Source organism: Amycolatopsis sp. NPDC004079 (assembly GCF_040610415.1).
Taxonomy (GTDB): domain Bacteria; phylum Actinomycetota; class Actinomycetes; order Mycobacteriales; family Pseudonocardiaceae; genus Amycolatopsis; species Amycolatopsis halotolerans.
This window is the reverse complement of record NZ_JBEXMH010000038.1, coordinates 1-54,213: the sequence shown is the minus strand read 5'-3', so window position 1 is coordinate 54,213 and position 54,213 is coordinate 1. Positions and strand designations below refer to the sequence as shown.

Annotated in this window: 60 protein-coding genes and 2 pseudogenes (1 of these 62 only partly in view); 32 read left to right on the top strand and 30 right to left on the bottom strand. The window is 69.8% G+C overall.

The genetic code is table 11. From position 1 onward, the window contains the following. The 3 genes in view from ABZX37_RS31540 to ABZX37_RS31530 are tightly spaced (at most 27 nt apart) and all read left to right on the top strand, a layout consistent with a single transcriptional unit that may run on beyond the window. A protein-coding gene (locus ABZX37_RS31540) for an SDR family oxidoreductase (RefSeq protein ID WP_354745704.1) crosses the window boundary here: on the top strand, positions 1-698 show its 3' portion. Its footprint begins 31 nt before the window's first position; the window shows 698 of its 729 coding nt (coding positions 32-729); the start codon falls outside the window, past its left edge; the stop codon is at positions 696-698. Positions 699-725: 27 nt separating this feature from the next. Next, positions 726-1,598: a cyclase family protein gene (locus ABZX37_RS31535; RefSeq protein WP_354745702.1), complete on the top strand. Its 873-nt coding sequence runs from the start codon at positions 726-728 to the stop codon at positions 1,596-1,598. An 11-nt stretch (positions 1,599-1,609) separates the two neighbouring features. After that, a complete protein-coding gene (locus ABZX37_RS31530) occupies positions 1,610-3,142 on the top strand; it encodes an AMP-binding protein (RefSeq protein ID WP_354745700.1) in 1,533 nt (510 codons plus the stop codon). Positions 3,143-3,289: 147 nt separating this feature from the next. On the opposite strand, the gene ABZX37_RS31525 is transcribed toward ABZX37_RS31530, so the two are convergent. From ABZX37_RS31525 to ABZX37_RS31505, 5 genes and pseudogenes are all read right to left on the bottom strand, one after another. After that, on the bottom strand, positions 3,290-4,813 hold the full coding sequence (locus ABZX37_RS31525; RefSeq protein ID WP_354745698.1) for a class I adenylate-forming enzyme family protein: 1,524 nt from the start codon (positions 4,811-4,813) through the stop codon (positions 3,290-3,292). Next, positions 4,798-4,986 (bottom strand): hypothetical protein, encoded by a 189-nt coding sequence (locus ABZX37_RS31520; RefSeq protein ID WP_354745696.1) that lies wholly within the window; start codon positions 4,984-4,986, stop codon positions 4,798-4,800. Before ABZX37_RS31520 ends, ABZX37_RS31525 begins: the two co-directional genes overlap by 16 nt. Then, positions 4,983-5,972, bottom strand: a complete 990-nt coding sequence (locus ABZX37_RS31515; RefSeq protein WP_354745694.1) for an amidase — start codon at positions 5,970-5,972, stop codon at positions 4,983-4,985. Before ABZX37_RS31515 ends, ABZX37_RS31520 begins: the two co-directional genes overlap by 4 nt. A gap of 139 nt (positions 5,973-6,111) precedes the next feature. Then, positions 6,112-6,330 (bottom strand): annotated as a pseudogene (locus tag ABZX37_RS31510) (amidase); the annotation flags it as partial. Further along, positions 6,321-7,685: an MFS transporter gene (locus ABZX37_RS31505; RefSeq protein WP_354745692.1), complete on the bottom strand. Its 1,365-nt coding sequence runs from the start codon at positions 7,683-7,685 to the stop codon at positions 6,321-6,323. The pseudogene ABZX37_RS31510 and the gene ABZX37_RS31505, both read right to left, overlap by 10 nt. A 266-nt stretch (positions 7,686-7,951) precedes the next feature. Here ABZX37_RS31505 and ABZX37_RS31500 point away from each other — a divergent pair, with 266 nt between their 5' ends. The 5 genes from ABZX37_RS31500 to ABZX37_RS31480 are packed head-to-tail and all read left to right on the top strand — an operon-like array spanning position 7,952 to position 12,854. Further along, a complete protein-coding gene (locus ABZX37_RS31500; RefSeq protein ID WP_354745690.1) occupies positions 7,952-9,091 on the top strand; it encodes an acyl-CoA dehydrogenase family protein in 1,140 nt (379 codons plus the stop codon). 2 nt (positions 9,092-9,093) lie between these two features. After that, positions 9,094-10,014, top strand: coding sequence for an acyl-CoA dehydrogenase family protein (locus ABZX37_RS31495; protein ID WP_354745689.1), 921 nt, complete (start codon positions 9,094-9,096; stop codon positions 10,012-10,014). Beyond that, a complete protein-coding gene (locus ABZX37_RS31490) occupies positions 10,011-10,940 on the top strand; it encodes an acyl-CoA dehydrogenase family protein (RefSeq protein WP_354745687.1) in 930 nt (309 codons plus the stop codon). Before ABZX37_RS31495 ends, ABZX37_RS31490 begins: the two co-directional genes overlap by 4 nt. Continuing rightward, positions 10,937-11,734 carry an enoyl-CoA hydratase-related protein gene (locus tag ABZX37_RS31485; RefSeq protein WP_354745686.1) on the top strand — a complete coding sequence of 266 codons (798 nt, stop codon included), beginning with the start codon at positions 10,937-10,939 and terminating at the stop codon, positions 11,732-11,734. Before ABZX37_RS31490 ends, ABZX37_RS31485 begins: the two co-directional genes overlap by 4 nt. 1 nt (position 11,735) lies before the next feature. After that, a complete protein-coding gene (locus ABZX37_RS31480; protein WP_354745684.1) occupies positions 11,736-12,854 on the top strand; it encodes an acyl-CoA dehydrogenase family protein in 1,119 nt (372 codons plus the stop codon). A 7-nt stretch (positions 12,855-12,861) separates the two neighbouring features. Here ABZX37_RS31480 and ABZX37_RS31475 read toward each other — a convergent pair whose 3' ends face one another. Beyond that, positions 12,862-13,299, bottom strand: coding sequence for a hypothetical protein (locus tag ABZX37_RS31475; RefSeq protein ID WP_354745682.1), 438 nt, complete (start codon positions 13,297-13,299; stop codon positions 12,862-12,864). A 73-nt stretch (positions 13,300-13,372) separates the two neighbouring features. Further along, positions 13,373-14,173 (bottom strand): IclR family transcriptional regulator, encoded by an 801-nt coding sequence (locus ABZX37_RS31470; RefSeq protein ID WP_354745680.1) that lies wholly within the window; start codon positions 14,171-14,173, stop codon positions 13,373-13,375. Positions 14,174-14,231: 58 nt separating this feature from the next. Between ABZX37_RS31470 and ABZX37_RS31465 the strand changes: the two genes are divergently transcribed. From ABZX37_RS31465 to ABZX37_RS31425, 9 genes and pseudogenes are all read left to right on the top strand, one after another. Continuing rightward, complete coding sequence (locus ABZX37_RS31465; RefSeq protein WP_354745678.1) at positions 14,232-15,332, top strand: mandelate racemase/muconate lactonizing enzyme family protein; 1,101 nt, start codon at positions 14,232-14,234, stop codon at positions 15,330-15,332. Beyond that, a complete protein-coding gene (locus tag ABZX37_RS31460; RefSeq protein WP_354745676.1) occupies positions 15,329-16,498 on the top strand; it encodes an iron-containing alcohol dehydrogenase in 1,170 nt (389 codons plus the stop codon). The genes ABZX37_RS31465 and ABZX37_RS31460 overlap by 4 nt, the downstream gene beginning before the upstream one ends. 115 nt (positions 16,499-16,613) lie before the next feature. Continuing rightward, positions 16,614-18,386, top strand: a complete 1,773-nt coding sequence (locus ABZX37_RS31455) for an APC family permease (RefSeq protein ID WP_354745674.1) — start codon at positions 16,614-16,616, stop codon at positions 18,384-18,386. A gap of 21 nt (positions 18,387-18,407) precedes the next feature. After that, the gene (locus ABZX37_RS31450) at positions 18,408-18,824 is read left to right on the top strand and encodes a hypothetical protein (RefSeq protein WP_354745672.1); all 417 of its coding nucleotides are present in this window, start codon (positions 18,408-18,410) and stop codon (positions 18,822-18,824) included. 9 nt (positions 18,825-18,833) lie between these two features. Continuing rightward, a pseudogene (locus tag ABZX37_RS31445) lies at positions 18,834-19,076 on the top strand (DJ-1/PfpI family protein); the annotation flags it as partial. Positions 19,077-19,159: 83 nt separating this feature from the next. Next, positions 19,160-19,810, top strand: coding sequence for a helix-turn-helix domain-containing protein (locus ABZX37_RS31440; RefSeq protein ID WP_354745670.1), 651 nt, complete (start codon positions 19,160-19,162; stop codon positions 19,808-19,810). Positions 19,811-19,912: 102 nt separating this feature from the next. After that, complete coding sequence (locus ABZX37_RS31435) at positions 19,913-20,551, top strand: HD domain-containing protein (protein WP_354745668.1); 639 nt, start codon at positions 19,913-19,915, stop codon at positions 20,549-20,551. An 82-nt stretch (positions 20,552-20,633) separates the two neighbouring features. Continuing rightward, positions 20,634-21,047: an SRPBCC family protein gene (locus tag ABZX37_RS31430; protein ID WP_354745666.1), complete on the top strand. Its 414-nt coding sequence runs from the start codon at positions 20,634-20,636 to the stop codon at positions 21,045-21,047. After that, positions 21,044-21,472, top strand: coding sequence for a MarR family transcriptional regulator (locus ABZX37_RS31425; RefSeq protein WP_354745664.1), 429 nt, complete (start codon positions 21,044-21,046; stop codon positions 21,470-21,472). The genes ABZX37_RS31430 and ABZX37_RS31425 overlap by 4 nt, the downstream gene beginning before the upstream one ends. Before the next feature lie 418 nt (positions 21,473-21,890). On the opposite strand, the gene ABZX37_RS31420 is transcribed toward ABZX37_RS31425, so the two are convergent. Next, positions 21,891-22,523, bottom strand: a complete 633-nt coding sequence (locus ABZX37_RS31420; protein ID WP_354745662.1) for an SRPBCC family protein — start codon at positions 22,521-22,523, stop codon at positions 21,891-21,893. Between the two features lie 303 nt (positions 22,524-22,826). Beyond that, entirely contained in the window at positions 22,827-23,768 is a 942-nt protein-coding gene (locus ABZX37_RS31415; protein WP_354745660.1) for a LysR family transcriptional regulator, read from the bottom strand. A gap of 104 nt (positions 23,769-23,872) precedes the next feature. Between ABZX37_RS31415 and ABZX37_RS31410 the strand changes: the two genes are divergently transcribed. Continuing rightward, positions 23,873-24,754, top strand: coding sequence for an NAD(P)H-binding protein (locus tag ABZX37_RS31410; RefSeq protein WP_354745658.1), 882 nt, complete (start codon positions 23,873-23,875; stop codon positions 24,752-24,754). A 16-nt stretch (positions 24,755-24,770) separates the two neighbouring features. Beyond that, positions 24,771-25,121: a darcynin family protein gene (locus tag ABZX37_RS31405; RefSeq protein WP_354745656.1), complete on the top strand. Its 351-nt coding sequence runs from the start codon at positions 24,771-24,773 to the stop codon at positions 25,119-25,121. Positions 25,122-25,177: 56 nt separating this feature from the next. Here the strand turns inward: ABZX37_RS31405 and ABZX37_RS31400 are convergent, their stop codons facing one another. From ABZX37_RS31400 to ABZX37_RS31380, 5 genes are all read right to left on the bottom strand, one after another. Continuing rightward, positions 25,178-26,326, bottom strand: a complete 1,149-nt coding sequence (locus ABZX37_RS31400; RefSeq protein WP_354745654.1) for a hypothetical protein — start codon at positions 26,324-26,326, stop codon at positions 25,178-25,180. Between the two features lie 206 nt (positions 26,327-26,532). Further along, entirely contained in the window at positions 26,533-28,323 is a 1,791-nt protein-coding gene (locus ABZX37_RS31395) for an APC family permease (protein ID WP_354745652.1), read from the bottom strand. Between the two features lie 63 nt (positions 28,324-28,386). After that, on the bottom strand, positions 28,387-28,689 hold the full coding sequence (locus ABZX37_RS31390; RefSeq protein WP_354745650.1) for a DUF3040 domain-containing protein: 303 nt from the start codon (positions 28,687-28,689) through the stop codon (positions 28,387-28,389). Beyond that, the gene (locus ABZX37_RS31385; RefSeq protein ID WP_354745648.1) at positions 28,683-29,003 is read right to left on the bottom strand and encodes a DUF3618 domain-containing protein; all 321 of its coding nucleotides are present in this window, start codon (positions 29,001-29,003) and stop codon (positions 28,683-28,685) included. The genes ABZX37_RS31390 and ABZX37_RS31385 overlap by 7 nt, the downstream gene beginning before the upstream one ends. After that, entirely contained in the window at positions 29,000-29,410 is a 411-nt protein-coding gene (locus tag ABZX37_RS31380; protein WP_354745646.1) for a phage holin family protein, read from the bottom strand. Before ABZX37_RS31380 ends, ABZX37_RS31385 begins: the two co-directional genes overlap by 4 nt. A gap of 355 nt (positions 29,411-29,765) precedes the next feature. Here ABZX37_RS31380 and ABZX37_RS31375 point away from each other — a divergent pair, with 355 nt between their 5' ends. Further along, positions 29,766-30,623: an SDR family oxidoreductase gene (locus tag ABZX37_RS31375; RefSeq protein ID WP_354745644.1), complete on the top strand. Its 858-nt coding sequence runs from the start codon at positions 29,766-29,768 to the stop codon at positions 30,621-30,623. Between the two features lie 61 nt (positions 30,624-30,684). Here the strand turns inward: ABZX37_RS31375 and ABZX37_RS31370 are convergent, their stop codons facing one another. Both ABZX37_RS31370 and ABZX37_RS31365 read right to left on the bottom strand, forming a co-directional pair. After that, positions 30,685-30,834 (bottom strand): hypothetical protein, encoded by a 150-nt coding sequence (locus ABZX37_RS31370; RefSeq protein ID WP_354745642.1) that lies wholly within the window; start codon positions 30,832-30,834, stop codon positions 30,685-30,687. A gap of 300 nt (positions 30,835-31,134) precedes the next feature. Continuing rightward, positions 31,135-31,470: a plasmid stabilization protein gene (locus ABZX37_RS31365; protein ID WP_354745640.1), complete on the bottom strand. Its 336-nt coding sequence runs from the start codon at positions 31,468-31,470 to the stop codon at positions 31,135-31,137. Positions 31,471-31,568: 98 nt separating this feature from the next. Between ABZX37_RS31365 and ABZX37_RS31360 the strand changes: the two genes are divergently transcribed. Then, positions 31,569-33,521 (top strand): aconitate hydratase, encoded by a 1,953-nt coding sequence (locus tag ABZX37_RS31360; protein ID WP_354745638.1) that lies wholly within the window; start codon positions 31,569-31,571, stop codon positions 33,519-33,521. 3 nt (positions 33,522-33,524) lie between these two features. Here ABZX37_RS31360 and ABZX37_RS31355 read toward each other — a convergent pair whose 3' ends face one another. Continuing rightward, on the bottom strand, positions 33,525-34,424 hold the full coding sequence (locus tag ABZX37_RS31355; RefSeq protein ID WP_354745781.1) for a Ku protein: 900 nt from the start codon (positions 34,422-34,424) through the stop codon (positions 33,525-33,527). A 102-nt stretch (positions 34,425-34,526) separates the two neighbouring features. Between ABZX37_RS31355 and ABZX37_RS31350 the strand changes: the two genes are divergently transcribed. Beyond that, positions 34,527-35,141, top strand: coding sequence for a DUF47 family protein (locus ABZX37_RS31350; RefSeq protein ID WP_354745636.1), 615 nt, complete (start codon positions 34,527-34,529; stop codon positions 35,139-35,141). Beyond that, the gene (locus tag ABZX37_RS31345) at positions 35,142-36,137 is read left to right on the top strand and encodes an inorganic phosphate transporter (RefSeq protein ID WP_354745634.1); all 996 of its coding nucleotides are present in this window, start codon (positions 35,142-35,144) and stop codon (positions 36,135-36,137) included. On the opposite strand, the gene ABZX37_RS31340 is transcribed toward ABZX37_RS31345, so the two are convergent. Genes ABZX37_RS31340 through ABZX37_RS31330 form a run of 3 tightly spaced genes read right to left on the bottom strand, consistent with a single transcriptional unit; the run spans position 36,138 to position 37,503 of the window. Further along, entirely contained in the window at positions 36,138-36,767 is a 630-nt protein-coding gene (locus tag ABZX37_RS31340; RefSeq protein WP_354745632.1) for a phosphoribosyltransferase family protein, read from the bottom strand. It abuts the gene before it with no gap. Then, positions 36,764-37,192, bottom strand: a complete 429-nt coding sequence (locus ABZX37_RS31335) for a hypothetical protein (RefSeq protein WP_354745630.1) — start codon at positions 37,190-37,192, stop codon at positions 36,764-36,766. Before ABZX37_RS31335 ends, ABZX37_RS31340 begins: the two co-directional genes overlap by 4 nt. After that, the gene (locus tag ABZX37_RS31330) at positions 37,177-37,503 is read right to left on the bottom strand and encodes a DUF3040 domain-containing protein (RefSeq protein ID WP_354745628.1); all 327 of its coding nucleotides are present in this window, start codon (positions 37,501-37,503) and stop codon (positions 37,177-37,179) included. The genes ABZX37_RS31335 and ABZX37_RS31330 overlap by 16 nt, the downstream gene beginning before the upstream one ends. Positions 37,504-37,651: 148 nt before the next feature. On the opposite strand from ABZX37_RS31330, the gene ABZX37_RS31325 reads away from it, so the two are divergent. Beyond that, positions 37,652-37,867 carry a hypothetical protein gene (locus ABZX37_RS31325; RefSeq protein ID WP_354745626.1) on the top strand — a complete coding sequence of 72 codons (216 nt, stop codon included), beginning with the start codon at positions 37,652-37,654 and terminating at the stop codon, positions 37,865-37,867. A 97-nt stretch (positions 37,868-37,964) separates the two neighbouring features. Here the strand turns inward: ABZX37_RS31325 and ABZX37_RS31320 are convergent, their stop codons facing one another. Continuing rightward, entirely contained in the window at positions 37,965-38,498 is a 534-nt protein-coding gene (locus ABZX37_RS31320) for a hypothetical protein (protein WP_354745624.1), read from the bottom strand. Between the two features lie 484 nt (positions 38,499-38,982). Here ABZX37_RS31320 and ABZX37_RS31315 point away from each other — a divergent pair, with 484 nt between their 5' ends. From ABZX37_RS31315 to ABZX37_RS31300, 4 genes are all read left to right on the top strand, one after another. Beyond that, positions 38,983-39,225 carry a hypothetical protein gene (locus tag ABZX37_RS31315; protein WP_354745622.1) on the top strand — a complete coding sequence of 81 codons (243 nt, stop codon included), beginning with the start codon at positions 38,983-38,985 and terminating at the stop codon, positions 39,223-39,225. Then, the gene (locus ABZX37_RS31310) at positions 39,218-40,831 is read left to right on the top strand and encodes a hypothetical protein (RefSeq protein ID WP_354745620.1); all 1,614 of its coding nucleotides are present in this window, start codon (positions 39,218-39,220) and stop codon (positions 40,829-40,831) included. Before ABZX37_RS31315 ends, ABZX37_RS31310 begins: the two co-directional genes overlap by 8 nt. 11 nt (positions 40,832-40,842) lie before the next feature. Next, positions 40,843-41,076 carry a hypothetical protein gene (locus ABZX37_RS31305; protein ID WP_354745618.1) on the top strand — a complete coding sequence of 78 codons (234 nt, stop codon included), beginning with the start codon at positions 40,843-40,845 and terminating at the stop codon, positions 41,074-41,076. A gap of 99 nt (positions 41,077-41,175) precedes the next feature. Next, entirely contained in the window at positions 41,176-41,931 is a 756-nt protein-coding gene (locus ABZX37_RS31300) for a hypothetical protein (protein ID WP_354745616.1), read from the top strand. Positions 41,932-41,938: 7 nt separating this feature from the next. On the opposite strand, the gene ABZX37_RS31295 is transcribed toward ABZX37_RS31300, so the two are convergent. Then, on the bottom strand, positions 41,939-42,400 hold the full coding sequence (locus ABZX37_RS31295) for a cupin domain-containing protein (RefSeq protein ID WP_354745615.1): 462 nt from the start codon (positions 42,398-42,400) through the stop codon (positions 41,939-41,941). Positions 42,401-42,465: 65 nt separating this feature from the next. Here ABZX37_RS31295 and ABZX37_RS31290 point away from each other — a divergent pair, with 65 nt between their 5' ends. Next, on the top strand, positions 42,466-43,020 hold the full coding sequence (locus ABZX37_RS31290) for a helix-turn-helix domain-containing protein (protein ID WP_354745613.1): 555 nt from the start codon (positions 42,466-42,468) through the stop codon (positions 43,018-43,020). Here ABZX37_RS31290 and ABZX37_RS31285 read toward each other — a convergent pair. From ABZX37_RS31285 to ABZX37_RS31275, 3 genes are all read right to left on the bottom strand, one after another. Further along, entirely contained in the window at positions 43,017-43,376 is a 360-nt protein-coding gene (locus ABZX37_RS31285) for a hypothetical protein (RefSeq protein ID WP_354745611.1), read from the bottom strand. The genes ABZX37_RS31290 and ABZX37_RS31285 overlap by 4 nt on opposite strands. A 53-nt stretch (positions 43,377-43,429) precedes the next feature. Beyond that, positions 43,430-44,632: an FAD-dependent oxidoreductase gene (locus ABZX37_RS31280; RefSeq protein ID WP_354745609.1), complete on the bottom strand. Its 1,203-nt coding sequence runs from the start codon at positions 44,630-44,632 to the stop codon at positions 43,430-43,432. 143 nt (positions 44,633-44,775) lie between these two features. Further along, on the bottom strand, positions 44,776-45,318 hold the full coding sequence (locus ABZX37_RS31275; RefSeq protein ID WP_354745607.1) for a hypothetical protein: 543 nt from the start codon (positions 45,316-45,318) through the stop codon (positions 44,776-44,778). Positions 45,319-45,479: 161 nt separating this feature from the next. Between ABZX37_RS31275 and ABZX37_RS31270 the strand changes: the two genes are divergently transcribed. After that, positions 45,480-45,962: a DoxX family protein gene (locus tag ABZX37_RS31270; protein WP_354745605.1), complete on the top strand. Its 483-nt coding sequence runs from the start codon at positions 45,480-45,482 to the stop codon at positions 45,960-45,962. A gap of 60 nt (positions 45,963-46,022) precedes the next feature. On the opposite strand, the gene ABZX37_RS31265 is transcribed toward ABZX37_RS31270, so the two are convergent. From ABZX37_RS31265 to bioB, 3 genes are all read right to left on the bottom strand, one after another. Then, the gene (locus tag ABZX37_RS31265; protein WP_354745603.1) at positions 46,023-46,379 is read right to left on the bottom strand and encodes a hypothetical protein; all 357 of its coding nucleotides are present in this window, start codon (positions 46,377-46,379) and stop codon (positions 46,023-46,025) included. A gap of 115 nt (positions 46,380-46,494) precedes the next feature. After that, entirely contained in the window at positions 46,495-47,640 is a 1,146-nt protein-coding gene (locus tag ABZX37_RS31260) for an 8-amino-7-oxononanoate synthase (protein WP_354745601.1), read from the bottom strand. Then, on the bottom strand, positions 47,637-48,674 hold the full coding sequence (gene bioB, locus ABZX37_RS31255) for a biotin synthase BioB (protein ID WP_354745779.1): 1,038 nt from the start codon (positions 48,672-48,674) through the stop codon (positions 47,637-47,639). Before bioB ends, ABZX37_RS31260 begins: the two co-directional genes overlap by 4 nt. Positions 48,675-48,743: 69 nt before the next feature. Here bioB and ABZX37_RS31250 point away from each other — a divergent pair, with 69 nt between their 5' ends. Next, positions 48,744-49,286 carry a TetR family transcriptional regulator gene (locus tag ABZX37_RS31250; RefSeq protein ID WP_354745599.1) on the top strand — a complete coding sequence of 181 codons (543 nt, stop codon included), beginning with the start codon at positions 48,744-48,746 and terminating at the stop codon, positions 49,284-49,286. Here the strand turns inward: ABZX37_RS31250 and ABZX37_RS31245 are convergent, their stop codons facing one another. After that, positions 49,287-51,605, bottom strand: a complete 2,319-nt coding sequence (locus ABZX37_RS31245; protein WP_354745597.1) for an amino acid permease — start codon at positions 51,603-51,605, stop codon at positions 49,287-49,289. It abuts the gene before it with no gap. A gap of 249 nt (positions 51,606-51,854) precedes the next feature. On the opposite strand from ABZX37_RS31245, the gene ABZX37_RS31240 reads away from it, so the two are divergent. After that, positions 51,855-52,790 (top strand): bile acid:sodium symporter, encoded by a 936-nt coding sequence (locus ABZX37_RS31240; RefSeq protein WP_354745777.1) that lies wholly within the window; start codon positions 51,855-51,857, stop codon positions 52,788-52,790. Here the strand turns inward: ABZX37_RS31240 and ABZX37_RS31235 are convergent. Next, positions 52,779-53,966 (bottom strand): methionine--tRNA ligase, encoded by a 1,188-nt coding sequence (locus tag ABZX37_RS31235; protein ID WP_354745595.1) that lies wholly within the window; start codon positions 53,964-53,966, stop codon positions 52,779-52,781. The genes ABZX37_RS31240 and ABZX37_RS31235 overlap by 12 nt on opposite strands. Between the last annotated feature and the right edge of the window lie 247 nt (positions 53,967-54,213).

Here is a 54,213-nt window from a genome sequence, read left to right as displayed (position 1 = left end):
GCTGTGTCCTGGTCACCGGCGCGGGCAGCGGGATCGGCCGCGCGATCGCGCTCGGCGCGGCCGACCTGGGGGTCGCGGTGGCCGCGTGGGACCTCGACCTCGCGGCAGTGACCAGCCTTGCCGAGGAGTCCGGCGGCGACGTGCTGCCCGTCGAGGCGGACGCCGGAAACCCAGCGTCGGTCGCCGCCGCCCTAGACCGCACGCTGGCTTGGCGCACCCCGGGAACGCTGATCAACAACGCCGGTCCGTCGAGCCAGCGGCCGCGGCCGTTCGCGGACGGAGTGGCCGGCGTGCTCGGGCTCGTCGAGCTGGTCACGACGTCCTGGCTCGACCGGGTGCGGGAGCGGGCGGAATCCGTCGTGAACGTCGCGTCGATCGCGGGCACGGTGATCGGCGGCGGCGTGAGCTGGTACTCCGCGGCGAAGGCGGGCGTGCTCGGCTACACCAGGTACCTCGCCGCGGAAGCGCCGTTCGGCGTGCGGGTGAACGCGATCGCGCCCGGTTTGGTGGAAACGCCGCGGATGAAGGAGTTCTTGCCCTCGGAGACGGGCAAGCGCATGGTGGGCCGGACGCCGCGCGGGCGAGCCGTGCAGCCCGCCGAGGTCGCCGCGGCGGTGTTGTTCCTGGCTTCCCCGTCGGCGGCGGGGATCACCGGCGCGGTCGTCCCGGTGGACGCCGGGCTGTCCGTCACGGTCTGAAAACCCTCTGCCCACAAGGAAGTGTTCATGAGTTCCCGAAGCACCCCGCCCGACGCCGACCTCGTGCGCAGCCTCGGCCTGCCCGCGACCGGCTCCGTGTACGACCTGTCGACCGGCTGGTGGCGGCACATGCCGACGTTCGCGGGCAACCCGCAGCTGGAAGTCGTCACCTACAACTCCCCGCAGGGCCAGCGCGCCGAAGGCCGGTTCCCGTTCGACTCGCCCGGCACGAACGACGTCGGGTTCGGCTATGTGTCCGAGCTGGTCTCCGGCAGCCTGCACACCGGAACGCACATCGACGCGCTGTGCCACGTCACGTGCGGCAGCGAGGACGAATGGCACGGCGGAACCTCCGCGACCAACGGACTTGGCGACTACGGCGCGCTGCGCGGCGACGCGTCCGAGCTGGGTCCGATCGTCGGCCGCGGCGTGCTGTTGGACATCCCGAAGCTGCTTGGCCTCGACGTCCTGCCGCCGCATTTCGCCCTCGGGGAAGACCATCTCCGGCAGGCGGCTGACGCGGGCGGGGTCACGATCACCGGGTCGGACATCGTGCTCGTGCGGACCGGGCAGATGAAGTTCTGGCCGGACACCGCGCGGATCGCCGAGGAGAGCGGCGGCAGCGGCGTCGGCGTGGACGGCGCGCAGTGGCTGGTGTCGAAGGGCGTGCGGTACGTCGGCGCGGACACGATGTCGTTCGAGGTCCGGCCGTCGCCGGTGCCGGGCAATCCGCTGCCGGTGCATGTGCTTTTGCTTCAGCAGCACGGGATTCACATCATGGAGTGGGTGAACTGCGAGGACCTGGCGGCGGACGGCGTCGTCACGTTCCTCTTCGTCGCGCTGCCGCTGACGCTGCGCGGCGGGACCGGTTCGCCGCTGCGCCCGATCGCTGTCGTGTGAAGGGAGCCGGGATGGAATTCGCCAACGACGTGCCGCTCAGTCCGCTGAGTTTCCTGCGGCGCACAGTCGACCTCGACGGCGACGGGATCGGCGTGGTCACCGACGGCGGGGAACGGGTGTCGTGGGCGCGGCTCGCGGACCGGGCGGAGCGGCTGGCCGGACGCCTGCGGGAGCTGGGACTCGGCGAGGGTGACCGGGTCGCGGTGCTGGCACCGAATGGCGTGCCGTTGCTGGAAGCGCACTACGGCGTGCCTGGGGCCGGATGTGCTTTGGTAGCGCTGAATACGCGTCTCTCGCCGGACGAATACGCGCAGCTGCTGCGGCTTTCCGATGCGAAGGTGCTCATCGTCGACGAGTCGCTTGTCGCGCAGGTTCCCGAGCGAACGCCTGAGCTGCGGGCGGTCGTGGTGATCGGCGAGGACTACGAGGATTGGTTGTGCACCGCGGTTCCGGTGCCGTTGCGGCTGCCCAGTGACGAACGTCAGCCGCTGGCGGTCAATTTCACCTCCGGCACCACAGCCGGTCCGAAAGGCGTGGTCTACACGCATCGCGGTGCGTACCTGAACGCGCTCGGCCAGGTCGTTTCCACTGGCCTGCAGGCAAGTTCGCGCTATCTGTGGACGTTGCCGATGTTCCATTGCAACGGCTGGTGCTACACCTGGGCAGTCACCGCTGCGGGCGCGCGGCACGTCACGCTCCGGAAAGTGGACGCAACGCGGGCCTTTGAGCTCATTGAGCAGGAAGCCGTGACGCATCTCAGCGGTGCGCCGGTCGTGCTCGACATGCTGGTGCAGGCGAGCGGCGGCGCGCGGTTCGCGCAGCGGGTGCGGTTCGCGGTCGGGGGAGCGCCGCCGTCGCCGGCCGCGATCGCGGCGATGGCCGGGATCGGGATCGAGGTGACGCACCTGTACGGGATGACGGAGACGTACGGGCCCTCGCTGATGTGCGTTCCGCGGCCGGAGTGGCAGGAGCTTGCACCCGGGGAGCGGGCGAAAATGATGGCCCGGCAAGGGATCCGGACGGTGAACGTCGAGTCGGCGCGGGTGGTGACTCCGGAGTTCGAGGACGTTCCCGCGGACGGGGAGACCCTGGGCGAGCTGGTGATCCGCTCGAACACGGTGATGGCGGGGTACCTCGGCAATCCGGCGGCGACTGAGGCGGCGTTCGCGGGCGGTTGGCTGCATACCGGGGATGTGGCGGTGCGGCATCCGGACGGGTATGCGGAGGTGCGCGACCGGCTCAAGGACGTGATCATCAGCGGCGGCGAGAACATCGCGTCGATCGAGGTCGAGAACGCGCTGCTGGACCACGAGGCGGTCGTGGAGGCGGCGGTGGTCGCGAAGGCCGATCCGAAGTGGGGCGAGGTGCCGGTCGCGTTCGTCCGCCTCCGCGACGGGGCGGAAGTGTCCGATGCGGACTTGATCGGGTGGTTGCGGGGGCGGCTGGCGCGGTTCAAGGTGCCCAGGGACATCCGGTTCGCGGAGTTGCCGAAGACGTCGACCGGGAAGATCCGCAAGGCGGAACTGCGCAAGCTGGCGGAATGACGGGCCGGTGCTCCGGTCGACCGCGATGCCTGGGCGATCCAGCCGCGGCGGTACTGGTCGCGGAGCTGTGTGCGCGGGGCGCTCCGTGAGGGGAACCCTGAGGGACTCTGAGTCCCGCAGGGTTCCCCTCACGGAAGGTGCCGAGCTTCAACCCCGCGAGGCGGCGAGAGCGTCGGCGCGCGCCTGGCGGCGGTCCGGTTTGTTGTTCGCGGTGAGCGGCACCGCGGCGATCAACCGGACCGTCTTCGGGATCTTGTACCCCGCCAGTTCCGCGCGGCAGTACTCCCGCAGCGCGGCCGGTTCCACAGTCCGGCCCGCCGCCGCGACGACGCTCGCCTCCACCCGTTCTCCCCAGTGCTCGTCCGGCACCCCGTACACGATCGCGTCGGCGACATCCGGGTGCCTGAGCACGACTTCCTCCACCTCGCGCGGGTAGACGTTCTCCCCGCCGCTGATGATCATTTCCTTGCGGCGGCCCGCGATGGTCACCCAGCCGTCCTCGCTCCGCGACGCGAGGTCTCCAATGTGGACACCGTCAGCCTGGAACGTCGCGGCGGTTTCGGAAGAGAGGCCGTAGTAGCCATGGGTCTGCCACGGACACGAAACCACCAGATCGCCGACGACGCCCGGCGCGGCTTCGCGGCCGTCGGCGTCGAGGATGCGCACGGTCGCGCCCGGCAGCGGCCTGCCGACTCCGGCGAACCGTCCGGCCAGCAGGTCGTCGTGGTCGAAGCCCATCACCGAGCCGAATTCGGTCGCGCCGAAACCGGCTCGGATGCGGGCGTTCGGGAAGTCGCGCAGCAGGTCCTGCACGAAATCGCCGGTAGAAGGGGCGGAGCCGAACCGGATCGCGGTGACGTTCTCCCGCCGCGTTGTCGCGTACTCGGGCCGGGCGCGCAGGGCGGCGAACATCGTCGGCGCGCCCATCAGCCTGCTGGCGCCCTGGTCGATCGCGGCGAGCGCGGCCGCGGGATCGAAGCGCCGGTGGATCCAGACCTCGCCACCGGCGAACAGCGGCGTCAGCAGGTTCGTGCCGAGCGTGATGTGGAAGAACGGCGAGAAGAAAAGCTCGACGTCCGACGGGATCCGCGGATTGCCGTGGGCGCAGGTGTTCAGCCACAACCACAGGCTGCGGTGAGTGTGGACCGCGCCCTTCGGGCTGCCGGTAGTACCGCCGGTGCCGAAGATGATCGCGAAGTCGTCCTCGTCCGGGGCGGCCTCGTTGTCGCCGGGATTGTGCAGCGGGGCCAGCCGTTCGGCGATCGGTACGGGCTGGTTCGCCGAGGGAAGTTCGATGACGCGGTACCCGGTTTCCCGGGCGAGCGGCGCGTACGTCGGGTCGGCGACCAGCGCAGTCGGTTCGAGTGCGCTGAGGTACGCGCGGGCTTCCGGCGCGGTCAGCCGGATGTTCAGCGGCGCGGCCACCATTCCTGCGGCGAGCGCGCCGAGGATCGCGACGGTGTGCGGGATCGACGGCTCCATCGCGGTGACGATCCGGTCGCCCGGCTTGGCCCCGGACTCGCGCAGCCCGGCGGCGGTCGCGTCCATCGCGGCGACCAGTTCGGCGAAGGTGAGTTCGCCGTGCTCGTCGGCCAGGGCGCGCCGGTGCGCGCCGTGCGGTTGGCCGCCGATCGTCCGCAGCCAGCTCGGCAGCGTCAGGTCGTTGCCCACGGTCGTTCCTCCTTCTCGGGCTCCGCCCGGAAGATCGGGGCGGGCTCCTCGTATAGTGCCTCGTCCAACGCGGACAGTTCGGCCGCCCAGCCGGGGTAATCGGCCTCGAACTGGGCGATCTCGGCGGGAGCCGGGGAGAGCCCGGCCGCGGCGAGCAGGGCCGCGACGGTCATCGGACGCGCTCCGCCGGCGTCTGGCGGTGCCAGCTGGTTCGCTGCTGGTAGGCGTGCCCGGCGGCGAGCAGGGTGGCCTCGTCGAACGGCCGTCCGGCGATCTGCAGGCCGAGCGGCAGGCCGTCGTCGGTGAAGCCCATTGGGACCGACAGCGCCGGATTGCCGACGGCGTTCCAGTAGGAGGTGAGCGCGGTTTCGGCCATCCCGGACGTGCTCAGCGCAGCGATCTCGGGGGCACCGCTGGTAGCGGTCGGCATCACCACCAGATCGACTTCGGTGAACAGCTGTGCGAGCTTCCGTTGCCCAGCCCGTCGGACCCGCTGCAGCTGTACGTAATCAGCGGCGGAGACCAGCGCGCCCTTCGCGATCGCCATCCGCGTGGAAGCACCGTACTCGGACCACCGGCGCTGGAGATTCGTTCGGTGCCAAGCGAAAGCCTCCGCCGCGAGACCGAACTTGGTCACCGTCTTCAGTTCCGCGTAGTACGGCAGTTCGACCGGCCTCGTGCGCGCGCCCGCCTCGCGAAGGACAGCTACCGCCTGCTCGAAAGCAGAGCTTCGGGCCGCAACCACTCCGATCCGCACACCGGCCAGCGAATCGGTCAGCCCGCTGCGGAAGTCCTCGAAAGGCCGGTCGACCGAAGACGGATCGCCGCGATCGGCACCGGCGAGCGCGGTCAGCAGGATCGCGCAGTCCTCGGCGCTGCGGGCGAGCGGGCCGACGTGGTCGAAGCCGGGCGCGAGCGGGACGCAGCCGTTCTTCGGCACCCGGCCGTACGTCGGCTTGAGCCCGGTCACGCCGCACAGCGCGGCGGGGTACCGGATGCTGCCCGCGGTGTCGGTGCCGAGACTGCCGAACACCAGGCCCGCGGCGACCGCGCTCGCGCTGCCGGAGCTGGAGCCGCCGGTGTAGTGCGTGGGACGCCACGGGTTGCGCGGAAGCGGGAACGGCTTCGTCCGGTCCGGTGCGCCGATGCCGAACTCCATGGTGGTCGTCTTCCCGGTGAGCACCGCACCGGCAGCGCGCAGCCGCGCGACCGTCGCCGCGGCGACCCCACGCGCGATCGAGCACCTGGCTCTGCGCGGTCGTCTCGCCCTCGTCGGTGGCGAGGAGATCCTTTACTGCCAACGGAATCCCGTGCAACGGACCGCGATCGAGGCCAGCCGTCAGCTCAGCGTCCGCCCGTTCCGCAGCGGCCCGAGCCGGTCCGTCGAACCGCGAGAGGTAGATGCCCAGCGCGGCGTCATGCTTGTCGGCGGCGGCAAGCGAGGACTCGGCCAACGCCGCCGCGGTGGTCCTCCCGGTCCGGAGGGCCACCGCGGCTTCGGCGATGCTCAGGACCATCGAGCGGCCGGTTCGGCGGCAGGGGAGTCCGCCTCGGACGACGCGGTGAGGTCGCTGCCGCGGGTCTCCGAGATCCGCCAGATCGCCAGGATGGTGACGACCGCCCCGACGCCCGCGATGGCGCTCAGCGGCAGGCTCGACCCGCCGAACGCGGCGACGAGGCTGCTCGCGATCAGCGGCGTGAACCCGGCGCCGAGCAGGCTCGCCAGCTGGTATCCCAGCGAAACCCCGGTGTAGCGCACCTCGGTGCCGAACATCTCCGACAGCATCGGCGCGAGCGGCGCGTACATGAGGTTCTGCAGCACCTGCGCGCCCATCAGACCGAGCGTCAGCCACAGCACCGAGCCGCTGGTGACCATGGCGTACAACGGAAGCGCGTAGAGGATCGTGCCGACCGCGCCGATCAGGCTCACCGTCCGCCGTCCGACGCGGTCCGACCAGGCCGAGAACGTCGGGATGCAGATGATTCCGACGCCCGCGACGAACAGGAGCGCGCGGGCGACGTCGGACACGTCGTAGCCGAGGGTTTTGGCGTAGGCGATGCTGTGCGAGCTGACCAGCGCGGTGAGCGCGAACGGCCCGATCCCGGCCGCGCAGGCGAGGATGAGCGCACGCGGGCGCCGCAGCACCTGCAGCACCGGGACGGCGGGCTTCTTGTCGCCGGACTTGGCCGCCTGCTCGCGGAAGACCGGGCTCTCCGACACCCGCAGCCGCACGTACAGGCCGATCATCAGCAGCAGCGCGCTCAGCAGGAACGGCAGCCGCCAGCCCCACGAGAACAGCGCGGGTTTCGGCAGCAGGCTCACCAGCGCGAACACGAGCGTCGCCAGGAACGACCCCAGCGGCGACCCGAGCTGCATGATGCCCGCCCACAGGCCGCGCCGGCGCGCGCTCGCGTGCTCGACGACCATCAGCGCCGCGCCGCCCCATTCGCCGCCGACCGCGATCCCTTGCACCACGCGGAGGAACACGAGCAGCAGCGGCGCGGCGATGCCGATCGAGCTGTAGGTCGGCAGCACGCCGATGAGGAAGCTGGCCGCGCCCATCAGGGTCATGGTCACCATCAGCATCGACTTGCGGCCGAGCCGGTCGCCGAAGTGGCCGAACACGAGCCCGCCGAGCGGACGCGCGACGTACCCGGCGGCGAGCGTGCCGAACGCGGCGATGGTGGACGTCGAGGAGTTCAGCGACGGGAAGAACAGCGGCCCGAACACGAGGGCGGCGATCGAGCTGTAGATCAGGAAGTCGTAGTACTCGATCACGGTGCCCAGCAGGCTGGACATCGTCACCTTGCGCAGTTCGGGGGACGCGGCGCCGCTGCCGGGGGCGGGCGGCTGGGGTTCTGGCGAGACCATCGGGACCTCCGGGAATGGGGGCGGTGGGCGACCGAGTTGAGGATACTGATAGGCGGCTAGAGTGCAAGAGGTGCGCGATCCGGATGCGATTCCGTTACCACCACTATGACCGGCGATTTTAGTGCAGCGAGAGAGCTTCGGGGTTCGCGCATGGTTGCGGAGTAGAGCTAATTGAGTATCCTTTATTCATCGAACGAGGTGGAAGGAGTCGGCGACGTGCACCGACTGGACGAAAGCCTGGGCCGCCGCGGGCCGGAGGGACGCTGATGGAGTTCGCGTGGGATCAGGCCGACGTCGCGTTCCGGCGCGAGCTGGGGGACTTCCTCGACCGCGAGCTGGCGGGATGGGACCGGTCCGAGACCGGCCTCGGCAGCGCCGTCTACAGCGATTTTTCGCGCGGGTTCGTCGGCAGGCTGGCCGAAAAGGGCTGGCTCACGCCGCACTGGCCGCGCGAGTACGGCGGCGGCGGGCAGGGCGCGTGGCAGCACTTCGTGCTCGGCGAGGAGATGTGGCGGCGCGGGGAGCCGCGCGGGCCGCAGTACATGAACGTCAACTGGGTCGGGCCGGCGATCATCAAGTACGGCACCGAGGACCAGCAGCGCAAGCTGCTGCCGCAGATCGCGCGCGGCGAGGTCTTCTGGTGCCAGGGCTTCTCCGAACCCGAGGCTGGCACCGACCTGGCCGCGCTGCGGACTAAGGCGGTGCGCGACGGCGACAGCTACGTCCTCAACGGACAGAAGATCTGGACGTCCTACGCCAACGTCGCCGACTACTGCTTCCTGCTCGCGCGCACCGGATCGGCCGCCGACGGGCGGGACGGCATCTCGGTCTTCCTGCTCCCGCTGAACACCCCGGGGGCCGAGGTCCGGCGCATCCCCGGGTTCGTGGGCGATCATTCCTTCAACGAGCTCTTCCTGACCGACGCCCGGATTCCGGCGGACTGCCTGCTGGGGGAGGAGAACAAGGGATGGGAGATCGTCCGGCGCACCCTCGCCTACGAACGCGTCGGCGCGCCCCGGTACGCGCGGGCGGCGCTGGTGCTGGACCGGCTGGCCGCCGAGGTCCGCGCGTCGGGGAAACTCGCCGACCCGGGGATCCAGGAGCAGTTCGGCCGCGCGAGGGCAGCCTGCGAGGCGGCGCGCGTCCTGGTGTACCGGGTGATCGACGAGCGGGCGAAGGCGAAGGAGCCCTCGCCGATGGCGTATCAGGCCCGTGCCGCGATGGTGCAGGCCGAACGCGCGGTGGGCGACCTCGCGCTGGACGTGCTGGGCAGCGAAGCGCTCGTCGAAGGAGCGCTGGGCGACGCGCAGTTCCGCAACTCGCTCGGCGCGGGCATCGCCGCGGGCAGCTACGAGGTGCAGCTCAACCTGATCAGCCGTCTCATCCTCGAACTGCCGAAGGACTAGCCGTGGATTTCGAACCGACTTCGACCCAGCGCGCGGTGCTCGACGCGCTGGGCGCCCTGCTGGCCCGGCACGCCGGACCGGAACGCAGCCGTGCGCTGGCCGCTCGCGGCGAATACGACTGGAACCTCGAAGAAGCGTTGCGGCGCGACGGTTTTCTCGACCTGTTCGCCGCGGAGGACGCCGGCCCGCTCGACGCGACCCTGGCGGTGGAGGCGATCGCCGCCGAGCTCGGCGCGGTCAGTGCGGTGCCGCACCTGCTGGTGTTGCCCGCGCTCGGGCTCGACCGTCCGGCCGGGCCCGTGGTGCTCGCGGCGGGCGACCCGGGTCCGGTGCGTTACGGCGGCGAGGCGACGCGGATGCTCCTCGCTGACGGCGACCGGTGTTTCGCCGCCGACCTCGATTCCGGTGCGGCTGAACGGGTTCCGTCGGCTTACGGCTATCCGCTCGCCCGGGTGGTTTTCGCGGGTCGCGAAGAGCTGTCGCCCGGGAGCGCCGCGACGATGGTGAACTGGTGGCGGGTCGGCGTCTCCGCGGAGGCTGTCGGCATGATGCGCCGGGCCGCCGCCATCGCGGTCGCCTACGCCAAGGACCGCAAAGTGTTCCGCCGCTCGCTCGGTTCGTTCCAGGCGCTGCAGCACCGGCTGGCCGAGGTGAACGTGCTGGTCGAGGGCGCGCGCTGGCTGGTTTACGAGGCCGCGTTCGCCGGGGCTCCCGCCGAAGCCGCCGCGGTCGCCGCGACGCACACGATGTCCGCGCTCGGCCGCGTGACCAGGGAAACCCACCAGATCATGGGCGCGATCGGGCTGACCGCCGAACACGACCTGCACCTGTGGACGCTGCGGTTGCAGGCATTGCGCGCGGAACTGGGCAGCTGGCGGACGCCGAGCCGGGCCGCCGCCGAAGCACGGTGGGCGACGGCATGAGCGTCGCGTTGACGCCCACCGAGGAGCAGCGGGCGCTCGCCGAGGTGGTCCGGAGTTTCTGCCGGACGCACTGTCCGGACGAGGTCTGGCGCTCCGGTGCGTTTCCGGCGGAGTTCTGGCGCGGGCTGGCCTCGCTCGGAGTGCTTTCGCTGGCTGTGCCGGGCGAAGGCGGCGGAGCGGGTGACATCGCGGCTGCCTGCGCGGAGCTGGGCCGGGCTGCCGCGCCTGGGCCGTTGGCCGCCACGGTGTTCGCTGCGCACGCGCTGCCGCCGGAGCTGTCGGCCCAGGTCGCGGACGGGAGTTGCGTGGCCTCGGTCGGCGCTCCGCCCTTGCTGCCGTGGGCTCCGGTGGCGGGCGTTTTCGTTGAGACGGACGGCGCTGGTGCCTGGCTCGCCGAGGCTGGTTCGGTCGAGCCGGTTGAAGTGCTGGGCGGAGAGCAATGGGGTCGGGTTGCGCTGACTCGCGGTCAGCCGTTGGAACGCGTCGAGGCGGCGACGGCGCTCTCGGACATCGCGGCGGCCGCGTACTTGAGCGGTGCGGGACGGCGGTTGCTGGACCTCGCTGTCGAACACGCGCGCACGCGAGTCCAATTCGGACGTCCAATCGGGACCTTCCAGGCGGTCGCGCATCCTCTCGTGAATGCCGGGCTTTCGCTTACCTCGGCGGAAAAACTCACCACGATGGCGGCACTAGCGCTCGACGACGAACATCCCGACGGGGCCGCGCTGGCAGCCGCGGCCCGGTGTTCGGGCGGACGTGCGGCGGTCGAGGCGGCTGAAGTCGCGCACCAGACGTTCGGCGCGATCGGGTACTCGGTGGAGGGACCGATCGGGCCGCTTTCGCAGCGGATCAGGCACCAGGCACTGCGGCCGGGGTGCGCGGACAAGATAGCGGCGAAGTACCGCCGGAAAGGCCAGGAACGATGAGCGACGCGCCCGAGGTGCTGTTCGAAAAGCGCGACCACGTCGCCTGCATCACGCTCAACCGCCCGCACCGGGGCAACTCGCTGACCGGGTCGATGATGCCGGTGATCCGCGAGATGTGGGCCGAGGTCCGCGACGACCCGTGGATCCGCGCGGCGATCGTGATCGGCGCGGGGGAGCGGCATTTCTGCACCGGGGCCGACGTGCACGCGGTCGCCGGGCGCGGCGGGATGAGCACCGGGAACGGGCCGCTGACCGACGAGGTGTTCTGGTCGCCGCGGCAGAACCGGGTGTGGAAACCGGTGATCAGCGCGGTGAACGGGCTGGTCGCCGGGGCCGGGCTGCACTTCGTCGTCGACGCGGACATCGTGCTGGCGGCCGACCACGCGGCCTTCATGGACACCCACGTCAACGTCGGTCTCGTCGGCGCGATGGAGAACATCGGCCTGGCGAAACGGCTTCCGCTCGGTTCGGCGCTGCGCATGACGCTGATGGGCAAGAGCTACCGGATGCCCGCCCAGCGCGCGTACCAGCTCGGACTCGTCGACGAACTGTCCGCTTCGGAGGACCTGATGGCCGACGCCGAGGAAATGGCGCAGGCGATCGCGCGGAACTCGCCGGAGGCGGTGTCGCTGTCGAAGCAGGCGGTCTGGAATTCGCTGGAGACGGGCTACGGGCAGGCGTGCGAGTACGGCTGGTCGCTGCTGCGCATGCACTGGGCCCATCCGGACGCGAAGGAAGGCCCGCGCGCGTTCGCCGAGGGCCGCGAGCCCAACTGGACAACCGGGGAGCAGTGAGATGGATTTCGGCTTCACCGCTGAAGAAGAGGCGTTCCGCGCGGAGGTCCTCGAGTTCCTGTGGGAATACCGGGACACCGACGGGTACTTCCATCGCGGCAAGAACACCGCGGACGGCGTCCGGCGGGTCTACCGCGCGCTGGGCGACCGGGGCTGGCTGTCGCTGTCCTGGCCGACCGAGTTCGGCGGCGGTGGCCGTTCGCCCGCGTATGAGTTCATCCTCTGGGACGAGATGGCCTACGCGCGGGTGGCGCGCCCGCCGATGGGGCCGGGCCTGGTGGCCAAAGCCCTGATGACGCACGGCACCGACGCACAGCGCGAGCGATACCTCGCCGACCTGCGACGCGGTCGGCTCAACTTCTGCCTCGGCTACTCCGAACCCGACGCGGGCTCGGACCTCGCCGCGGTGCGCACGAAGGCTCGTCGCGAGGGCGACCATTACGTGGTCGACGGGGCGAAGTGCTGGACGTCCAACGCGCACTGGTCGGACTGCATCTGGCTGCTGTGCCGGACTGGGGCGCCGGACAGTCGCTCTCGCGGACTGAGCGTGCTGATCGTCCCGCTGGACAGCCCCGGGATCACCGTGTCGCCGATCCCGACCCTGGACGGCGGACGGCTGAACGAGGTCCGGTTCGATCGCGTGCGGGTCCCGGTCGCCGATCGGGTGGGTGCGGAGAACGAGGGCTGGCAGGTCGTCGCTTCGGCGCTCGCGGTGGAGCGGCATGTGCAGTTCCCGCCGAAGCGGTTGCGGCGGGATCTGCACGACCTGATGGCTGCGCTGGACTCGGCCGGGGTCGCCGACGATCCGGTGGTGCGGCGGAGCGTCGGTGAGCTGGCGGTGCGGCTCGCGGAGGTGGACGCGCTGGCGCTGGCCCTGCTGGGCGAGGTGATCCGGGGTGAACCGGCCGCTGTTCCGGCGGCGTATCACAAGCTGGCGGGCACGGTGCTGGCGCAGGACATCGCCCGCGCTGGGGTCGAGTTCGGCGGGGCGGAGGCGGTGGTCGCCGGGACGGATACGGAGTTTTTGTGGCGGCAGTCGATCCTGGAGACGATCGGCGGCGGCACGACGGAGGTGATGCGGGGGTTGATCGCGCGGCAGGAGTTCGGGCTGTCGGCTTGAGGGAGCCTCAGCGCAGAACGCGCGCCCCGCGCAGGTAGGCCGCCAGCCGGATCCGCAGCCCCCGCAGATCCCGCAGCGCGAGCGGCAAGTGATAAGCCGGGCGATACCCCACCGCGACACCCCCGTCCCCGCACGGTCCCGCGAAGTACACAAACCCGTCGTCCTGGTCGCGGCGGGCGGGGGACCACGGCTGGTCCTGCCAGGCGCGCGCCGCGGCGTGGCTGGCGATCCAGTAGTTCGGGGCCTTCATCGTCTCGGCGATCGCGGCGGCGAAACCGGCGGCGTCGGTGTCGCTGACGCCCAGTCCGCGGCCCGGCCACACGCGCGGCAGCACCCGGTCGGCGGTGTGGTCTTCGAGCCACGGCGCGCAGGCGAAGATCGCACTGGACCCGTCGACCGAGACCGACCAGCGTTGCATGGCCGCAGTGGGCGGGATTTCATACATGGCGACCACCTGCCGGGAAAACGACGATTTGGCGAAGCATAAATGAACGGTCTGGGGCCCTGCAGATCGCGGTTCAGCGAGGGGCGCCGAGTGCGGCGGAAATCCGGTCGGCGACGGTGCGGGTGAAGCGGCCCGCCGCGGGCAGTCGTCCGCCGAGGCGCGATTTCGGGGCGGACACGTTGACCGCCGCGACAATGTCGCCGCGGAAGCCGTACACGGGCGCGGACACGCCGACCAATCCGGGCTCGAACTCCTCGTCCACCGTTTCGTAGCCGCGGTTCCGGATCCCGGCCAGCTTCCCGGTCAGCGCCTCGAGCGTGAGCGGCGGCAGTTCCTCGGCGACACCGGGGAGATCGGGGAGCGGGTGCGCGGCGGCGCCGGCGAAGGTCCGCCACCATTGGCCGACGGTTTCCTCGTCCCATTCGCTCAATAACACCCGTCCGGGTGAGGTCGTGAACGGGTCGACGCCGACGCCTTCCCAGCCGAGTCCGCGAAAAGCGTGGGACGCGAGTTCGCTCCGGAGGGTGAACACCTGGCCGGCGCGCAGAACGCACAAATGCGTCGTTTCGTTCAGCCGCGCCACGATCGTGCGCAGAAATGGCGCGGCCAGGTGCGCGAGGTGCGTTTCGGTGGCGTGGGTGGCCAACGCGAACAGCCGCCAGCCCGGCCGGTACGCGCGGGTGTGTTCGTCGCGCGACACCAGACCGGCGTCGGCGAGCGTCGCGAGGGCTCGCGAGACCTGTGCCTTGTCCCGGCCGGACAGTTCGGCGACGCGGGACACGCCGAGCCCGTCGCGCGCTTCCGGCAGTGCGAGGACTTCGAGCAGGTCGACGTCGCGGACCAGGCCCGAACCGTAGGTGCGCTGGTTCGCCATGTTGAGGACTGTGCAACAACGATTGGGCGAGCGTCAATCCGGGGTTACCGTCCGGAGAGTGAAGATCGCCGACATCCAGCTGCTGCCCGGGACGCTGCCGCTCGATCCGCCGTTCGACGCCGCCTGGGATCCGGTTCCGCGCACGCGGTTCGACGCGACGGTGGTCAAGGTCGTGACCGACGAGGGCGTGGCCGGCTACGGCTCCGGCGACACGATGGCCGGCTTCGAGCCGTACGCGGAGCTGTTCCTCGGCCAGGATCCGATGGCGATCAGCAGGCACGTGCGGGCGCTCGAGACCATCGCGTTCCACGCCGGGCGCTACTGGCCGCTGGAGATCGCGCTGTGGGACGTCATCGGGAAGGTGCTCGGCGTCCCGGTCGCGACGCTGTTCGGCGGTGCGGCGGACGCGATCCCGGCGTACGCGTCGACCGGCCGGATCCTGCCCGCCGAACAGCGGGCCGAGGTGATGGCCGGGATCCGTGACGAAGGGTTCCGGGCGGCGAAGATCCGGCTGGCCGCGGACGATTTCGCCGGCGGAATCCGCACCATGCGAGCGGTCCGCGAGGCGGTCGGACCGGAGATGACCCTGATGGCCGACCTGAATCAGGCGTGGCGGATGCCGGGCGACGTGCGGCCTTCGCTCGACCCGGCAGCGGTCCGGCGGTTCGCGGAGGCGCTGCGCGAGCTGGACGTGTTCTGGCTCGAAGAACCGCTGCCGCTGGACGACCGGCCCGGCCTGCGCGCGGTGCGGGACACCGGGATTCGCGTCGCCGGGGGAGAGATGGTCCGGACCTTCAGCGAGCTGCTGGACCTGGTGGAATCCGACGCGCTCGACGTCTACCAGCCGGACGTCGCGCTCGCCGCCGGAATGCTCCGCGCCCGCACGCTCGCCGAGCTGGTGCTGGCGCGCAATCGGCTTTTCACGCCGCACACCTGGTCGAACGGCCTCGGCCTGCTCGCGAACCTGCACGTGACCGCGGGCGTCGGCGGGGGACCGTATCTGGAATTCCCTTACGACCCACCGGTGTGGACGCCGCAGCGGCGCGACTTCCTGCTCGCCGCCCCGCTGGACATCGACGCCGACGGCCTGCTGCACGTGCCGTCCGCGCCGGGGCTGGGCGTCGCTGTCGACGAGGAACGGTTCGGGAGGAAGTCATGACCGAGATCCCGGCCGTCGAAATCGGGCCTTATCCGGCTGCCACCTTCGCCGCCGGTGCTGTCGAGCAGTTGCCGCGATTGGTCCGGACGATCGGTGTGCGGAAAGTTGTGCTGGTCAGTGACCGCGGACTGGTCGCGACTCCGCTGCCAGCGCAGACGTCAGAGTTATTGCGGCAAGACGGTTTGGCGGTCGAGGTTTTCTCCGAGGTGCATCCGAATCCGACCACCGACGACGTCGACGCGGGCGGCGCCTTCGTGCGTGCCGCCGGTGCGCAAGCGGTGATCTCGCTGGGCGGCGGGTCCGCTTTGGACGCTGCGAAGGCGATCGCGCTCGCCGCGGTCAACGACCGTCCGGCGACCGAATTGGGCTGGAGCACCGAGGATTCACCGGACTTGGCGCCCGCGTTGCCGATCGTGGCGATCCCGACCACGTCCGGCACCGGTTCGGAATGCAACGACCTCGGCGTCATCACGGACCCCGCGCGGCAGCGCAAGTGCTACCTCGGCGGCCCGACTTGCCTTGCCCGGTATGCGCTTCTCGACCCGGCGCTCACGCTGAGCCTGCCGCCTCGCGCGACCGCCGCCGCCGGAATCGACTGCCTGACCCATGCGGTGGAGTCATTTCTTTCCGCCCGGCCGAATCCGTGGGCGGATGGTCTGGACCTGCAAGCCGTCCGGCTGGTCGCGGAAAACCTGCGTCGCGCGGTTTCCGACGGCGCAGATCTGGCGGCACGAGCGAATCTGATGCTGGCCGCGCACACCGCGGGCCTGGCGATGCGGACGACCGGGCTCGGCGTGGTGCACGGCGTCGGGCACTCGCTCGGTGGCCGGTTCGACCTGCCGCACGGCCAGGCGTTGGCTTTGGTGCTGGGCGAGTGCCTGCGGTTCAACCGCGCGGTGCGGGAAGAACGCCTGGCACGATTGGCGGAACCGCTGGGCGTCGCCGATGCGCGGAAATCGTTCGCGCACAACGCGGACGCGGCGATCGCAGCGGTCGAACGGCTGGTCGCGGACGTGCGACTGGCCGGCCGGTTGCGCGAATTCGGCATCAGCGAAGGAGATCTGCCGGACCTGGTGGCCGACACCCTGGCGGACGGCGTACTGGCCAACACCCCGCGCGAGGTCTCGGCGGCGGACGTGACCGGGATTCTCCGCGCGAGCTGGTAGTCCGGCGCGCGAAACCGGCAATGCCGGACATAACTCGCGAATACCGTTGTGCCGCAACGGCAAACCGAGCAGGATCGCGGCCCTGCGCCGAACCGGTGCACAAGGTAACAATCTTATGTCCGCTTATTCTGCGCGCGCCGCCGCGGGAGGACAGTGGAAGCGGACCGCCGACCCGGCAGGAGGCCGCGCCGTGGACAAAGCCGGAACGACCGAACAGCGGGCCCCGGCGGCCGTGGCGGGGGACGACAAACGGCTCAAGAAGCATTTCGGCCCGATCGGGCTGCTGTTCACCGCGGTGGGGTCGATCATCGGGTCCGGGTGGCTCTTCGGCGCGCTCAAGGCGGCGCAGCTCGCCGGGCCCGCGGCGATCGTGTCGTGGGTGATCGGCGCGGTCATGTTCGTCCTGATCGGGATGACCTACGCGGAATTGGGCACGATGTTCCCGCATTCGGGCGGCGTCGCGCGGTACCCGCACTATTCGTTCGGATCGTTCGCGAGCTTCTCGATGGGCTGGGTCACCTGGATCGCGGCGGCCGCGGTCTCGCCGATCGAGGTGCTCGCGGTCGTCCAGTACGCCACGAACTACGTGCCCTGGCTGGAAAGGCTCGACGCGGACCGCAACGCCGTGCTCACCCCGGCGGGCACCGGGATCTCGGTCGCGCTGCTGGCGTTCTTCGTGCTGGTGAATTTCTTCGGCGTGCGCTGGTTCTCCCGGATCAACAATGTGCTCGTGTGGTGGAAACTCGCGGTCATCGCGCTGGTGATCGTCGTGTTCCTGGCGACCGCTTTCCACACGGATCATTTCGCGGGATTCGGCGGGTTCGCCCCGTACGGGACGCACGGGATCTTCTCCGCGGTCGCGAGCGCCGGGATCGCGTTCTCGTTCTTCGGGTTCCGGCAAGGCGTCGAGCTGGCGGGGGAGACGGCCAACCCGAAACGCAACGTGCCGCTGACGCTCATCGGTTCGGTGGTGCTCACCGGGATCCTGTACGTGCTGCTGCAGATCGCGTTCATCGGCGCGGTCCCGTCGGACGCGATCGCCAAACAGGGCTGGGAACACGTCGGCGCGAACTTCACCGCGGGCGGCGACGTGCTGGCCACGTTCGGCCCGCTCGCCGCGATCTCGACCGTGCTCGGCATCGGCTGGCTCGCCGCGCTGCTGTACGCTGACGCGATCATCTCGCCCGGCGACACCGGGCTGATCTACACCGGCGTCACCGCGCGCATCTCGTATGCCATGGGGCGCAACGGGAACGCGCCGTCCGGGCTGTCGAAGGTGAACTCCGCGGGCGTGCCGTGGGTCAGCCTGATCCTGGCGTTCGCCGTCGGCTGCTTCTTCTTCCTGCCGTTCCCCGGGTGGAGCCAGCTGGTTTCGTTCGTCACGAACAGCACGGTGCTGTCGTTCGGCTCCGGGCCGCTGGTGCTGCTCGCGATGCGCAAGCAACTGCCCGGCCACGACCGCCCGTTCCGGCTCGGCCGCGGCACGACCGGGACCGTCGCGTTCCTGGCGCTGTTCTCCACCAACCTGATCATCTACTGGACCGGCTGGGACACGAACTGGAAGCTGTTCGTGGTGATCGTGTTCGGGTACCTCTTGCTGGCGGCGAACCAGACTTTCTCGAAGCGCACCCCGCGCACGGACTTCCGGCACGGCTGGTGGGTGCTGGTGTGGTTCGCCGGGCTCGCGGTGATCAGCTACCTCGGCACGTATCCGGAGGCGTCCAGCCATGCCGGGAACCTCGGCGTCCTGGACTTTTCGCTGGGCGCGGTGGCGTCGCTGGTGCTGACCGCGATCGTGATGGCGCTGGCGCTGCGGAGCGCGCTGCCCAGCGAGCGGGTGACCGAGATCTTGGCTGAGCGCAGGGAGGTCGACGAAACCCCGGCGTGAGGTGCGGGGATAATCCGGGCGGTGGCCACGCTTCGTTTCGAGTTCCATCCGCCCGGCGAACTGGGCGGTCCGGTCGCGGTGCCGTACGTCGACGACGTCGCGCTGACCGAACTGATCGACCGGTTCGAACTCGCCGAAGGCATGTCCCCGGCCGGGGATGCTTACGGCGGTCTGCCCCAGGACTGCTTCCGCGGCACGAAGACCGATCACTTCCACGGCCTCGCCGCGGAGGAGGGCAAAAGCCTGCTCCTTGCCTGTTCGTGCGGGAGCGAGGGCTGCTGGCCGCTGCTGGCGCGCATTACCGTGACCGAGGACGATGTCGTCTGGGATTCTTTCGGGCAGCCGCGTCGTCCGGAGCGGGATTACCGCGGGTTCGGGCCGTTCCGGTTCGCTCGCGCCCAGTACGACGCGGCGGTGCTCCGGTTCGCGTCCGCCTGACGGTCTGCCATGCTGGGCCGCGGAGGTCGGATCATGGGCGCGAGCGTGGTTTTCGTCGTGTTCGACGGCGTGAAGATGCTCGACGTGACCGGGCCCGCCGAGGTGTTCGCCGAGGCGAATCTGGCCGGGGCCGGGTACTCGATCAGCTACCGGTCGCCGTCCGGAGCGCCGGTGGCGACGTCGGTGGGCGTCCGGCTGCCGGTGGACGGGCCGGTCGCCGAGACGCCGGATCCGGATGTCGTTGTGGTGGCCGGCGGGGACGGGCTGGTGGAGCACGGCGTGCCGGCCGATCTGGTCGCCGCGATCCGGGAGATCGCGCCGCGTGCTGGTCGCTGGTGTCGATCTGCACCGGTTCCTTCGCGCTGGCCGCGGCGGGTGTGCTGTCCGGACGGCGCGCCACCACGCATTGGCGGCACGCGGCCCGGCTCGCTCGCGCGCACCCGGACGTCGAAGTGCTTCCCGACGCGCTTTTCGTGCGGGACGGCGATATTTTCACCTCGGCGGGAGTGTCCGCGGGCATCGACCTGGCGCTCGCTCTGGTCGAACAGGACCACGGCCCCGATCTCGCGCGCACCGTCGCGCGCGGTCTCGTGATGTTCATGCAACGGCCGGGCGGCCAGTCGCAGTTCTCCGCGCCGTTGCGGATGCCGCGGCCGAGCACGCCGACGTTGCGTGAGGTGACCGACCTGGTTTCGGCGCAGCCCGCGCTCGACCACAGCGCGTCCGCGATGGCATCGCGGGCAGGCGTCAGCGCCCGGCATCTCGCGCGGCTGTTCGCGAGCGAACTGGACACGACGCCGGCGAAGTATGTCGAGCAAGTGCGGCTGGACCACGCGAAATCCCTCCTCGGCGCGGGGCACGGGGTCGCGGAAACCGCCCGTGCCTCCGGATTCGGCAGCTCCGAGACGATGCGGCGCGTCTTCGTGGCGCGCCTGGGGATTTCGCCGAGCCAGTACCGTGCCCGCTTCGAGACCACGGTCTCCTGACCCCTGTCCGGATCTGTGGGCACGTGGTCGGTTTTCGCAGTGGGAACGCGGACTTCGCCGGGCGAGACTCGGGCTAAGCCCCATTTCCCGAGGAGGTCTGTGGTGCCCGAAGTGATCGCCGGGATCGAGATTCCGGATACCGCGCTGGTGCGCGAGGCGACGGCGCTGGTGCGCGACGTCGCCGACGAGACGTTGTTCCACCATTCGCGGCGCGTGTTCCTGTGGGGTTCGCTGAAAGCTGCGGCGCGCGGGCTGACGGTGGATCCGGGACTCGCGTACGTCGGCGGGCTGTTCCACGACCTGGGGCTCACCGACGGGTACGCGACCTCCGACCGCCGCTTCGAACTCGACGGCGCCGAGGCCGCCCGGATGTTCCTCCTCGACCACGGCCGTTCGGAGGAAGACGCCCGGAACGTCTGGCTCGCGATCGCCCTGCACACGACGCCGGAAGTCCCGCTGCGGTTGGCCCCGGAGGTGGCGGTGGTGACGCTGGGCGTGGAAACCGACGTGCTCGGCCTCGGCCTGGCCGAGATCGACGGCGACCATCGCGCGGAGGTCGTCGCGGCGCATCCTCGGCCGGACTTCAAGAACCGCATCCTGCGCGCGTTCCGGGACGGGATGGCCGACCGTCCGGAGACGACGTTCGGCACCATGAACGACGACGTGCTCGCCTATTTCGATCCGGGGTTCGAGCGGACGGACTTCGTGGAGATGATCAAGGGGAGCGCTTGGCCGGAGTGATGCGTTGTCCGGCCTGGTGCCGGGCTTGCCAGTTAGTCTGCGCGCAGATAATCTCTGCGCAGACTAACTGGGAGGACAGCTCATGTGGACCACTGACTACAGCGCGGAAACCTCGGCGAGCCCGGACGCGGTGTGGGCGGCGTTGCGGGTCCTGCACAGCGGAACGCCGCTGAGCGAGCGCAGCGACCGGTTCGAACTGCACGGACCGTTCGAGAAGGGGACCGAGCTGTCGGTCACCCCGCAGGGGCAGGACACGTTCCGTTCGCGCATCACGGAGTTGACCGAGAACAAGGTCTACGAGGACGAAACGCGCTTCGGCGAGGTCGTGCTGCGGTTCCGGCACACGCTGGCCCCGCTCGCGGACGGCGGCACGCGCGTCACGCATCGCCTGGAGATCGAGGGGGAGGCGGGGCCGGAACTCGGGCCGCAGATCAGCGAGGACTTCCCGGTCGCCATGAGCGATTTGCTGGCGAGCGCGGAGCGGTCCGCGCGATGACGCGGTTCGCGGGCCCGGGGGACAGTCCGGGTTTCCTGCTGTGGCACGTGACTTTGGCGTGGCAGCGGCGGATCCGGCAGACGCTCGAACCGCTGGGTCTCACGCACGTCCAGTTCGTGCTGCTCGCGTGCTGCTGGTGGATGGAAACGCACGGCGCGCCGCCGCGGCAGCAGGAACTGGCCGCGCGGGCGGGCACCGACATCAAGATGACGTCCCAGGTGATCGCCCGGCTGGAGACGGCCGGACTGGTGACGCGGACGGTCGACTCCGGCGACACGCGCGCGAAACTGGTGCGGCTGACCGAAAAGGGCCGCGACCTGGCAGGCCAGGCGGTGACCGCGGTGGAGCGGGTGGACGCGGAGATGTTCGGCGCCGAGGCCGCGCCGCTGCTGCGGACGTTGCGGTCGGTGCTGGACGCGGAGTGATCTGGCGGGTGGCTTGGTTGTCGTCTGGCTGCGGTGTGGGCTGCTGGGGTTGTTTGGCTATCGCCTGGATGCGGAGTGACCCGCTGGGGTGGCTTGGTTGTGGCTTGGGTGCGGGAGTGATCCGCTGGGGTGAGTTGGCTGTCGTCTGGCTGCGGTGTGGGCTGCTGGGGTGGCTTGATTGTGGTTTGGATGCGGAGTGATCCGCTGGGATGAGTTGGCCGTTGCCCGGGTGCGGTGTGAGCTGCTGGGGCGACTTGGTCGTCGTCTGGGTGTGGATCAGGCGGAGGGCGTTCTGCTCGGGACTGTGCCGACCGGCGGTGGCGCTGCGGGCGGGCCGCCGGTCGGTGGTGTCTGCCCAGCCCGCCGCCAGGCCGGTCGGACGCCGGGCCGCGGTCTCGAGCCGTGCGCCCACGGCGGCTCAGTGCTGGCGTGGCCCGTCGCAGGTGCTGGTTTCGGCGGCGGTTTTGAGGTCGGCGAGCCAGGTTTCGAGGCCCATGTCGGAGGACGGGTCGGCTTGGGCGCCGGAGTGGCTTTCCTCGGTGCGGACGAGGATGCCGCCGCGGACGGGGGCGAAGGTCCAGACGTGGACGCCGTCGATGTGGTACCCGGCGCTGTCGGCGGGACCGGTCCAGCGGAGGCACTTGCCGCGCTGGAGTTGCTGGACGGTGGAGCTGATGACCACTGTGCTCGGGGGAGTCGTGGGCACGTCGACGGTCGCCTGGAACCGCGAATGCTTGCGCAGCGGGCCAGGATCCAGACGCCGCACGGTCATCGGGGCGGCGGGTTTCTGCCAGGACGTCCAGGCTTCCACGTCGGTCTGCAGGTCCCAGATCGTGTGCAGCGGCGCGTGGATGAGGATTTCGGCCCGGTGACGGGCTTTCGCGCCTTGGTCAACGCCTTTGCCTTGGCAGGTCAGCGAAGCGGGGCCAGGGGTGGCGGCTTGAGCAGGTGCGGCTCCGAGGATGGCGGCGGTCAGCGGGACTGTGAGCAAGGCAGTCCGCAGGCTGCGGCGGCGAAGGGTTCGCGAGGGGGTCGGGTCGGTGCTGCGCATGGGTCTGCTCCTCTTGCCGAGTGGTGTTAATGCCATTAACTGTGGTGAAACCCTATAGCTCAGTGTCGGTGAAGGTCAATAGAAAAAGTGAAGGGCATTAACCGCCGCATCGGTGCGGCGGGGACTGAGCGGATGAGCACAGTGGACGAACTGCCGGGCAACGGCAGGTCCGCACACCGGGGCAAGCGTCAGGTCTGAAGGAAGACGTCCCTCAGATCAGTCGAAACAGCACAGACGTCCCGCACCCGCAGCGCGAGCCGAGACAACAGCCGTGGGGGAATCAGAATCCCTCACGGACTTGGGCTAGCAAGGCGCGCGAAGCGTCCGCCGTACCGCGTCGCGGAGCCAGCGGTGTGCCCCGTCGGCGGATTGGCGCGGGTGCCACGCCATGCCGATCGTCAAGGGGGGCAACGGAACTGGGATGTCGAGAAGTCGCAGGCCGAGTGCGGTGGCGTCGGCGGTGAGCGGCGACGGGGGTTCGCCGGGGAGTGCCGCGGGGATCAGGCAGACGACGTCGCTGCGTGCGGCGAGCGTCATCGCGGCCAGGTGGCTCGGCAGGGCGATCACGACGCGGCGGCGGAGGTCGTGCTCGGCCAGCGCGGCGTCGAGGGGGCCGGTGAACCGGCCGCGGCGGCTGACCGCGACGTGGTCGGCGGCAGCGAGCCGGGTCGGGGTCAAGGGGGCCGAAGCGAGGGGGTGGCCGGGGCGGACGGCGGCGACCATGCGCAGGGTGAGCAGTTCTTCTACTTGCGTTTCGGGGTCGACGTGGTCGATGGAGCCGACTTCGAGGTCGAGCCGTCCGTCTCGGAGGGCCGAACCGGCTTCCCATTCCTCGGCTCGAACTCGCAGGGAGATGCCGGGGGCTTCCTCTCGCGTGAGCCGAAGGAGGCCGACAGCCAGAGCCGCGCCGACGAGGTCGGCGGCTTGGATCGTGAAGGTGGAGCGCAGGGTCGCGGGGTCGACGACGGTGCCGGGGCTGAGCAGCGCGCCCAGGCTGTGCACCACGGCGGCGGCCTCCTCGCGCAGGGACTGGGCGCGCGGAGTGGGGACCATGGTTTGCCCGGCCCGGACCAGCAGCGGGTCTTGCAGGATGCGCCGCAACCGGGCGAGCGTGCGGCTCATCGCGGCCGGCGAGGTGTGCAGGCGCGCGGCGGCGCGGGTGACGCTCTGCTCGGTCAGCAAGGCGTCCAAAGCGACGGCGAGGTTGGCGTCGATCGCCGGGTTCAGGCTGTTCACCAGGGTCATTCCAGTTCAGGCAAGGATTGCGTGCCGAAGTTCCCATTGTGGCATGACGGCCGTGCTCAGCAAGATCGAGGGCGTACTCATCGGTCCTAATTCACGAGGTTTTCATGATCGTCATCACTGCCCCTACCGGAAACATCGGCAGCCGCGTGCTGAGCCTGCTGTTCGACGCGGGCGAGGACCTGCGGGTGATCGTCCGCGATCCCGCGCGGCTGCCGGACTCGGTGCGCGAACGGGTCGAGGTCGTCGTCGGTTCGCACGGCGACGCTGACGTGGTCGACCGGGCTTTCGCGGGTGCGGACGCCGTCTTCTGGGTCGTCCCGCCGGATTCGTCGCGGACTCCGGCGGACGGGTGGAGCGGCTTTACCGGCCCGGCGGCGAAGGCGTTCGCCGCGCACGGGGTCGGGCATGTCGTCGGGGTTTCGGCGCTCGGGCGCGGCACGGCGGTCGCCGATCAGGCGGGGCTCGTCACCGCGTCGCTCGCGACGGACGAGCTCATCGCGGGGACCGGGGTCGCGTATCGGGCGCTCGCCAACCCGTCCTTCTTCGAGAATCTGCTGGAGGAGGTCGACTCGATCCGGGAGAAGGGCGTCTACGCCGACGTACTGGACCCGGATCGCAAGGCTCCGCTCGTCGCCGTCGCGGACATCGCCGCGGTCGCCGCTCGGCTGTTGCGGGACCGGTCCTGGACCGGGTTCGCCGACGTCCCGGTTCTGGGGCCGGAAGACTTGTCCCCCAACGATGTCGCCCGGATCATGACCGAGCAGCTGGGCCGTCCGGTCCGCTACGAGCGCGAGTCCCTGGACGACCTGCGCGGCACGCTCATCGGCTACGGGCTGAACGAAACCTTCGTCCACGGCATCGCGGATATGAAGCACGCCAAGGACAACGGCCTCGACGCCGGTGTCACGCGCACTGCGGAAACCGCGTCTCCGACCACTTTCGAACAGTGGTGCGCCGAAATCCTCAAGCCTGCCTTCGAAGCCTGACCTCCAAGGAACAGCAATGGAAACACCGGTCACCGCCTTCCTGCTCGTCAAGACCACGCCGGAATGGCTCGCTCTGACCCCGCAGGAACGGGCCGAAGCCTTCGCCACCCAGGTCGTCCCGGCGATCGAGGCGAAAACCACGGGCGTCCGGTCGCGCTTCTACGACACCGAGTTCTACTCCGCGCGCGTCACCGACGTCTGGGTCTGGGAGGCCGACGACCACGACGCCTACCAGCTGTTGATCGACGCGTTGCGGGAAACTCCTTTCTGGGACCGGTATTTCGAGGTCGTCGACCTGCTCGTCGGCACCGAGAACGGCTACGCCCGCACCTATGGCCTGGACCCGTTGGCCACCATCGCCACCTGAGCACGTGAAAGGCCCCGTCTCCCAGAAACGGAGACGGGGCCTTCACCTCAAGAGAATCAGTGCGCCGAGGCCAGTGCCGCCGTGGCGGGCGGCATCAGCTTCGGGTATTCCTTCTGGAACTTTTCGATCATCGTCGCGGACGGGATGATCCGGTTCGGGTTGTTCTGGCTCACGGCCTGCTTCTCGCCCCACGCGCCGGCGGCCTTGCGCTGGTCGGGGGTGCCGTGGCTGTGGAAGCAGTCGCCGATGGAGGCGTCGAGGTAGCTGACCTCCTGCTGGGCGCGGGCGTTCCACGCCTCGCCCTTGGCGTGCGCGACGAAGTAGCCGCCGTACGCGTCCGGGCCCATTTCGGAGGATTCGTTGCGCGGGTAGTTGTTGTGCGCGAAGTCGACCTGGTGGCCGTACTCGTGGCCGACGACCGCTTCCACCGACACGTCGTCGAAGCCGAGGTGGTTGACCACGTCGAGCAGGCCGTCGCCGAGCATGACGCGCTTGCCGCCGAGGCTGTCGGCCGGGGCGGAGAACGCGTTCAGGGTCAGCAGCGGGTTGCGGCCGCCCTGCAGGGCCGGGACCTCGTAGAGCACCTTGGTCGCGAGCGCGCCCGCCGCGGCGGCCCGCTTCGGGTCGAGGCCGAGCTTGAACGTCTGCGTCGTGCGGTCCTGGCTGCCCAGGTCGGTGCCCTTCCAAGCGACCAGCTGGATGTTCCAGCTCTCGATGTCCCAGAACCCGCGCAGCTTGTCGATCGTCGAGCCCGCGCGCGGCGTGTACTGGCCGTCGGTGCCGAAGACCTGCGGGGTCTTGTCGCTGGCGACGGCCTGCGTGTAGAGCTGGCTGATCGCGCTCAGCGCGCTGAGCGCCTGGCCCTCGGTCGGGGTCAGCGTGGAAGCGAGCTTGTTCGCATACGTCAGCAGCGATCCCTCGGTGCAGCCCGGGATCGGGCCCTGCGCGGCGTGCGCCTGCTGGCCCGGCCGCTTCACCGGCGAGTCGAACAGCGGGTCGACGCCGCGCAGCGCGTTCGCGGGCAGCCCGTTGTAGAGGTCTTCGACGTCCTGGTACAGCTGCGCGATGTCCTGCTCGACCGAGGTCGGCTCGGCCGCTTTCGCCTGCGGCGCCGCGATCGCCGGGACGGCCGTGGCGACCGTCAGCGCCGCGAGGGTGCCTGCCGCCGCGAGCGTTCTGCCGAGAATTCTGGTCCGTTTCCGCATGGGCCCCTCATTCCGGTTCCAAGATCACGAATACGCCCAACCCTAAGACGATCTTGGGCGCCGGAACCGGGGCGAGGGAAAGTCCCCCGGGATGGCCCACGCCTTTCGGCGGGTTTTCGCCCTGCGGACATCGGCCGAAAGTACTATCGGGCAACGCGCCGCCGGGTCCGGGAAAACGGGCATTCCGGAAAACGGGACGAAATGGGCTAGGCCTTGACCCGGAACCGCATCCGGCAGACGACTGCCTCCGAGCGGCGGCGCAGCACCCGGGCCAGCACCGCGCCGCGGCGGTTCTGCAGGACTCGCTGCCAGCAATGCTCCGGCTCGACCTCGGCGACCAGGACGAAAACGTGGCATCCGGCGTACCGGCGGAGGTGTTCCGCGATCGGCTCGCCGAGGCGGCGGCGTTCGTCGTGCAGCTGGACCAGCGTGACGTCCGGATGCCAGCGGTCCCACGCTTCGACGAACTCGCGCGCGGACTCCTCCTCCTCGGGATGTGTCACGTACACGGCCTCGACGTGCTCGCCGAGCGACAGCGCGGCGGCGAGCGCGTCGCGGGTCAGCCGGGACACCGTGTGGACTGGGACGACCACCAGCGACCGGTTGGGCCGCGGCGGGGGAGGGATGCGCCCGAGTTCGAGACGGTCGCCGATGCGGCGGTAATTGCGGTGGACCCATTCCATCAGCAGCACGAGCACCGGCAGCGCGACCACGATCAGCCAGCCGCCTTCGCCGAACTTCGTCGCGGTGACGACGATCGCGGCGAGTCCGGTGAGCAGCGCGCCGAAACCGTTGAGCGCGGCCTTTCCCCGCCAGCCGCGCGGGCGGGCGCCGAACCAATGCCGCACCATTCCGATCTGCGAAAGCGTGAAACCGACGAACACGCCGATCGCGAACAGCGGTACCAGGGTGTTCATGTCGCCATTCGCGAGAATCAGCAGCAAAGCCGAAGCGATGGCGAGGAAACCGACGCCGTAGCGGTATACCTGGCGCTCGGCGCGCAAGGCGAAAACGTGCGGCAGGTTGTTGTGTTTCGCGAGTAGCTGCGCCAGCACCGGGAGCCCGCCGAAAGAAGTGTTCGCGGCCAGTGCCAGCAGGACCACGGTGGAGAATTGCACTACGTAGTAACCGAAACCGTTCCCAAGCGACGCGGCGGTCACCTGCGACAGCACGGTCACGCCGTCGACCGGGTGGATTGAGAACTTCCCGATCAGCACGGCGATCCCGAGCAGCATCACCGCGAGCAGCCCGCCGAGTGCGACCTCCGCTCGCTGCGCCCGGCGCACGCGTGGTTTGCGGAAGGACGGGACCGCGTTGGCGATCGCCTCGACGCCGGTCAGCGCGGCACAGCCGTTGGCGAAAGCCTTGAGCAGCAACAGGATTCCGACCGTCTGAAGGCTAGGGAGGTGCCCGCTGGCGACGCTCGCGGCCGGAGTGCTGCGGAAGAGACCGACTACGACGACCGTGAGGATCGAGCCGACGAACACCGCGGTCGGCACGATGAACGCCCGCGCGCTCTCGGCGATGCCGCGGAGGTTGATGCCGGTGATCAGCACGAGCACGCCGAGACAGAGCCACAGCTTGTACGGCAGCAACTCGGGAAACGCCGACGTCAGCGCGGCGACCCCGGCGGCGACGGACACCGCGACGTTCAGCACGTAGTCGACGATCAGCGACGCCGCTGCGACCAGCGAAGCGCGGCGGCCGAGGTGGGTGCGGCTGACGCCGTAGGCCCCGCCGCCGTCCGGGAACGCGGCGATGACCTGCCGATACGAGAGGGTCAGCACGGCGAGCAGGACGGCGATCGCGAGCGTGACGGGCAGCGTGAAGCCGAGTCCCGTTCCGCCGGCCACGGCCAGGACGAGCACGATCGCCTCGGGCCCGTAGGCGACCGACGCCATCGCGTCGAGGGACAGCGCGGCGAGGCCGCCGACGACGGAAAGCCGGTGCCGGTCGGCGGTTCGCGGCGTTTCCGGGCGGGACAGAGTTGCGGTCACCCGGTCAGGCTGGCCCCCGGGACGCGCTCGCGGGGCGGTCGTTGACGGTTTCCTGACAGTGATCTAGCGAACGCCCGGCGGGTCGGTGCGAGAGCCGGCTTTCCAGTGCCGCACCGCGAACGGCCCGCCCAGGAGCACCGCGAGGCCGACGACCCCCGCCACGATCATGCCCGGCCGCGAGTCGAACGCGCCGGTCGCGATCAGCACGACGCTGGTGATCGTCGCCAGGATCTCCAGCGCGGAGCGGCGGCGGTGCGGGTGGAGACGGCCGGATCCGCGGTCCAGCTTCGCGCCGAGCCGCGGATCCGTCACGCGCAAATCGCGCTCGATTTCGTTCAGGGCACGCTGTTCCCGGTCGGTCAGCATGCGCCGCCCTGCTTCCGGTGCGCGTGCCGGCGGCGGATCAGGAACCGCAGCACGAACACGCCGCCGAAGGCCGCCGCGAACAGCGGGAGCGGGTTGTTCCGGACGGCCTCCGCACCGGCGCGGACCTTCTCCGCGGCCGGGGCCGAGACGGTCTTCTCCACCTGTTCGGCCGCCCGGTCGATCGTCTCGTCGACCTTTTCGCCGGCGCGCGTCCGGACGTCCAGCTTGTGCCCCAGCGCGTCCAGCGTTTCGGCCAGTTCCTCGCGGGTGACGTCCCGGTCCGCACGGGCCTCTTCCACCTTGCGTTCCGTCATGACCGCACCTGCTTCATCGTCTCGACGTCCTCGCGCACCCTGTCCACGGATTCCTCCGGCACCGGCCCGCCAGCGCGGCTCGCCTCCTTGCCGCCGACCAGCGCGGCGAGCCCCGCGACCAGCAGCAGCGCGGCCCCGACGAGCACCGCGGCGAGCCAGCCGGGCAGCACGAGCGCGAGGCCGAGCACCGCCGCGGCGATCAGCGTCGCGCCGCCGAAGAGCGCCAGGATCCCGGCGAACCCGACGAGGCCGGCCCCGATGCCGAAGCGCCTGCCCTTCGTCTGCAGTTCGGCCAGCGCCAGGCGGAATTCGTCTTGGAGCAGGCGTTTGAGGGAAGTGGTCAGATCGGCCGCGAGGTCCGCGGTGGACTTCTCCCGCGAGGGAGTCCGGTTCATTTCCTCCAGCACGGTTCTTCCTCCTTCCTGCTCGAGGCGTACCCGGCCTGGGGACGGCGAAACGGGCCGATTCCAGCTTGGCGTACGCCTTGCGGAGCGTACGGTTCAGGGCAGGCGGACGTCGCCCGCGCCATGCCCGATCCGGAGACCGGCGTGCTGGCCGAGGCGATGTCGCACGATTACCGATCGCCCCGGGTTTGCTGGTCGCGGAGCGGGGTAACCGCCGCGCATCCGCGGAGCGGGCCAGGGGGCGAGGGGCCGCGCAACCGTCGCAGGGGAACGGTTGCGCGGCCGTTCGTGTGATTGAAGTGCTCCGGAGCGGGTAGCCGGACCGCGACGGCACCGACCTTCCGGGGAGGACTCCCGCATGGCAGAACGCATCCGACCGCCGCAGCAGCAGGACCCGCCGGGCACTACCGCGGAAATGGACCCGCAGCCGCGCGATTCGATGACCGACTACGAGGGCCGCGGCCTGCTCGCCGGACAACGCGCGCTGATCACCGGCGGCGACTCCGGCATCGGCCGCGCGGTCGCGATCGCCTTCGCGAAAGAAGGCGCGGACGTCGCGATCTCGTACCTCAACGAGCACGAAGACGCCGAGTACACGGCCGATCGGGTGCGCGCCGAAGGGCGGGAATGCTTGCTGCTGCCCGGTGATCTCGCCGAGGCGAGCCAGTGCCGGGACATCGTCGAGCACACGCTGTCCGAATTGGACGGTCTGGACATCCTGGTCAACAACGCGGCGACGCAATGGCCGGTCGAAAGTCCCGAGGACCTGACCGAAGAGCAATGGATGCACACGTTCGACGTGAATCTGCACAGCTACTTCCGGGTGACCGCCGCCGCGTTGCCGCATCTCGGCGACGGCGACGTCATCATCAACACCGGTTCGGTGAACGGCTTGCGCGGCAACAAAACCCTCATCGACTACTCGGCGACGAAGGGCGCGATCCACTCCTGGACGTACGCGATGGCGCAGGCGCTGGCCGACCGGGGTATCCGGGTGAACTGCGTCGCGCCGGGTCCGGTGTGGACACCGCTGATCCCGTCGACGTTCCCGCCGGAGAAGGTGGAGAAGTTCGGTCTGCAGGCACCGTTCCAGCGGGCGGCGCATCCGGACGATCTCGCGCCGTCGTACGTGTTCCTCGCGTCGAACCGGCTGTCGTCGTACTACAGCGGTGAGGTGCTGGCCGCTCTGGGCGGCGAGACGGTCCCGGGCGGATAGCTGCGGTCCGGTCCGTGAAGGGCTCCTTGAGGGAATCCGGTGGCGAGCGGTTCGGCGGTGCTCATCGGCCCTCCTCGACCGCGTACTCGGCGGCGGCGTCGGCGTGCAGGCGCAGCCCGTGTCCGGCAGTGGACATCGACGGGGCGACCCGGCCGCCGCTGAGGTCGAGGCCGCCGCAGACAAGTCCAGACCCGGCCGCGGAGCCTTCCACGATTCGGATGACATCCGCCGCCCGTCGCGCGGCGGCGTGAAGTCGAGCACGCGGACGGCACCCTCGGCCGACTCCCATTCGCTGGCCAGGACGAGGGAATCGCCGACGTAACCGCGGCGGGTCGCCGGTCCGCCGTCCGCGAGCTCCCACACCCCGCGCGCTCTTCGTGCAGCAGCGCGGCGAAGCACGCGGGGGAGTCGAACCGCGGCAGGCACAAGCCACTCGATCGTCTCTTCCCGCGATACCAACGCCGAGGTGTGCAGGTCGCCGAGGATCGGGCGCTGGTTCATCGCGGTGGAGTCAGCCCCGGCCCAGCGCCTTCGCCAGTTCCTTCTTCGTCATCGTGGACCGGCCGTGGATATTGCGCTGCTTCGCCTCGTTGTAGAGCTGGTCGCGCGTCGGGCCGCCGGGCCCGAGCCGCTTGCCGGAGCGGTGCCCGCCGCGCTGCTGCGGCGATTTGTCGCGCACCGAGGTCTTGCTCGCGCGGTCCGATTCGCCCGACTGCGCCCGGTTCTTGTTCACCGTGCGGGCGGCGATCTCCTTGGCGCGCTTCTCGCTCGCGCCGCGCTCCTCTTGCGACTCCTCGATGTGCTGGTACTGCCGTTCGCGTTTCGAACTCCAAGCCTGCTGCGGCATCCCAGTCTCCTTCCGCCGTTCTTGATCCCCGGATTGCCCGCGCCCGCGAAGCGGAAACATCGCGGTTCGCCGCGCCGGAAACGGGTACTCGCCCGAGGGTGGGACGCGAACAGACTCTCGCCGGGCGGCTGCTGGCCGAGCACCTGGTCGCCGGCCGGCTCGAACCCGGGACCGAGATCGGCCTGCGGGTCGATCAAACGCTGACTCAGGACGCCACGGGCACGCTCGTGATGCAGGAGCTCGAGGCGCTCGGGCTCGACCGCGCGCGGACCGGGCTGAGCGTCCAGTACGTCGATCACAACCTGCTGCAGGCGGACGAGAAGAACGCCGAGGACCACGCTTACCTGCGCTCGGCCTGCCGCCGGTTCGGGCTGTGGTTCTCCAAAGCGGGCAACGGGGTTTCGCATCCGACGCACATGGAGCGGTTCGGCGTCCCCGGCAAGAGCCTCGCCGGGTCCGATTCGCACACCTGCGCGGCCGGTGCGCTGGGCATGCTCGCGGTGGGTGTCGGCGGCCTCGAGGTGGCGCTGGCCATCGCCGGGGAGCCGCTCTACCTGCGGATGCCGGAGATCTGGGGCGTCCGGCTGGACAACGAGCTGCCGCCGTGGGTGTCCGCTAAGGACATCGTGCTGGAGATGCTCCGGCGGCACGGCGTGAGCGGCGGGCGGCACCGGATCATCGAGTACCACGGGCCGGGGCTGGCCTGCCTGAGCGCGATGGACCGGCACGTGATCGCGAACATGGGCGCCGAGCTGGGCGCGACCGCGACGGTGTTCCCGGCCGACGAGGCGATCCGCGCGTTCCTGCGGGCGGAGGGTCGCGAACACGACTTCCAGGACCTGCGCGCCGGACGTGACGCTTCCTACGACATCGAGGACGAGATCGATCTGTCCACTGTGGAGCCGCTGGTGGCCAAGCCGTCTTCGCCCGGCAACGTGGTTCCGGTGCGGGAGGTGTCGGGGACTCCGGTGGGGCAGGTGGTGATCGGTTCGTCGGCCAACCCCGGGTTCCGGGACTTCGCCGTCGCCGCGGCCACCGTCCGGGGCAGGCAGACGGCCGATTCGGTCAGCTTCGACGTCAACCCGACCTCGCGGCAGATCCTCGTCGAACTGGCCCGCAGCGGGCACCTCACCGACCTCGTCGCGGCCGGGGCCCGGGTGCACCAGGCGGGCTGCCTCGGCTGCATCGGGATGGGCCAGGCGCCCGCGCCCGGCACGAACTCGCTGCGCACGTTCCCGCGGAACTTCCCCGGCCGGTCCGGCGCCTCGGACGATTCGGTCTGGCTGTGCTCGCCGGAAACCGCCGCGGTGTCGGCGCTGACCGGCGTGCTGACCGATCCGCGCGACTACGCCACTGTCCACCACCTCGCCCACCCGCGGGTCTCCGGACCAGCCCGTTCGGCCGCTGACCCGCGCGTCTTCACCGCCCCGCTGCCCGAGGCCGAGGCACTGCGGGAGGAGCTGGTGAAGGGGCCGAACGTCGCCGGGCTGCCGGACTTTGAGCCGCTGCCGGACGAGATCGAGGGCCCGGTCCTGCTGAAGGCCGGAGACGACGTGTCGACCGACGAGATCTCGCCCGCTGGCGCACGCGCGCTGCCGTACCGCTCGAACATCCCCAAGCTGTCCGAGTTCACGTTCACCCGGATTGACGAGGACTACCCGAAGCGCGCGGCCGACAGCCCGGAGCATTTCGTGGTGGCGGGGGAGAACTACGGACAGGGCTCGTCGCGGGAGCACGCCGCGATCACCGCCCGGTACCTGGGCCTGCGCGTGGTTTTGGCTCGGTCGTTCGCGCGGATTCACTGGCAGAACCTGGTCAACTTCGGGGTGCTGCCGCTGGAATTCGCCGAGCCGGAGGACGGCGAGAAGATCCAGCGAGACGACGTGCTGTGCGTGTCCGGGCTGCATCGGCTGGCGGAGACGGCGGAGTTCACCGTGCGGAATCAGACGCGGGGCGAGGAGTACCAGGCGAGGCATCAGCTGTCGCCGCGCCAGGTCGACGTGCTGCTTGCTGGCGGGCGAATTCCGCAGCTGGCGCGGGCGTTGCACTGACCCCTACGACGCCTTCAGCGCAGCCTCCAAATCAGCGCGCGACATCTTCGAGCGCCCCTTGACGTCGCGCTCCTTCGCCAGCTTCTGCAGCTCCGTCTTGGACAGCTCCGACAGATCCGGAGTACGCGGCCGACGGCTGCCGCGCACGCTCTTGGCCAGCGCCTCCATCAGGTCGACCACCTTCGTCGGCTGCTCCGGCTCGGCGGCGGGCGTCACGGTGTTCCCGGCCTTCTTCGCCTCGATCAGCTCCTCCACCCGCTCGCGGTAGGTGTCGTGGAACTCCTCGGGCTGCCACGGCCCGGACATCGCGTCGATCAGCTTGACCGCGAGGTCCAGCTCCTTCTGATTGGTCTTGGCCTTGGCGGGCAGCTGCGGCACGTCGTCCGCGCTGCGCATCTCGGCGGCGTAATGCAGCGTGTTGAGCACGATCACGCCGTCGCCCGCGCGGGCGAGCGCGAGGTGTTCGCGGCCGTGGAAGACGAACTTCGCGACGGCGGCCTTGTCCCGGCGGGCGAGCGCGTCGAGCAGCAGCACGTACGGGCGCTGTGCCTCTTCCTTGGCGGGCGCGAGCCAGTAGGCGCGGTCGAAGTACACCGGGTCGACCTCGGCGAGGTCCACGAAGCTCTCCACCTCGAGCGAGCGCGACCGGCCCGGCGCGATCTCGTCCAGTTCCTCCGGCTCGACCAGCACGTACTCGTCGTCGTCGACCTCCCGGCCGCGCACGATGTCGTCGTAGGCCACCTCGTCGCCGGTCCGCTCGTTGACCCGCCGGTAGCGGATGCGGTCCCGGGTCCCGCGCTGGAACTGCGTGAAGTGCACCGCGTGGTCCTCGACCGCCTTGTACATCCGCACCGGGACGTTCACCAGGCCGAACGACAGCGAACCCTGCCAGACCGGACGTATCTGCCCCTCCTTCCTCCCTGGTTGCCCGCTGGGTACCCGATGCGGGCATCCGGCACACCGCGCCGGTGTAACCGCGGGGCATTCGGGGTAACTGATCTTCCGATGCGCATAAAACCTCGCGGAAGCCAGTTCTTCCAGCTGCTCGCGGACGCGGCGGCGAACCTCGTCACCGCCACCGCGCTGCTGCGCGACCTCACCGAGGTGCCGCCTGGGGAGCGGGAGGCGATCGCGGCCCGGCTGCACGAGGTCGAACACGCCGGCGACGACCTGACGCACACCATCATGGTCGAGCTGAACAGCACGTTCGTCACCCCGTTCGACCGCGAGGACATCCAGGCGCTGGCCGCGCGGATCGACGACGTCCTGGACTTTGTGGACACTGCCGCCGACCTCGCGGTGCTGTACCGGCTCGAGGAGTTTCCGCCGGGCACCAAGGGGATGCTGCGGGTGCTGTGCCGCGCCGCGGAGCTGACCGCGGAAGCGATGCCGGGGCTGGCGAAGGTCGGCGAGCTCTCGCCGTACTGGATCGAGATCAACGCGCTCGAGAACGAGGCGGACCACACCTACCGGCGGATGCTCGCCGACCTCTTCCAGCCCGGGGCCGACGCGCTCGAAGTGCTCAAGGCGAAGGAAGTCGTCGAACAGTTCGAACTGGCCGCGGACGGATTCGAACACGTCGCGGACGTGGTGCAGACGATCGCGGTCAAGGAGTCCTGAGTGGACGGCACCGCCGCGCTGGTCGCGGTCGTGGCGCTGACGATTTTCTTCGACTACACCAACGGTTTCCACGACGCGGCCAACGCCATCGCCAGCGCGGTGTCGACGCGGGCGCTCCCGCTGCGCACCGCGCTCGTGCTGGCCGCGGTGATGAACCTGGCCGGAGCGCTGCTGTCGACCGGGATCGCCGCGACGGTCGCGAAAGGAATCATCGACGTCCCGGCCGGTCCTGGCGCGCTGACCGTGGTGCTCGCCGCGCTGGTCGGCGCGATCGCGTGGAACCTGGTGACCTGGTATTTCGGGCTGCCGTCCTCGTCGTCGCATTCGCTGATCGGCGGGATGGTCGGGGCCGCGCTGGCCGCGGCGAGCACGGTGCACTGGACCGGCATCGTGGAGAAGGTGCTGCTGCCGATGGTCGCTTCGCCGCTGCTCGGGCTCGTGCTCGGCTACGCGGCGATGGTGGCGGTGCTGTGGTTGCTCCGGCGGGCGAATCCGCATCGCAGCGGACGGGTGTTCCGGCGGCTGCAGATCGTGTCGGCCTCGGCGCTGGCGCTCGGGCACGGGTTGCAGGACGCGCAGAAGGGCATGGGCGTGCTCGTCCTGGCGCTGATCGCGGCGGGGAAGCAGAACACGTTCTCGGTGCCCCTGTGGGTGACGCTGGTGTGCGCCGGGGCGCTGTCGCTCGGGACCTGCTCGGGCGGCCTGCGGATCATGCGGACCCTCGGCCGCCGGGTGTTCCCGCTCGATCCGCCGCACGGGTTTGTCGCGGAATCGGTGGGGGCTTCGGTGCTGTACCTGACCGCTTTTGCGGTGAAGGCGCCGATTTCGACCACGCACGTGATCACCGCGGCGGTAATGGGAGCCGGCGCGACGCGGCGGCTTTCGGCGGTGCGGTGGGGGATCGCGCGCGACATCGTGCTGGGGTGGGTGCTCACGTTCCCGGCCGCGGCGGGGGTCGCGGCGCTGGTCTTCTGGGTCTTGTCGGCATTCGGCTGATCACTTGGGCACCAAGGCGAGGACCTCGTCGTCGCTGGTCGGGCTGAAGTCCGCATAGAACTCGCCGACCGCGCGGAATTCCTCCGGCTCCCGCAGGCACACCACCTCGTCCGCCTCGCGAGCCAGCTTGTCCAGCGCGGACGGCGCGCCGACCGGAGCGGCGAAGACCAGCCGCAGCGGTGCGTACGAGCGAAGGGCCCGCAGCCCGGCGATCGCGGTCCCGCCGGTGGCCACGCCGTCGTCGACCACCACCACGTCGCGTCCGGCCGGTGAGCGCGGGACGCGACCGCCCAGGTAACGGCGGACCTGGTCGCGGGCTTCGGTGCGGGCGCGATCGACGAGAGGGGCGACGTCGTCGGTCGTCAGCCCGAGTGCGCGAAGCCCGGCGCGGTCGAAGAACGGCGGCCCGTCCGCCGCGACGGCGCCGAGGCCGAGTTCCGGCCGTCCCGGTGCGCCGATCTTGCGGGCGACCAGGAGTTCCAGCGGTGCGTCCAGTTCCCGGGCCACCGGTGCGGCGACCGGCAGACCGCCGCGGGCGAGCCCGAAGACGACCGGGTCGGTCCAATCCCGCCAGGCCAGTACGGCGGCAAGCTGGATGCCTGCGTCGGCTCGGTTCCGGAACGGTTTCACCGCCAGACCTTCTTCGCAGCCTGGCGGAACCGACTGTCCTTTATGGACTGCACGATGCGGCGCAACAGGTGAGTTCCGCTGCGCTCGTGGGGCAGTTCGCAGCGAAGCGCTTCATTGAAGCCTTGAATCGTGTTTTTGGCCCCGCAGTACGCGCTCTGCAACGGGATTCCGCGATACGCGAGCGCCGAACCGACCTGGACGATCATGCGTTCGAGGGCGGCGATTGTGCCGTGTCCGAAACCGAGATAGGTTACCTCGCTGACCCGGCGGCATTCCTCGGGTTTGACGTCAGTGAAGCGGGCGAACACCGAACTGAACGCGACATCGGCTACGTACGTCGGCAGCTCCAGCGGCGTGCCTCCGGCGTCCCGGATGTCCTGCGCTGCGACGGCGCTGGCCCTGGTCACGACTACGACGGGCGGCATGGGAATCCTTTCCCCGGACCGGGAGCCCGGCGGGTCGGCGGACGCAGGCACTCCTGGCGGGCGACGTGCCCGCACACCGCGACCGCGGCCAGCACGAAGCCGAGCGGCGCCTCCGGCGGAAAGACGATCCCGCAGGCCACGAGCCCGGCGGCGATCGCGGTGAGGGCCCAGCACGCCACCGGACACGCGCGGCGGAGCGGCCATGCCTGCTGGCCGAACGCGCGGCGCACCCACGGCGCGTCGGTGGCGAGAAACTCCCGTTCCATCGACCGCGGCGCCCGTTGGGGATCCGGCTGCCGGTGCACGGCCATCGCCCGCTCCCTTCCGCCCTGGCCGACGGCTTACCCGCTTCTGGCCAGGGCAAACCGGAAAGGCGGAAGCGTCCGGTTTGCCCGGGAAGGCGAAGGGTAACCGGGCGGGCGAGCGCCATCACCGGAGAACCTACGGAGGGAGCACGAGATGAGCAGGCTGCTGGTGGACCCGGAGAGCGCGACCGTCCCCTGTGGACAGTGCGGCCGCGAGGCGGTGCACGTGGGCAGGCTGGTCCAGGAGGACGGGACGCCGGTCAGCCACGCCGTGGTGTGCACGGTGTGCCGCGCGCATCGGCCGGGGCCGGGGCTGGGGGAGACGCGACGTCCTCGGCTGGCGATGCTTACGCGGCCCGCCGAACACTGAGAGCTGCCCCGTCGCGGAGCGGCAAAGATCCGTGAAGGGCTCCTTGAAGGAATCAGATTCCTTCAAGGAGCCCTTCACGGAAAGCTGAAACCCCAGATCAGTCGATGCCCAGCACCGATTCCGCGGTGGTCCAGTTCGTGAGCATGGCGTGCTGCGCGTCGGCCAGCGTGGCTTTCCCCGCGCACACCGCCTTCTTCACCGCGTTCTCGACGGAATCCTTGCTGTAGGAGTTCTGGTCGCCGTCGTGCGGTTCGGGCCAGAGGTTCTTCGGGTCCTTCGGCGCGCCGCCCAGTTCGAGCGGCAGGAAGTGGTCCTCCTCGTAGGAGCTGAGCGAGGTGTCGGAGTAGCCGTAGTCGATGATGCCCTGCTTCTTGAGCTTGTTGGTGTAGCTCGTCGGCGGGCGGATGGTGGCCGTCCAGCCGGAGACGCAGATCGTGTCGTCGATGGTGTCCTGGGTGACGTCCGGGTTGGTCGCGCCGGGCGTGCAGGCCGGGTCGGGGAGCGGGAGATAGGACTGCGAGCACTTCGCGGCGAGCGAGTGCTGGACGTCGGCGTGCGCGGCCGGCGCGACCAAAGCGAGCGAACCGGCCAGAATGACGGCAGGCGCGGCGAAACGGGCAAGTCGGGACATGGAAATCTCCTCCTCGGGCACGGTCGCGCCAGCGTCCGCCGAGACCGGGTTATCGCGGTACCTACCTTCGAAGGAATGAGTGAAGAATTAACCGGGCGCTCAACTTGTCGGGCGACAAAATGCACAAGGTGGACGTAAATCCGGGGTTGCGAAGCGGCTTTCGCGCGAGATGATCAGCGAATGCGGCGCAACCCGGTCAAGTGCGGGTGAACGGCCTAAAACAGCTTGATCCGCCAGCATTCGGGCGTACGGGGCAGGGGTGGGCCGCGGGCTCCCGGAGCTTGGAAAGGTTCTTCGAAACCGTTTCCGGTCGGTTTTTATGCGCCTTCCCGGGGAATCGGGGAAAAAATGGTGCAATTGATTTCCGCTGCGCCGTTCGGTTGAAGGTTGCGGCGCGCCGGTATCTGTTCCCGGTCGTTGTGCGACCTTTTTCGTGAACGCCGCCGGAATCGATCTTTTCCGGCGGATTTCCCGGGGGTGAGCGATGAGCGAACGGTCCGGTGCGGGACGCGGCGAGGGAGCGGAAAGCGGTCCGGCGGGCGAAAACGCGCCCGCCGAACCGGAATCGGGGTACGAGATTCCGATCGGGATGCCGGTTCCGGCCGCCGAGATGGAGCGGCTGAAGGCGGCCGCGCGGCGGCACCGCGATCGGGAGGAGGAGGCCGACGCCCCGGCACGGGCCGGCGACGCGGCCGCGGAGGAAGAGGGTGATCACCGTGATGCCTGAAGCACAGGTGCTCGAGGGCCAAGCCGGCGAAACGGCCGGCGGCGCGTCGCGGGAGATGGCGGATCTGACGGTCGGCGAACTGCTCGCCGAACCGCCGTCGCCGGACCGGTCTCCGTTGTTCGCGCAGCGGTTTCCGGTGCCGGTCGAGGAATACGACCAGCTGAAGACCGGGGCGCGGGAGCACAGTCCGGAAGCGCTGGCGCCGGAGGACGCGCTCGGCGTGCAGCTCGACGAGGAAGCGGCGATCGAGCTGTCGGAGGAAAACCCGCCGGAGGACGAGATCGTCGAGGGGCTGGCCCCGGCGGCGTCGGCGAGCTTCGAGGGGATTTCGCAAACCGCCTTCCGCCCGCCGGACTGCACGGTCGCGGTCGGCCCGAAGCAGGTGATGGCGGCGGTCAACGTCGACCTGGTCGGCTACGACAAGACCGGCCTGCAACAGTTCCGCTGGGCGAACTTCACCGCGATGTTCAACCCGGTTCTGCCTGCCGGCGCACAGCTTTTCGACCCGAAACTCGCGTACGACCACTACAGCGGCCGGTGGATCGTCTGCATCGCCGCCCGGCGCGCGAACCCGCAGGGATCCTGGATCATGCTCGGCGTCTCGCAGACCGGCGACCCGGCGGGCGGATACTGGATCTGGAGCACCGACGCGACCTCGAACGGCTCCACGGCCACCGCCAACTGGTCGGACTTCCCGATGCTGGGCTTCGACTCCCAGGCGATTTACGTGTCCACCAACCAATTCGCCTTCGGGGGCGGGTTCGCCTACGCGAAACTGCGGATCTTCAACAAGGCGGAGCTCTACGGCGGCGGTGCGGGCGGGGGCCACACCATCCGCTGGTGGGACTTCTGGGGCCTGAAGAACCCGGACCGCAGTGCCGCGTTCTCCGTGCAGCCGTGCTGCCATTTCCAAGGCGTGGGCGGGAATCCGCGCGCCTACCTGGTGAACTCGCTGTTCCCGTCGGGGGCGAGCCTGACCCTCTGGACGCTGTCGAACCCGCTCGGCCTGTGGTCCGGCGGCGCGCCGTTGCTCTCCTCGACCGCCGTCACCTGCCGCAGCTACAACCTGCCGCCCGGCGCGGTGCAAAAGGACGGCGGGACAACGAGAATCGCCACGAACGACACCCGGTTGCTCAACGCGGTCTTCCAAGCGGCGGGCCGGACCCAGCGGTTGTGGACCACGCACACCTCCGCGTACAGCTGGCCAGGCGACTCCGAGGCGCGGTCCGTGGTGCAGTGGTACGAAATCGACGTGCCCAGCCACTCGATCGCGCAACAGGGCGCGTTCGGCGCACCCGGCAGGCACTACTTCTTCCCGGCGATCCAGACCGACATCTCCCGCAACGCCCACGTGGCGTTCGGCCGGTCCGCCGCGGACGAGTACGGCCACTTCCGCCAGACCGGCCGCCTCGCCACCGACCCGCCGGGCACCTTGCAGGGCAGTGCTTCGGTGATCGCCGGGCAGAGCGCCTACACCGGCGGCAGATGGGGCGACTACTTCGGCATCGGCCGGGACCCGTCGGATTCCCGGACTGTGTGGAGCTACGGCGAATACGCCGGCGCGGGCAACACCTGGCGGACGCGCCTCAACGCGGCGAAGTACTGAGGGAGGCTCTCATGAACACTGCACAAAAGCTCCGCATCGCGGCCGAGGCCGGGCTCGCCGCGCTCAGCGCCGTCGCGCTGGTGCTGACGTTGACGGTTCCGGACTGGATCGAGCGCACGACCGGCGCTTCTCCGGACGGCGGGGGCGGGGAAGCCGAGTGGCTGTTGACGGCTGTCGCTTGCGTGGCGACGGTGTTGTTCGCCGGGCTGGCCGCGTGGGAGTGGCGGCGGTTGCGGACGGTGTGAGCGGTTGGGCAGGCACCGGCTTTCGGGCCGGTGCCCGCTCCTCGCCGGGTCTTGCGCGGAAAGCCAGACGGAGATTTCGGGCTGTCCTAGGCTGATCCGGTGACTGTCTTCGAGCCGTCCTCCGAGATTCGCCGCTCTGACGTTCCGATGTATCTGGTGGAAACCCTGCGCGCCCCGGCCGGGCCCGGTTCCCGGAATACCTTCGGCGGCAGGCCGATCCTGCCCGAGGGCGAGGACTGGCCGGAGTGCTACTGCGGCGCGCGCATGGTGCTCTTCTTCCAGTTGGACGTCCCGCCGGACATCCCGCGGTTCGGCGGCGACCACCTGCTCGTGTTCCAGTGCCCGGTGCACAACGACGCTGCCTGTCTGCGGGAAGATTCGCAGCAGTTTCCGGAGCGCTACTGGGAAAAACCGCGGATTTGGGGCCATCCCGGGGCGTTCTGGCGGATCATGCTGCACCGGGACGCGACCGGCCCGGCCGACGCGGAGGAACCGCATCTTCTCGGCCGCGAACTGGCGCTCCGTCCGGAGCTCGAGACGGAGACCGTGTGGCGGACCGCCCTCCCCGGCGAAACGCACACCGGGCTGAGCGTCGGCCGGGGCGAGTTCAAGGTCGGCGGACTGCCGCGCTGGCAGCAGGATCCGGAAAGCCACCGCTGCGCGTGCGGCGCTGAGATGCTGTTCTTGTGCGGCCTGCCGGAGGATGTCGGGTTCGAGAGCCGCCCGGGTCAGCCTGAACAGCCGGACAGCTCCTATTCCTACGCCTACGTGCTGTTTCTTGGCAACGCACTGTACTTGCTCGCGTGCCCGGAGCACTGTCATCCGGCGGCGGTCTGGCCGGTGCTGCAGCACTGACGCGGAATCAGCTCTCCTCATAGGTGATCGAGTACCGGGCCGCCACCGGATTGATCTTCACCGGGTCCACCGCGCCGTCCGTCAGCACCGCGGGCCCGGCCTCGAACAGATCCTCCAGATAGTGCTCCCACCCGCCGGGCGAGGAGATCTGCAGCAACCGCGGCGCGGGATCCGACACTGCCCGCAGCGCGTGCGGAACCCCGTGCGGCAGCAGCACGAACATCCCCTTCGTCGCGACATGCGTCTCGTCGGCGAAGTCGATGCCCAGTTCGCCTTCCAAGACGTAAATGCACTCGTCGGCCTCGTGGTGGACGTGGCGCGGGATGTCGCGGGCCAGCGTCACCTCCATCAGGGAGAACCGGGTCTCGGTGTCGCCCGTCATCGCCTTCACCGCGAACGCGGGCGGCAGCGGCACCCGGCCCGGGCGCGCCTCGCCGGGCTGCAGCAGCAGGAAGCGGTCCTTCGTCATGGGGTATCCTCTCGAACGTAATGGAAGCGGAGTCCGTTTCCAGATTAACCAGAGGAGGGCGTCGGTTGTCAACGGAGCGCAAGCCGAGGGCGGACGCGGAACGCAACCGGGCACGCGTGCTGGAGGCGGCCCGCACGCTGCTCGCCGAGCACGACGAGGTCCAGCTGCCGGAGATCGCGCGGGTCGCCGGAGTGGGCGTCGGGACGGTGTACCGGAATTTCCCGGACCGGCGGGCGCTCGTGGAAGCGTTGGCGGAGCAGCGGTTCGCCGAGATCGCGGAGTACGCGCGGAAGCTGTGCCTCGACGGGAGATCCGGGGTCAACCGCTATCTGCGGCACGTCGGCGAGGTGCTGTCCGGAGACCGGGCGCTGTCGTCCGCCATCGAGACGGCGCGCGGGTCGGCGGGGAGCGAACCGCGCGGCGATGCCCTGGCGGAGCTGGAAACCGTGGTGGCGCAAGCGATCGCGGCGGACCAGGCGGCGGGGGTGCTCCGCGCGGATTGCACGGTCGGCGACGTGTACCTGCTGGTCGGTTGCTTGTCGTCGGTGGTCCGCACGGGGAGCGGGGACTGGCGGCGGTTTGTGGAGCTGGCGTTGGAGGGGTTGCTGCCCCGGGACTAGTCGTCCAAGCGCATCAGATGAGACGTGAGTTCGCCGTAGTCGTGCATCGCGATCAGCGCGGCGGTCATCTTGCGCACGCCGGGTTCGCGGACGATCACCTGATCGACACAAACGAAGTAGCTGCCACTGGCGCACTCGCCGGTGCTTTCCCAGCGGCGCATGATCCGGTCGACCTCGTCGAGGGTGAACATCGTCGCGCTCCACCGGGAGCCGTCGGGATAGCGGACCTCGACGTCGACGTTGTCCACCTCGTCGGGTTCCTCGCCGCCGCCGACGAGGAACATCGCGTCGAACGCCGAAGTCCGGACGAGGTAGTACGGCGATTCCCAGCCCGCGGAAAGGATTTCAGTCCCCACGGCGAAAGCCTAGCGGGCCGCCCCGGAAACGGAGCGGCCCGCGGGCGCCGGAATCAGGCGAGGTCCTCCAGCGGAACCCCTGGGTCGGCCAGCCGCTCCGGGTCCACTGCCTTGCCGGAGCGGATGAGCGCCTTGATCGGGTCCGTGACGTCCCAGACGTTGACGTTCATCCCGGCCAGCACGCGGTTTTCCTTGAGCCAGAAGGCGATGAACTCGCGCCCGGCCACGTCGCCGCGGAAGACGACGCGGTCGTGGCCCTCGATGGTGCCGAGGTATTCCATGCCGAGGTCGTACTGGTCGGTGAAGAAGTACGGCAGCTCGTCGTACGACTCCTCGTTGCCGAGCATCCCGCCCGCGGCCACGGCGGGCTGGTTGAGCGCGTTCGCCCAGTGCTCGACGCGCAGGTGCTTGCCCAGGAACGGGTGATAGGCGTTCGCGACGTCGCCCGCGGCGAAGATGTCCGGGTCGCTCGTGCGCAGGCTGGCGTCAGCCACCACGCCGTTGTCGACGCGGAGGCCGGCCGCCTCGGCCAGTTCGACGTTCGGCTTCGCGCCGATCCCGGCGAGCACGGCGTCCGCCTCGAGGACGCTGCCGTCGCCCAAGCGGATCCGCTTGCCCTGGCCGCCGTTGGAGATGTGCTCGACCTGGACGCCGAGCCGCAGGTCGACGCCGTGCGCGCGGTGCAGGTCGGCGAACACCGGCGCGACCTGTCGGCCGAGCGCGGTGATCAGCGGCAGTTCGAGCGCCTCGACGACGGTGACCTCGACCCCGGCCTGACGCGCGGCGGCGGTCGCTTCGAGGCCGATCCAGCCGCCGCCGACGACCACCAGCTTGGCCGCGGTGCCGAACAGCTCGCGGAGCCGGTCGGAGTCCTCGATCCGGCGCAGGTAGTGGATCCCCGCGGTGTCCGGCAGCACGCGCGGGCTCGCGCCGGTGGCCAGCAGGAGCTTGTCGTAGCCGAGGCTGGTGCCGTCGTCGAGCCTCACCTGCTTCTCGTCCCGCGCGATCGCGGTCGCCTTGACGCCCTGGCGCAGCTCGACGTTCTTTTCGGCGTACCACGCGGCGTCATGCACCCGGAAGCTCTCGGCGTCGGTGTTGCCCGCGAGGTAGTCCTTCGACAGCGGCGGACGCTCGTAGGGGAGGTGCCGCTCGTCGCCGACGATGGTGATTTTCCCGTCGAAACCCTTGTCGCGCAACGCTTCCGCGGCTTTGGCTCCGGCCAGCCCGGCTCCGATGATGACGAACGACGAGGTCACTGACGAACTCCTTCGATGCGGGGACGACGGGAGTACTTATATCACTAGCGAAGTTTGGTCTTATTCGGGAGCGCGGTCAAGGTGCCCTGATCAGAGGTACCCAGTTGAGACTGCGCCTACCCGGAAAGGTGTTACCTCGCTGCTCAGCCGTACCCGCCGCCGGTGTAGCCGCCCCCGCTGTACCCGCCGGTGCCCGATGGCGCGGTGCTGGGCGCGGCGGGCGCTGCCGCGCCGGTGATCGCGACGCCGCCCGGCGAGACCATCCACCACAGCCCGCCGCTGAGGTTCAGGCCCTGGCCGTTGGTCTGGCCCGGGGAGTGGTCGCCGAGGTAGCGGTACAGCGGATGCCCGTCGAGCGTTTCCTGCTTGGACCCGTCCTGCCGGGTGATCGCACCGAGGCTGCCCTGGGCGGGTCCGGTGAGCTGGGTGCCCGCCTTGACCGGGGGCCAGTAGCTCGCGCAGCTGGCGGTGCAGACGGACTGGCCGTCGTGGTCCGCGGCGAACAAGTAGATCGTGTCGCCGTTGCTGTCGGTCAAATGCGTCGGCGGTGCGGCCGTGCTCCCGTTGGCGCCGCTGTTGCCACCGGTGCCGTTGTTGCCGCCGCACGCCGCGGCGAACAAGCCCGCCGCGGCCAGTGCGGCCACCAGTCCGAAAGTTCTTGGGGTTGCCCGAATTTTGACCTTCATCCCAGCCTCCAACCGTGCGTGGGTGGTGCCCTTCCCTCGACACGCGGCCGGCGCCGGAACGGTTCAGCCCGATTTAGCGAGCGTCACAGCGTCTGGACGGGAGGAACCCCGGCACGTACGGTATGGCAAGCCTTACCTTAGTCACTCTCCGAGGAGGACCCATGCCAGAGCGTGTGCTCGACCGGGCCGTCCCGTTCGTGCTCGGCCTGTTCCGGATCGTCGTAGGCCTGCTCTTCGCGGCCCACGGCGCGGCGGCGCTGTTCGGGATTTTCGGCGGCGGCCCGAAGGGCGGAACGGTCGCGGTGGGCGTATGGCCGTCCTGGTACGCGGCGGTGATCCAGCTTGTGGGCGGCCTTTTGGTGGCCTTCGGGGCGGGTACTCGGATCGCGGCGTTGCTCGCGTCGGGCTCGATGGCGTACGCGTACTTCGTCGTCCACCAGCCGGACGGGTTGCTGCCGCTGCAAAACCACGGTGAGTCGGCGGCGATGTTCTGCTGGGCGTTCCTGTTGCTGGTGTTCACGGGGCCTGGCGCGCTGGCGCTTGATGCGGTGTTCCGGAAGGCACCGGAGGAGGCTCGCGGCGCGCGACCACTGGGTGTCGTGGCAAGCGGCACGGTTCCGGCTAATTCCGGAGCGCGCGACTAGGGGGTGTGCGAAAGGCGCGCGTTCAGCGGACCGCGATCCGCCGAACGCGCGCCTTTCACCTCAGTTGTAGTCGAAGAAGATCCCGGTCAGCGTCACACCGTTAAGCAGGAGGGGCTTGTTGACATTGCCACGGGTGAAACCGTACATGTTTCCTTGGTTGTCCCGCACGGATCCTATGTAGCTGTCCGATACCACCTTACGGGCGTGTCGGATGTCCATCCAGCCAAAGTTGGAACTCTTGTCACCGTCCCAGACATAGCAGTAGGAGCCGCCGTCGTAATAGACCCGGACAACGCTTGAGAGGTTGCACGAGGAGTTCACGACCGTGGCGCTGGCCGGGGTGGTCGCGCCGAGGACTCCAGCGGTGGTGAGACCGGCCGCGATGGCCGCGGTTGCCAGCTTTCGGGCAAGATTCATTGTCTCCCCTGACGATGTGTGCGACGGCTCGTTTCAAGCCGTCGTGGGAGATCGACGCTAAGAGCCGCCGTCCTAGATTCGTCCTAGATCTGTTCCCCGAGCGCGGGCGAGCCGGTCAGACGATGCTCGCGGCGCGCGACCACTGGGCAGCCAGCCGCGCAGCCTCCTGCGCACGATCCAGGTCAACCCCGGCCCGCGCGACTAGCCGGAGCCGGGAGACGCCGTCCGGGACGCTCGGCGGTCGGAAGCAGCCGACGACGATGTCCCGTTCGTACAGCAGGTTCGCGGCGGCCACAGCCTGCTCCGGCGAGTCCGCGGGAATCGACTGCACTGCCCCCGGCGCCCGCGAAACCCCGGCGGCGTCGGCGATCGCGACGGCAGCGTGGTGCAGGTCCTCGACTCGCGAAGGCTCGGCCGCGATGATCCGGCACGCTTCCGCCGCACTCGCCGCGGCGGCGGGGGCGAGGCCGGTGTCGAAGATGAATGTCCGCGCGGTGTTGACCAGATGTTCGCGCAGCAACGGCGATCCCAGCACCGCGCCGCCCTGTGCGCCCAATGCCTTCGACAAAGTGGCGGTCACCGCGACGTGTGGCGCGCCCGCGAGACCGGCCGCGTGCACCGCGCCCCGGCCGTTGCCTGCGACGCCGATGCCGTGCGCTTCGTCCACCACCAGGAACGCGTCGTATTCAGCGCACAATGCCGCGGTGCGAACAAGATCCGTCGCGTCGCCGAGCACGGAATAGATCGACTCGACCACCACGATCGCCCGTTCCTGCGACCGGTCGCGCAGCAGGTGCGCGAGCGCGTCCAGGTCGCCGTGCGGGCAGATCGCGACGGGGGAGCGGGACAGCCGCGCGCCGTCGATCAGCGACGCGTGGATGTGCGCGTCGGTGATCAGCAGCGTGTCCGGCGAGCCGAGTGCGGTGATGACGCCGATGTTCGCCGTGTAGCCGCTGGAAAACCCGAGCGCGGCCGGTTGCCCGGTGAGGTCGGCCAGTTCGCGCTCCAGTTCCGTGTGACACGGCGTGGTGCCGGTGACGACTCGCGACGCGCCCGCGCCCGCACCGTACTTTTCGACGGCTCGGACGGCGGCTGCGCGCAATCGCGGATCGGTGCTGAGGCTCAGATAATCGTTCGACGCGAGGTCCAATGTGGACGCTCGGGGATGCCGTCGATCATCGGTCCGCCGGACGAGGCCGGCGACGTGCCGGTCCCTCTCGGCGGAGGTCAGCCAGTCGTGCATCGACACCACGGCGGTCACGCGTTGGGCGCGGCGGCGGTGCCCGCGCCGCGTTCCCGCAGCGACGGGGAGGAGTGCTCGGCCTGCTGCTGTTCGCCCGCGCCGAGGACCTCGAACCCGGCGTCGGCGATCATCTCGAGGTCGGCCTTCGCGGCCTGGCCCTCGCTGGTGAGGTAGTCGCCGAGGAACAGCGAGTTCACCACGTGCAGCGCGATCGGCTGCAGCGACCGCAGGTGCATCTCGCGGCCCCCGGCCATCCGGACTTCCTTCGTCGGGCAAGCGAATCGCGCCAGCGCGAGGATGCGCAGCGCGCGCAGCGGGCTCAGCTCCCAGGTTCCGGCGAGCGGCGTGCCCTCGAACGGCATCAGGAAGTTGACCGGGATCGAATCGCTGTCGATGTCGCGCAGCGCGAAGATCGCGTCGATGAGCTCGTCGTCGGTCTCGCCCATGCCGACAATCAGGCCGGAGCACGCGGAAAGCCCGGCGGACTTGGCCTTTTCGACCGTGTCGACGCGGTCGTCGTAGCCGTGCGTCGTGCAGATCTCGGAGTACCGCGACTCGCTGGTGTTGAGGTTGTGGTTATAGGCGTCGACGCCGGCTTCGCGCAGCTTCTCGGCCTGGCCGTCCTTGAGCAGCCCGAGGCACGCGCACACCTCCACATCGGAATGCGCGGACTTCACCGCCTCGACGGCCTGCGCGACGCGGTCGACATCGCGGTCGCTCGGCCCGCGCCCGCTCGCGACCAGGCAGACCCGCGACGCGCCGCCCTGGACGCCCGCGCTCGCCTGGCGCGCCGTTTCCTCGGCGGACAGCCACGAGTACTTGAGGATCTGCGCGGACGACCCGAGCCGCTGCGAGCAGTACCCGCAGTCCTCGGGGCACAGGCCCGATTTCAGGTTGACGAGGTAGTTGACCTTGACCCGGTTGCCGAAGTGCGCGCGCCGCAGCCGCCCGGCCGCCGCGACCAGGCCGAGCACGTCCTCGTCCGGGCATTCCAGCACCGCGCGGGCGTCAGTTCGGTCGAGTACGCCGCCGGCCAGCTGCCGGTCGGCCAGGTCGTCGAAGGTTTTGAACACCTATCAAATCCTAGGCGGCCGCTCGGCCGGAAGCAAGCGGCAGGCAGAATGAGAGGGGTGAAGGTGACGCGAGACCAGATCGTCGACCGGGCGTACGAGCTGCTGCGAGAGGCCGGGCTGAGCAGCCTGTCGATGCGGCGGGTGGCCCTCGACCTGGGGGTCCAGCCGGGCGCGCTGTACTACCACGTCGCCAACAAACAGGAGCTGCTCGCCGTCGTCGCCGCGCGGATCCTGAAGGGCCTGCCAGGGGTGGCGAAGGACCCGCGCGACGCGGCTGAAGGCTTCCGCTCAGCGCTGCTGCAAGTCCGCGACGGGGCGGAGGTGGTGTCGTTCGTGCAGGCGTACCGGCCGGATCTGCTGGTGCCCACGCATGCGCTGCGTCGGCTGTTCACCGGGAGGTTCGACGAGCGGCGGGCGGAGTGGGCGGCGCGGACGGTTGTCCATTATGTACTCGGCTTTGTGTCGGAGGAGCAGAACCACGCGGAGCTGGTCCGGGCGGGGATTGTCGAGGAGGATCCGGCGCACAGCGGGGATTCGGACGAGGCGTTCGGGTTCGGTATCGACGCGATCCTCAACGGACTGTCCGGCTGATCACTCGGCGCGGGAACGGTCTTCCTCCTCTTCTCCGGCTGCTTCGAGGATGTGGCAGACCGGGTCGCGGATGACCAGCGGCGCTCCCTCGGCCACTCGGCCGGTCACGCGCAGCACCTGGCCGGGTTCGAGGTCGGGGTGGGCTTGGCTGAATTCCAATGCGACAGTCGCGGTGTCGTCGGTGAGCTGTGCGGTGAGAACCGGTCCGCGAGTGTCCTCTTCGGACACTGTCAGTTCCTGAAGCCTGCCGTCGACGCTGACGTCGGTGCCCGGGCGCAACTCGGCGATGGCGCTGGGGGTCAGTTCTTCCTTCTGTGCGGTGCCGATGCGGGTGAGCAGTCGTTCGACGGCCGCGGTGGCGCGTTCCTCGGGCAGGTGCGGCATGAGCGTGCGGATCCGGGTCTGCACGTCGTACGGCACGATCGTCGCGGCGGCTTGCGGGATGCGGCTGACGATGCGGGCGATCCGGTCGGCGGTGCGGTCGTGCAGCAGCCGTCCGAGCAAGGGCGCGTAGCTTCGGCGCGGCAGGAGCACGGTGACGCTGGTTCGTTCCGCTTCGGTGATCGCCTTCTGTACCAACGTGTAAGCGGCGCGGGCGATTCGCCGGTCGGGGACGTCGATCAAGCGCAGGCCGGTTTTCATGCCGAGCTCTTCCCATCGGGCGCGGAGGCGTTCGGCGGCTTGCGCGTCGATCACGAAGTGCACGGCAGTGATCTTGTCCGGCCGGAGGCTCTTGCCGTAGCGCAGTGCTTCGAGGACAGCCAGGTCGATCGTGTTGACCAGCACGAAAACCTGGTGGCGCGCGTATCGCGTCGGGTTGGCGCGGTTGGCGGTGATGCGTTCGAGCACGGCGGCTTCGGCGCGGTACTCGCGGTTGAGTCTGATGAGGACGAACACGAGGATCGGGAACACCACTACGACCAGCCAAGCACCCTCGGTGAACTTGGCGATGGCGAAGATCCCGACGACCACAGTGGACAGAATCCCGGCGGCGAGGTTGACCGAGAGCTTGAACCGCCAGCCCTGCTCGCGCAGGCGCAGATGGTGTTTGGTCATGCCGTACCCGGCCATGGCGAAGCCGGTGAACACGCCGATCGCGTAGAACGGCACCAGCGCGGTCACCGTGCCGCCGGAGAAGAACAGCAGCGCGACGGCGAGCACAGTCAGCACGAGGATGCCGTTGGAGAACACCAGTCGATGTCCGCGCGTAGTCAGCTGACGGGGCAGGAAACGGTCGCTGGCAACGAAACTGGCGAGGAACGGGAAGCCGTTGAAGCTGGTGTTGGCACCGGTGTAGAGGATGAGCGCGGTCGCGGTCTGGATCGCGACGAACATCGCCTGCCCGAACCAGCCGTCGCCGAACACCGCGCGGGCTTCCTGGGAGACCACCGATGGGTAGCCGCTCGCGTACGGCGTCGCGTGGGTGAAGAAGGCGAGCAGTGACACGCCGCCGACCAGGACGCCGAGGATGACGGCCATCGTGACCAGGACTTTGCGGGCGTTGGGGCCGCGCGGACTGCGGAAGGCGGACACCGTGTTGGAGATCGCTTCCACGCCGGTCAGCGACGAACCGCCGTTGGCGAAAGCACGCAGCAGCACCAGAACCGTCGCGCCGGCGATGAGGCCGTCCCCGTGCTGGACCGGGACCGCGCCGGGCAGGTGGGCGGCGTCGTAGGCCGGGAGCCCGACCGTCATCGCCTTGACCAGGCCGACCACGATCATCACGAGCATCAGCGCGGAGAACAGATAGGTCGGGATCGCGAACGGACGGCCCGCTTCGCGCAGGCCGCGCAGGTTGGCGTAACAGAGCAGGACGACGATCGCGATGGTGATCTCCAGGCTGTACGGCCCTAGCGCCGGTATCGCGGACACCACGGCGACCGTCCCCGCCGAGGTCTGCACGGCGACGGTCACGATGTAGTCGATCAGCAACGCCGCCGCGGCGACCTGCGCGACGCGCGGCCCGAAGTTCTCCCGCGCGACCACGTACGACCCGCCCGCACGCGTGTAGGCCATCACGACCTGCCGGTACGACGCGGCGACCAGCACCAGGATGACCAGGATCACGCCGGTGATCGGCAGCACCAGGCTGAACGCGGCGAGCCCGGCGTAGGGGAGCAGTTCGACCAGGATCTGCTCGGTGCCATACGCCGACGACGAGATCGCGTCCGGGGAAAGCACGCCCAATGCGGTCGTGTTGGAAAGGCGTTCGTGCGTTAATTGCGCGTTGATGAGCGGTTTGCCGAGAAACAGCCGCTTCACCGCGTACCCGAACGCGCCCGGTTCCAGGCGGCGCTGGGGTTCTTCCGTGTCTGTCACGGGCTCAGCATGCACGCGCGACCCGGCTCGCACGCGCTGTGCGGCGAGATCAACCCCATTCCGAAATGCGTTAAGAAATGGGTTCTTCTCTTGCGTCAGGAGTGTATTAAAACGGGACTCGCGGGCGTTAGGATTTCGTCAAGACGGTGGCTTTCCGCGGGCTGCCGGGTCGATCGCTAGGCTGGTCCGGTACCTGGCATTCGTGAAGGAGCGCGCCCGTTGTCGCAATCATCCGGCCTGGTGTCGCGGATGGAACGGCACCAGGTCGTCATCTACCTCGGCGCGCTCGCCGTCGGCGCCCTGCTCGGCTGGCTGGCCCCGGCGGCCGGACCCGGCCTGGAACCGGCGATCAACCCGGTGCTGGCGGCACTGCTGTACGTCACGTTCCTCCAGGTGCCCGCCGCTGAACTGGGCCGCTCCCTGCGCGACGGCCGGTTCCTCGGTGCCGCGCTGGCGGTGAACTTCGTCGTCGTGCCGCTGGTGGTCGCGGCGATGTTCCCGTTCTTCCCGGCCGGACAGGCGCTGCGACTGGGCATGCTGCTCGTGCTGCTGGCCCCGTGCGTCGACTACGTGATCGTCTTCAGCGGCCTGGCCGGAGGCAGCAGTCGCCGCCTGCTCGCCGCGACGCCGTTCCTGCTGCTCGCGCAGATGATCCTGCTGCCCGGGTTCTTGTTCCTCTTCCTGGGCGCGGACCTGGCGCAAGTCGTGCGGGTCGGACCTTTCCTGAAGGCGTTTCTCGTGCTGATCGTCCTCCCGCTGGCGCTGGCCTGGCTCACCCAAGCCTGGGCGGCCCGGCACGAGGCTGGCCGCCGGTTCGCCGCCGCGGCCGGGACCGCCATGGTGCCGCTGATGGCCGCGACGCTGGTGACGGTCGTCGCGTCGCAAACCCCGAAGCTCCACGGCGGACTCGGCCCGGTCGCGTCGGTGGTGCCGTTCTACGTGGTTTTCCTGGTGGTGATGGCGTTCGCGGGCCTCGGCGTCGCGCGGCTGTTCCGGTTGGACGTTCCGGCCGGACGGGCGATCGTTTTCACCGGGGCCACGCGGAACTCGCTGGTGGTGCTCCCGCTGGCGCTGGCGTTGCCGGACGAGTTCGCGGTCGCGCCGGTCGCGGTGGTGGCGCAGACGTTGGCGGAGGTGGTCGGCATGGTGTGTTACGTGCGGTTGGTGCCTCGGTTATTGCGCTAGCCGGGGATAGAGGCGGTCCGGTGCTCCGCTGGTGAGTCGCGCGTGCAGGTGGGCGGCTCCGTCCGGGAGGAACGGGCTGATTTCGGTTGCCAGCTCACGGCAAGTGCTTACGACAGTCCCGAGCACCTCGTCCAGGTCGGTGCCGTTCAACGTCCACGGCCGGGTCTGTTCGACGTGTCGGTTCGCGTCGGCGATCACCTCGACCGCAGCGCCTGTGGCCGCGCGGAAGTCGAAATCCGCGAGTGCCGCGTCGATCCGGTCGGCGAGCGAGTGCACTGTCCTTAGTGGACTGGCAGAGGTGATCCGGCCGGTGCGCCGGGCGAGGCTGAGCACGCGGTGCACGAGATTGCCGAGTCCGTTGGCGAGTTCCTGGTCGGCGCGGGCGATCAGCCGGGCTTCGGTGAAGTCGGTGTCGCCGAGCGGGGCGACTTCGCGCAGCAGCCACCAGCGGACGGCATCCGCGCCGTACCGGTCGATCAGGTCTGTCGGACGGACGGTGTTGCCCGCGCTCTTGGAGATCTTCGCGCCGTCCACGGTCAGATAGTCGTGCACGAAGATGGTGTCCGGCAGCCGTTCGCCCGCCGAGAGCAGCAGGGCGGGCCAGTAGACGGCGTGGAAGCGCAGGATGCCTTTGCCGATCACGTGCACTCGTTCGGTTGCGTCGGTCCAGCGCGCCGGGTCGGCGGTGAGGTAGTTGGCGAGTGCGTCCCACCAGACGTAGATCACCTGATCGGGAGAGCCGGGTACTGGGATGCCCCAGCCGTCCGAGCGGGCGGCGGGGCGGGAGACGCTGATGTCGGACAGCCCGGCGCGCACGAATCCCAGCACCTCACGGCGTCGGGCGGCTGGTTCGATCCGGATCCGGCCGGACTCCAGTAGCTCCAGGATTTCGCCGGAGTAGCGGGAAAGCCGGAAGAACCAGTTCTGTTCGGTGACTACCTCTGGTGGGGTTTCGTGTTCCAGACAGCGTTCGTCGTCGGCGTAGAACTGTTCGTAGCCGAGGCAGTAGCGGCCGGTGTAGTCGCGGAGGTAGAAGTCGCCGCTGCGGGCGCTGGCTCGCCACAGTCGTCGGACGCCGTCGAGGTGTCGGGGGTCGGTGCTGGTGCGGAGGAAATCGTCGGCTGCGAGTCTGAGCGGTTTCTGCAGGGAGGCGAAATGTGCGGCGGCCTGGTTCATGAAGTCTTGTATGGGAGCGTCGCCGCCTTTGCCGTGGTGTAGTTGGCTAGGTAGCTCACCAGCTGTGTTTTTGGCGCCGACTTCGTCGTCGCGGGCGGGATCGCTTTTAAGCCGGCGTTTGGGGGCTGCCCGGCGTGTGGGGCCTTCGGCCTGTCACGCCGGGCAGCCCCCCAACGGGGGGGCGGTGCCCCGGGGGGTGGAAGTTTGGGGGGGGGGGGTGTGGTTGGGGGGGGGTAGGTAGAGCGGG

Bases quoted from the DNA above. Each gene is read 5' to 3' on its own strand.
- ABZX37_RS31265 (WP_354745603.1), bottom strand. From the start codon at position 46,379: ATGAATCTTGCCCGAAAGCTGGCAACCGCGGCCATCGCGGCCGGTCTC.
- ABZX37_RS31320 (WP_354745624.1), bottom strand. From the start codon at position 38,498: ATGTCCCGACTTGCCCGTTTCGCCGCGCCTGCCGTCATTCTGGCCGGT.
- ABZX37_RS31480 (WP_354745684.1), top strand. From the start codon at position 11,736: ATGGATTTCGGCTTCACCGCTGAAGAAGAGGCGTTCCGCGCGGAGGTC.
- ABZX37_RS31365 (WP_354745640.1), bottom strand. From the start codon at position 31,470: ATGCCGCAGCAGGCTTGGAGTTCGAAACGCGAACGGCAGTACCAGCAC.
- ABZX37_RS31505 (WP_354745692.1), bottom strand. From the start codon at position 7,685: ATGGTCTCGCCAGAACCCCAGCCGCCCGCCCCCGGCAGCGGCGCCGCG.
- ABZX37_RS31330 (WP_354745628.1), bottom strand. From the start codon at position 37,503: ATGGCCGTGCACCGGCAGCCGGATCCCCAACGGGCGCCGCGGTCGATG.
- ABZX37_RS31240 (WP_354745777.1), top strand. From the start codon at position 51,855: ATGGAACGGCACCAGGTCGTCATCTACCTCGGCGCGCTCGCCGTCGGC.
- ABZX37_RS31400 (WP_354745654.1), bottom strand. From the start codon at position 26,326: ATGCGGAAACGGACCAGAATTCTCGGCAGAACGCTCGCGGCGGCAGGC.
- ABZX37_RS31460 (WP_354745676.1), top strand. From the start codon at position 15,329: ATGACCGAGATCCCGGCCGTCGAAATCGGGCCTTATCCGGCTGCCACC.
- ABZX37_RS31535 (WP_354745702.1), top strand. From the start codon at position 726: ATGAGTTCCCGAAGCACCCCGCCCGACGCCGACCTCGTGCGCAGCCTC.
- ABZX37_RS31475 (WP_354745682.1), bottom strand. From the start codon at position 13,299: ATGTATGAAATCCCGCCCACTGCGGCCATGCAACGCTGGTCGGTCTCG.
- ABZX37_RS31310 (WP_354745620.1), top strand. From the start codon at position 39,218: ATGCCTGAAGCACAGGTGCTCGAGGGCCAAGCCGGCGAAACGGCCGGC.
- ABZX37_RS31270 (WP_354745605.1), top strand. From the start codon at position 45,480: ATGCCAGAGCGTGTGCTCGACCGGGCCGTCCCGTTCGTGCTCGGCCTG.
- ABZX37_RS31250 (WP_354745599.1), top strand. From the start codon at position 48,744: ATGAGAGGGGTGAAGGTGACGCGAGACCAGATCGTCGACCGGGCGTAC.
- ABZX37_RS31335 (WP_354745630.1), bottom strand. From the start codon at position 37,192: ATGCCGCCCGTCGTAGTCGTGACCAGGGCCAGCGCCGTCGCAGCGCAG.
- ABZX37_RS31375 (WP_354745644.1), top strand. From the start codon at position 29,766: ATGGCAGAACGCATCCGACCGCCGCAGCAGCAGGACCCGCCGGGCACT.
- ABZX37_RS31350 (WP_354745636.1), top strand. From the start codon at position 34,527: ATGCGCATAAAACCTCGCGGAAGCCAGTTCTTCCAGCTGCTCGCGGAC.
- ABZX37_RS31455 (WP_354745674.1), top strand. From the start codon at position 16,614: ATGTCCGCTTATTCTGCGCGCGCCGCCGCGGGAGGACAGTGGAAGCGG.
- ABZX37_RS31305 (WP_354745618.1), top strand. From the start codon at position 40,843: ATGAACACTGCACAAAAGCTCCGCATCGCGGCCGAGGCCGGGCTCGCC.
- ABZX37_RS31275 (WP_354745607.1), bottom strand. From the start codon at position 45,318: ATGAAGGTCAAAATTCGGGCAACCCCAAGAACTTTCGGACTGGTGGCC.
- ABZX37_RS31500 (WP_354745690.1), top strand. From the start codon at position 7,952: ATGGAGTTCGCGTGGGATCAGGCCGACGTCGCGTTCCGGCGCGAGCTG.
- ABZX37_RS31430 (WP_354745666.1), top strand. From the start codon at position 20,634: ATGTGGACCACTGACTACAGCGCGGAAACCTCGGCGAGCCCGGACGCG.
- ABZX37_RS31485 (WP_354745686.1), top strand. From the start codon at position 10,937: ATGAGCGACGCGCCCGAGGTGCTGTTCGAAAAGCGCGACCACGTCGCC.
- ABZX37_RS31295 (WP_354745615.1), bottom strand. From the start codon at position 42,400: ATGACGAAGGACCGCTTCCTGCTGCTGCAGCCCGGCGAGGCGCGCCCG.
- ABZX37_RS31420 (WP_354745662.1), bottom strand. From the start codon at position 22,523: ATGCGCAGCACCGACCCGACCCCCTCGCGAACCCTTCGCCGCCGCAGC.
- ABZX37_RS31470 (WP_354745680.1), bottom strand. From the start codon at position 14,173: ATGGCGAACCAGCGCACCTACGGTTCGGGCCTGGTCCGCGACGTCGAC.
- ABZX37_RS31520 (WP_354745696.1), bottom strand. From the start codon at position 4,986: ATGACCGTCGCGGCCCTGCTCGCCGCGGCCGGGCTCTCCCCGGCTCCC.
- ABZX37_RS31530 (WP_354745700.1), top strand. From the start codon at position 1,610: ATGGAATTCGCCAACGACGTGCCGCTCAGTCCGCTGAGTTTCCTGCGG.
- ABZX37_RS31515 (WP_354745694.1), bottom strand. From the start codon at position 5,972: ATGGAGTTCGGCATCGGCGCACCGGACCGGACGAAGCCGTTCCCGCTT.
- ABZX37_RS31315 (WP_354745622.1), top strand. From the start codon at position 38,983: ATGAGCGAACGGTCCGGTGCGGGACGCGGCGAGGGAGCGGAAAGCGGT.
- ABZX37_RS31325 (WP_354745626.1), top strand. From the start codon at position 37,652: ATGAGCAGGCTGCTGGTGGACCCGGAGAGCGCGACCGTCCCCTGTGGA.
- ABZX37_RS31405 (WP_354745656.1), top strand. From the start codon at position 24,771: ATGGAAACACCGGTCACCGCCTTCCTGCTCGTCAAGACCACGCCGGAA.
- ABZX37_RS31390 (WP_354745650.1), bottom strand. From the start codon at position 28,689: ATGCTGACCGACCGGGAACAGCGTGCCCTGAACGAAATCGAGCGCGAT.
- ABZX37_RS31410 (WP_354745658.1), top strand. From the start codon at position 23,873: ATGATCGTCATCACTGCCCCTACCGGAAACATCGGCAGCCGCGTGCTG.
- ABZX37_RS31235 (WP_354745595.1), bottom strand. From the start codon at position 53,966: ATGAACCAGGCCGCCGCACATTTCGCCTCCCTGCAGAAACCGCTCAGA.
- ABZX37_RS31490 (WP_354745687.1), top strand. From the start codon at position 10,011: ATGAGCGTCGCGTTGACGCCCACCGAGGAGCAGCGGGCGCTCGCCGAG.
- ABZX37_RS31385 (WP_354745648.1), bottom strand. From the start codon at position 29,003: ATGACGGAACGCAAGGTGGAAGAGGCCCGTGCGGACCGGGACGTCACC.
- ABZX37_RS31415 (WP_354745660.1), bottom strand. From the start codon at position 23,768: ATGACCCTGGTGAACAGCCTGAACCCGGCGATCGACGCCAACCTCGCC.
- ABZX37_RS31425 (WP_354745664.1), top strand. From the start codon at position 21,044: ATGACGCGGTTCGCGGGCCCGGGGGACAGTCCGGGTTTCCTGCTGTGG.